Below are 56988 nucleotides of genomic sequence, written 5' to 3'. Positions count from 1 at the left end.
TAGTCCAGGCGAAGCATCGAGCGGCCAACCGCCTCGGCGACGCGAATGCCATCCACGCCGGCGGAGAGAATGCCACCGGCATAGCCTGCACCTTCGCCGGCCGGGTACAGGCCCTTGAGGTTGAGGCTCTGCATATCGGCACCACGGGTGATGCGCACCGGTGAGGAGGTGCGCGTCTCGATGCCGGTTAGCACTGCATCCGCCAGGTCGAAGCCCTTGATCTGCTTGCCGAAGGCCGGCAGTGCTTCGCGGATGGCCTCGATGGCGAAGTCCGGCAGCGACGGAGCCAGGTCGCCCAGCTTCACGCCCGGCTTGTAGGAGGGTTGTACTTCGCCCAGCGCACTCGACGGCTTGCCGGCGATGAAGTCGCCGACCAGTTGCCCTGGTGCTTCGTAGTTGCGCCCGCCGAGCACATAGGCGTGCGACTCCAGGCGCTCCTGCAGCTCCACACCGGCCAGCGGGCCGCCTGGGTAGTCCTGCTCGGGGGTGATACCGACGACGATACCGGCGTTGGCGTTGCGCTCGTTGCGCGAGTACTGGCTCATGCCATTGGTGACCACGCGCTCCGGTTCGGAGGTGGCGGCGACCACGGTACCGCCTGGGCACATGCAGAAGCTGTACACCGAGCGGCCATTGCTGGCGTGGTGCACCAGTTTGTAGTCGGCGGCACCGAGCTTCGGGTGACCGGCGTACTTGCCCAGGCGTGCGCGGTCGATCAGCGATTGCGGGTGCTCGATGCGGAATCCCACCGAGAACGGCTTGGCCTCCATGAACACGCCGCGCGCATGCAGCATGCGGAAGGTGTCGCGGGAGCTGTGGCCGAGCGCCAGGATGACGTGGCGGCTGGCGATCTGTTCGCCACTTTCCAGCACCACCCCGCAGAGTTGATCACCCTCGATCAGCAGGTCGCTGACACGTTCCTGGAAACGCACTTCGCCGCCGAGCGCCTTGATCTCCTCGCGCATGGTGGCCACCACGCCGGTGAGGCGGAAGGTGCCGATGTGCGGCTTGCTGACGTAGAGGATTTCCTCCGGTGCTCCAGCCTTGACGAACTCCTGCAGCACCTTGCGACCGTGGTGGTTGGGATCCTTGATCTGGCTGTACAGCTTGCCGTCGGAGAAGGTGCCGGCACCGCCTTCGCCGAACTGCACGTTGGACTCCGGGTTGAGCACGTTCTTGCGCCACAGGCCCCAGGTGTCCTTGGTGCGTTCGCGTACTTCCTTGCCGCGCTCCAGCACGATGGGGCGTAGGCCGGCCTGGGCCAGAATCAGCGCCGCAAAGATGCCGCAGGGGCCGAAACCGACCACGATCGGGCGTTCGTCCAGCGGCGTTTCGGCCTTACCGACCGGCTTGTAGCTGATGTCCGGTGCCAGGCCGACATGCTTGTCATCGCGCAGACGAGCGAGCAGCGCGGCCTCGTCCTTCACCTCGCAATCGATGGTGTAGATGAACGGCATATCGCCGAACTTCTTGCGTGCATCGTAACTGCGCTTGAACACGCTGAAGGCGAGCAGGTCGGCGTCAGGGATACCCAGGCGCTGGACAATGGCCGGGCGCAAGGCTTCATCGGGATGGTCGAGGGGCAGTTTCAATTCGGTCAGGCGAAGCATGTACGGTGTCCTGTTGGGCCGGTGGTGATCCGGCAGCGTGAAGAGGGCAGCGATTGTACGGGATTCGCTGCCCGGATGGAGGAGGTCGGCATTCTCGAACGACTGGCGGCTTTGCTTCGTTGAGCGCTGTGCCAGTGCAGGCGAACGGGCTGATCAGCCGCGCTGACGTTCGATTGCGCGCCCCCGGAAGAACATCAGGGCAGCGCCCGCAAAGGCTGCTGCTGCGGCATAGACGATCACGGCTTGCGAGTCGAGGCTGTCGATGATCAGCCCTCCTAGAACCGCACCCGCAGCAATGGCGACCTGGAAGGTCGATGACAGCAGGGCGCCAGCGCTTTCCGCGTGATCGGCGGCGGCGCGCGCGTTCCAGATCGAGATCGATACCGGGAAGGCGCCGAACGCAAAGCCCCATAGCGCAATCGCGACGAAGGCAACGTCTGCCTGTGTGCCGAACAGGATCAGCGTGAGTGCAACGGCAGCGATCAGGAACGAGCAACTGCTGACTGCCCAGGCTGGACTGCGCGCGGCGACGGCGCCGCCGGCAAGGTTGCCGAAAAAGCCGCTGACACCGAAGGCCAGCAAGGCAAGCGAGACGGTCGCGACATCCAGGCGTGGAACCTCCTCGAGGAAGGGGCGGATGAAGGTCAGCGCGGCGAAGTGTCCGGAAATGACCAGCAGCCCGGTGCCGATACCGATGGCGACCGCGCGCCGCGTCAGGGCCGCCTTGAAGGACGCCAGGCCCGGCGCTGCGGTGGCCGGCAGTTTGGGCAGGGTCAGCATCTGGATCGCCAGCGCCACCACGCCAATACCGGACGCGGCCAGGAAGGTTGCTTGCCAGCCCCACAGTTCTCCCAGGTAGGCACCCAGCGGGGCAGCGAAGATGGTTGCGAGCGAGATGCCCATCATGATGATCGAAAGGGCGCGTGGCACCTTGTCCGAGGGCACCAGGCGCAGGGCGAGCGCTGCCATCATGGCCCAGAAGCTGCCGAGGGCGAAGCCCAGCAGCCCGCGCGCGATCAGCAGCACCGTGATATTCGAGGCATAGGCCGAAAGGATGCAGGAGAGCACCAGCATGGCCATCAACCCCCAGACGATCTTCTGTCGATCCAGACGGCCCGAGAACAGCACGACTAGCGGTCCGGCGAATGCGGCGACCACGGCGGTGGCGGTGATGGCCTGGCCCACCGCACCATTGGATACACCTAGGTCGGCGGCCATCGGTGTCAGCAGGCTGATCGGCAGGAATTCCGCCGTGACCAGGCCGAAGGCGCCCAGGGCAAGCGAGATGACGGCCCACCACGCCGCAGACATGGATCGGCTGTCAGCAGCAGATGAATCGGTATGTGACATGATGGAATCCTTCATTTTCGTCTCCCGGTAGCTCAGCCGAACTGCACCAGTTCGAGCGAGGGCAATGGCCCACCGGGGAATTGCGTCAGGCGCCCACCTTCGGCCAGGGCACCAAGGTCGATAGCGGCGAAGCCCAGCTCATCGATCAGTGCGCTGACTTGGTTTTTCGCGCGATTGTCGTCACCTGCCAGGAACAGCACACGCCGGCCGCCGCGCTCGGCGGGATCGGCGATGAGCAGTCTGGGGTTCAAGTGGTTGAACGCCTTCACTACATGGGCGCCCGGCACCAGGTCGGCAAACACCTCGCTTGAGGTGCGGCCATGCAGATCGATGGGGTTGAACAGCGGCGCTTCGATCGGGTTGTTGCTGTCGATCACGACACGCCCGGCGAAGTCCGCAAGCCCGCACAGTGCGGCTGGCAGCTTCGACCAGTTCACCGCGACCAGCACGATGGACTGCGCTGCCGCCTGCTCACGGGTACCGGCACGGATGCTCGGGCCGATGGATTGTACCAGGCCTTGCAGGCTCTCTGGCCCACGGCTGTTGGCGAGGATTGCCGGAATGTTCCGACGCGCCAGGGCGCGAGCGAAAGCCGCGCCGATATGGCCGGCGCCGATGATGCTGATGGAGGGCAACTTGCTCATGCTGGGACTCCTTGAGACCTGAGGTGGCGGAAAACCATGGGGCAGGCCGACTGGCCTGCCCCGGCGCACTTAGGAGGTCAACCCGCCGTCTGCGAGGATGTCCGCACCGGTGATGAACGAGGCTTGCGGGCTGGCGATGAATGCCACGAGGCTGGCAATTTCGTGTGGCTCTCCGTAGCGGCCCACTGCCATACGAGGCGTCAGGAGCTGGGCAACCTCGCTATCGGTCGGGTTCATGTCGGTGTTCACTGGCCCTGGGTGGATGCTGTTGACCGTAATCCCGCGTGGCCCCAGATCATGTGCCAGGCTGCGGTTGAAACCGGCGACGGCGCCTTTGGTCAGGCTGTAGGCGGCAAGTCCGGGTACACCGGCGTACTTGGTGACCGAGCTGGCGATGTGGATGACGCGGCCGCCTGCCTGCATGTGCCTTACCGCTTCCTGGGTGGCGACGAATACACCGGTCACGTTGACCGCGAGCATCTTCTGGTAATCCTCGAAGCTGGTTTCTTCGAACTGACTGAACACGCCGACACCGGCGTTATTCACCAGAATGTCGAGGCCGCCGAATGCTTCTACCGTCTGCGCGACGGCGGCACGCACGGCCTCGGGATCGGCTGCGTTGGCCTGGATCGCCAGCACGCGCCCACCTGCCGACTCGATGGCCGCTGCGGTTTCCTTGGCCTGTTGGGGCGAGCCATTGTAGGTGAAGGCAACCTGCGCACCGTCGGCGGCCAGGCGTTTGGCGATAGCTGCGCCGATGGAGCGAGAGCCGCCTGTTACGAGAGCCGTCTTGCCGGCCAGAGGAAGGGGTTGGGAAGAAATTACGTTGCTCATGGTTCACTCCGTTTGATTGCCGAGACATTCGGTGGAGTGACTATGGTGTTTTCATTGCTCTTTGATTAGCGGCTAATCATTTGGATTATCTTCAAGTATCTATTTAAGATCGTGCCATGGAAACGCTCGCCAATCTTGAATCCTTCGTACGCAGTGCCGAGAGCGGCAGCTTCTCGGCGGCTGCACGTCGCCTTGCTCTGACGCCGGCAGCGGTGAGCCGCAATGTTGCCATGCTGGAGCGCAACCTGGGCGTACGGCTATTCCAGCGCTCGACACGCAAGCTGACGCTGACCGAGGCGGGAGAGGCCTTCCTGGCCGCTATTGGCGACAACCTGAAGTCCCTGCAGAACGCCATCGCTGCCGTATCCGCCGATGATGGCCAGCCGGCCGGCGTGCTCAAGATCAGCGTGGCGCCATCCTTCGGGCTCGATTACCTGCTGCCGCTATTGCCCGAGTTTCTCCAGCGCTATCCCCGTGTACGGCCCGAGTGGCACTTCGAGAACCGTGCGGTCGATCTGATTGCCGAAGGCTACGATGCGGCCATTGGCGGCGGCTTCGAACTGGCGACTGGCGTGGTTGCCCGAACGCTGGCTGCGCTGCATGTCATCGCCTTCGCTTCGCCCGCTTATCTGGCCCGTCATCCGCTGCCAGCCGATCCTTCGGGGTTGATCGAGCTGGATGGCATCGTCATGCGCTCCCTTTCTTCGGGGCGTATCCGCACCTGGAACATGCGCACCGTGCAGGGCGATGAGGTGGCCGCCGCGATGCGAGAAACCATCGTGGTCAATGATCCTGCGGCCGTGCGAGAAGCTGCGTTGCTGGGCCTGGGGGTGGCGATGCTTGCCGTACCCGATGTGTTGCCCTGGCTGGAGTCGGGTGAGCTGGTGCGGGTGCTGCCACGCTGGTGGGCGGATGCCGGCGCGTTGTCGCTGTATTACCCCAGCCGTCAGTTGCTGCCGGGCAAGACGCGCAGCTTCATCGACTTCGTGGTCGAGGCCTTCGAGCGGGAAGATTATGCGCGGCGCTTCGCCGGCAGTCTGGGCTAGCGGTTAGCGCGGTCGCACGCTTCGTGCGGGTGACCCTGCGCAGGATCACCCACAGTTCAACGGTCAGTTACGTGCGCCGCCGAAGTGCGCGCAGCCACGCATCACCTGGCCGTCGAGACGCAGCTCGGCGCTGAGGTGATTGACGGCGCCACTCATGCCGTCGACGCAACGCTGCGGCGCCAGCCACAGGTCGAGACGCTGGCCGTTGGCTTCGCTGCTGAAGTTGAGGCGGCCGTCCGGCAGTTGTTCTTCCAGATAGGGCAGAGCCAGCGGCTCATGCTCGGGGCGGTTGAGTACCAGGCCCTTGCTGCCGACTTCCACTTGCCAGAACGGCTCGTTGCCGCTGGCGCGCAGGGTCAGGCGCTTGAAGTTGAGATCGTCGCAGCCATGGCCTTCGCTCTGCAGGCGATAGATCTGGCTGATTTCGAAGCGCCCGTCGTTGCCTTTGCCCTGACTGCCGCCCAGGCGGCCTGCCAGGTCGGCGAACAGATCATTGCCGAGTTGGCTGGCTTCGCGCTCGATACCGGTGTTGCCGGCATCGGCCAGCACGAAGCGGCGTTGCTCCTGGCAGGGGATGAAGGTCAGCTGGCCATTCTCGACCTGCACCTGGCCCTGCAGACGGGTGGCCGGAGGCGGGCCTTCTGGCTTGCCGGTGTAGACCTGGCAGGCGGCCAGGAGCGGGAGTAGGGCGATGCTGGTGAGCAGGGAACGGGTGGTGGACATGAGTCTCTCCAAATACGAGCGGCCACCATAGCCACAGCCGGACGCCCGCTCAAGCCGTTTGCTTTGACTGAGTGCAACGACTGCGGCCTAATTCGCCCCTCCGGATTCGTCGAGTGTTTCCCGCAATGCCCAGCCCCGCCATGCGCCCCAGCACCCTTCACTTGCCTCAGGGCGACTGGGCAACGGTGCTCGATTGCCTGTGCGATCACTTTCCGGCCATCGATCGTGCTACCTGGTTGCAGCGCATGACGACGAACAAGGTGCTGGATGGCGCGGGTGCGCCTATCGGCCCCGAGCATCCTTACCGCGTCGGGCTCAAGGTGCGTTACTTCCGCGAAGTGCCGAACGAAACGCCGATTCCCTTCGAAGAACAGGTGCTATGGCAGGACGAACACCTATTGGTCGCGGACAAGCCGCATTTCCTGCCAGTCATGCCGGCCGGTGAATACGTCGAACAGACCCTGCTGGCGCGGCTGGTCAGGCGCACCGGCAATCCTGACCTGGTGCCGATCCATCGCATCGACCGGCTGACTGCCGGGCTGGTGCTGTTTTCGGTGAACCCGAGCAGTCGCGGTCAGTATCAGGCGCTGTTTCGTGAGCGGCAGGTGGAGAAGCGCTACGAGGCCATCGCCCCGGCACTGCCGCAACTGCAGTTTCCCTACCTGCATCGTTCGCGCATGGTCGATGGCGAGCCGTTCTTCCGCATGCAGGAGGTGGTTGGCGAGGCCAATAGCGAGACGCTGATCGAGGTGCTGGAACAACGTGGCGGACTGTGGCGGTACGGCCTGTCACCGGTGACGGGCAGAAAGCACCAGCTGCGAGTACATCTGGCCGGGCTTGGCGCGCCTATCGTGGGCGATGATTTCTACCCCGAGTTGCAGGCGTCGCGGAACCAGCCGGACGACTACGGCAAACCGCTCAAACTGTTGGCGCGGGGGTTGCGTTTCGTCGACCCCGTGAGCAGCCTGCCGCGTGAGTTCGACAGTGCTCTGCAATTGCAGTGGTGACGCATAAAAAAGCCCGCACGGGGCGGGCTAAACGTGGTTCCTGATCGGAGCCAGAACAGCTCGGGCGTTAGCGCAGTAAGCCAAACTCGTTCGCCAGCACCTTGTACTCGGCCACCTGTTCATGGACGAACTGCTCCAGCTCTTTGCCTGTCTTGGCAAAGGGCAGCAGGTCGAACTGCTCGCGGGTCTTGTCGAAGCCTTCCTCGGCCAGCAGGGTTTCGAAGCGCTCCTGCCACCAGGCGAAGTCCTCGTCGCTGACCTCGGGGCCCATGTAGAAGCCGCGCACGATAGGCCAGACGACGTCATAACCTTGCTCTTTCGCGGTGGGAATATCCGCGAGTTTTCCCGGCAGGCGTTCTTCGGCCATCACGGCGAGGATGCGCACATTGCCTGCTTCCAGCTGCGCCGTGGCTTCGCCAAAACCGCTGACGATGGCCTGCACGTGGCCACCGAGCAGCGCCGTCATGGGCTCGCCGCCGCCCTCGAAGGCCACGTAGCGCAGAGCCTGTGGATCGATATGCGCACTGCGGGCGACCAGCGCCGCCTGCATCCAGTCCTGGCTGCCGACGGTGCCGCCGGCGCCGATGACCAGTTCCGATGGTGCCTTTTCCAGTTGTTTGATCAGGTCATCGAAGGTTTGCAGCGGCGAGTCGCGGTGCACGGTAATCGCGCCGTAATCGGTGCCGATGGCGGCGAGCCAGCGCACGGCCTTTTCGTCATAGCGACCGAACTTGCCTTGCGCCAGATTCAGCAGCGAACCACTCGACCAGGCGGTGATGACGCCGGGTTCTTTCGGCCGTAGTGCGACCACTGCGTTGTAGGCGACGGCGCCGATGCCACCGGGCATGTAGGTGACGCGCATGGGCGCCTTGAGCAGGCCGCTGTCTTTCAGGCCGCTCTGGGCGATCTTGCAGGTGATGTCGAAACCGCCACCGGGCTTTGCTGGTGCGATGCATTCGGGGCGTTTGGGTTCGGCGAGTGCCATGCCGGCGGCAAGCAGACCGGAGGTCAGCAGCGCGGCGCAGGTGAGGCGGTTTTTCATGTGTTCTCCTGTGGAGTTTTATTGTGGTTCAGGCTGGGGGACACCGCTGGCGGCGTCGGGGCAACGGGCGGGATGCACGGTGCATCCCGCCGGTATGGGGTACAGGCTCAGTCGCTGCCGAGCTTGAGGTTGTCCGGCTGGCGCTTCTCGATCGCGTGCTTGAGCAGCGCCGCGCTACGGAAGATGCCGTGGGCGAACTTGCCGTACGGCATGGTCAGGAAGAACGCCATCACCATGCCCAGGTGGATCGCCAGCAACAGGGCCATCGCACCGGTATCCCGCCAGGCCAGCAAGGCCAAGCCGGTCAGGCTGATCAGAAACAGCAGCACGATGAAGCCGCGATCCATGGGCGCCTGGGCACGGTCACCATGTTCCGGGTCACGGCGATAGTTGAGCCACAGCAGCCCGGCAGGTCCGATCAGCAGGCCGATGCCGCCCAGCGTGCCGAGTACCACCGGCAGGCTGAGCAGTGGATAGGGCGCCTGCAGGCCGAGCAGGTAGTGGTAGAGCGTGGCCACGCTGGTGGAGGCCAGGCACAGCATGAAGCCGTAGAAGGTGAAGTGGTGGAAGCGGCGGCGCCAGAGGGTGAAACGGTCGCTTTCGTTGTTGCAGCCTTCGCCATGGCCACCGTCGAGGTACTTGAGCTTGAGCACCGCACCGGAGGCTTCCGCTACGGCGGCTCCACTGGCGAGCGCTTGTGTGTCGGCGGGGCTGATCGCCCGCCAGAAGCGGGTGACGCCGATGGCCAGGGCGAGGATGGCGAAACCGAAGGCGCCGCCGAACATCAGGGCCAGGGTGTTGTGCGGGAAGATCGCGTAGAAGTTACCGGCCAACGGCCCTGGAAACAGCGTGCCTTTGACCAGCAGGGTCAGCAGCAGGAACAGCGCCAGCGAGCCTGCCAGGGCCAGCGACAGGGTCAAACCATTGCGTTCGTAGAGCGTGCCGAGCTTGCCTGGCCAGGCGTACTCGACATAGGTATTCAGGCGCACTTTGGCCATGGCCTGCGGCACGTTCACGGCGAACTCGTGCGGCGCGGCGTACTGGCATGCATGCAGGCAGGCGCCGCAGTTGTGGCAGAGGTTGGCCAGGTAATGCACGTCTGCCTTGGCGAAATCCAGTCGACGGGTCATGGCCGGGAACACGGCGCAGAACCCTTCGCAGTAACGGCAGGCGTTGCAGATGTGCATCTGCCGGTCGACTTCGGCTTCGTGAACGTTCAGCAGGGGAATCAGGTTTTGCTGCTCCGCGCTCTTGCTTGGAGAGGCGATTTGTATGACTTCAGGCGATTGCACGGGACTCTCCGTCGCTTGCTGTATGGGGGCGATGACCGGCTGCCGCGGCAGCCTGGGTTCCGGCGATACGGCCGAAAGCCGTACCGATGGACATGCCGACGCCGGCCGTGTAGCCCTTGCCGAGGACGTTGCCCGCCATCATTTCTCCGGCCACGAACAGGTTCGCGCTGGGCTTGCCGGCGAAGCGCACGGCGGCGGTGTCGTCGGTCTTCAGGCCGAGGTAGGTGAAGGTCACGCCCGGCTTGAGTGGGTAGCCGTAGAAGGGCGGGGTATCGATGGGGCGCGCCCAGTGGGTCTTGGCCGGCGTCACGCCTTCGGTGTGGCAGCCGTCTAGGCGGGTGTGGTCGAAGTCGTCGCCCACGCAGGCGCTGTTGTAGGCCTGCAGGGTCTTCACGAAGGCCTCGACCGGCAGGCCGAGTTTGCTGGCGAGTTCTTCCAGGCTGTTGGCCGTGGTGCCGGGAAAGACCGGCGGCATGAAGCGCCCGATGGCCTTCTGATCGATGATCGAAAAGCCCACCTGGCGAGGTTGCTGGGCCACCAGCCTGCCCCAGATGGCGTAGCGCTTGGGCCAGAAATCCTCGCCCTCATCGTAGAAGCGCTCGCCCTCGCAGTTGACCACCACGCCGAGCGATACGCAGTCGATGCGCGTACAGATGCCGCCGTCATAGAGCGGCGCGCGGGCGTCGATGGCCACCATGTGCGCCTGGGTCGGATCGCCGATGGTCTCGGCTCCAGCATCGATCAGCTTGCGCAGCAGCACGCCGTTGTTGAAACGCGTGCCGCGAATCAGGAAATTGTCCGCCGGCCACTCGCCGCGTTCGTTGACGCCCCAGGCCTCGCGCAGCCATTCGCGATTGGACTCGAAGCCGCCGGCTGCCAGCACGCAGGTGCGCGCTTCGATGCGCTCGGCCGGATACTGCTTGCCGTCGACTTCCCGCGCGGAAATGTGCGCGGCGACGAAGCGGTCGCCGTCCAGTTCGATGTCGTCGACCGGCGCGTCGTAGCGAATCTGTACGCCCAGTCGCTCGGCGCTGCGGTAGTAAGCATTGACCAGCGCTTTGCCGCCGCCCATGAAGAAGGCGTTGGTGCGTGCGACGTGCAGGGCACCGGACAGCGGCGGCTGGAAGTGCACGCCATGGCTGCGCATCCAGTCGCGGCAGTTGGACGAGGCGCGGATGACCAGACGCGCCAGGTGCTCGTCGGTCTGCCCTCCGGTGACCTTGAGCAGGTCTTGCCAGAATTCTTCTTCGGGGTAGGCGTCGACCAGAACGTCCTGCGGGGCTTCGTGCATGCAGCGCAGGTTGCGGGTGTGCTGCGAGTTACCGCCCCGCCAGGCGCGTGGGGCGCCTTCCAGCAGCAGTACGCTGGCCCCGGCCTCCCGGGCCATCAGGGCGGCGCACAATGCGGCGTTGCCACCGCCTATAACCAGAACGTCGATCATCGTGTCTCCTCGTTGGCAGAGGAGCGCTACACGCTAGGGCTCCCCGTCTGGCGAGGGACTTTAGGAGGGGGCGCAGTGGCTCGAAAGGCCAGGAACGGCGTGGGGTGTTCAGTATTTCTAAACACCCACTCCGAGGTCAGGCGTCATGTTCATCCAGCAAGTGGGCGCCGGGCCAGCGAGCGCTGCCGACCAGCTCGCGGGTCGTATCCAAGATCGCTACGCGTGCGGCCAGGGCAGCGGGCGACAGCTCATCGTCGGGGAGGGACACCAGCAGGTTGCGCCGGCCTGCGTGGGCATCGCTGATCTGCACGACGTGCAGCCCTTGTTCGCGAGCCCTGGCCGCAACCGAGCCTGGCTGGATGGTGGCGGCATAACCGGCCTTGACCGTGTCCATCAGCAGCGCCAGGCCATCGATGTCCATCACCACGGTGGGTTCGCAGCGCGAATGGGCGAAGGCATTGCTGATGGTGGTGCGCAGACCGTGCTGAACGCTGGGTAGCACCAGTGGCAACTGCGCAAGCTCATCGAGCTTGACGTTGTCACCGCTGGGCATGCCAGGCAGGTTGGCGGCTGCGATCACGAAGAGTTTCTCATCGAGCAGCGGCCTGACGCGGCAGCGCCGGCCCGGATCGCTGTGGAAAAGTATCGCCAGATCCAGCTGACGTGCATGCAACTGGCTGGTCAGATAGCCGGAGAGCATTTCCACCAGGTGCAGCTGGATATTCGGGTAACGCTGGCGCATCACCGCGATCAGCGGCAGCGCCAGCACCGATGACGTGCTCGGGGCGAAGCCGACGCTCACGTAGCCACTCATGCGCTCGCGCTGTGCAGCCTGGGCGGCATTTTCTGCCTGGCGCAGGGTGAGTTGGGCATGGTGCTGGAAGGCGATGCCCGCCGGGGTGGGCGAGACGCCGGTGCTGCTGCGTGTCAGCAGGCGGGTGCTGAGTTCGTTCTCCAGCTTGCTGATCTGCTGGCTCAGGGCCGAGGTTCCCACGTCCAGCTCCAGGGCCGCACGGCCCAGGCTGCCATGTTCGACCACCTTGAGAAAGTAACGCAGTTGTCTCAGCTCCATCGCGTATCCGCCAATGTGGGAGTGCAGGGTAAAGGGCTAGTCGAGGATAGTGATGTGGCGGGAGAAGAAAAGAGACTTTTGCTCTGTCGTTCTTATTGCATACACACGGCGCGATAAAAAAGAGCCCGCACAAGGCGGGCTAAACGTGGCTCTTGCACCAGAGCTTGAATAAGGATGCGGCGAGAAGCATCACCAACGCGTAGGGCGTACTCGGCTTTGGCATCCTGCGTCGCTCTACCTCCTGCATCCATGCAGTCGTCGCGAAGCAGTACGCCGCTGGGCTTGTGTCGCGCCGAAGAACGGCGGACTGTTCGCTGGCGCTACGAGCGGCCGGCGTTTCGGTCCGCCCTACGCGTGGCGCTTGCACCAGAGTTTGAACAAGGGTTCAGCCAGGAACATCACCAGAAACAGCCTGAGCACCTGCAGTGCGGTGACCAGCGCCACCGAAAGCTGCAATGCCTCTGCCGTCAGGCTGAGCTCGGCGATGCCGCCGGGCATGATGCCGAGGATCAGCGACAGGTGATCCTGGCCGGACAGCCAGGCGAGTATCTCGCCAAGTGCCACGGCGCCCAGCATCGCCAGCAGCGTCGACAGCAACACACGTCCGAGAAAACCTGGTGCGCTGCGGAAGAAGGCACGATTGAAGTGGCAACCCAGGGCGCTGCCGATCAGCCACTGGCCGAACTGACCAAGCTCCGCCGGCAGTGCCAGGTGCAGGTCGAACATCGCACTGGCCACCGCGCAAACGGTCAGCGGCCCGAGCATCCAGGGGTTGGGCTGGTTCAGCTTGTTCCACAGCACGCCCAGGGCGACACCGGCGAGCAGCAACGGCGCCAGCCAGCTCCAGTCCACCGGAAAGCGCTCAGGTGCCGGGACATTCGGCAGACTCCAGGTAAATAGCGCTGGAATCAGTAGCACCACCAGCAGCAGACGCATGCTATGCGCCGCGGCCACACGGGCTGACTGGGCGTCGTGACGCAGGCCGAGGTTGACCATTTCGCTGGCACCGCCCGGCATGCTGGCGAAGAACGCGGTGGCGCGGTCGACGCCGGCCCGGCGCAGCAGGGCAATACCGGTCACGCTCACCAGCAGTGGGCACAGCGCTCCGATGAGAATGACCCACCAATGCGTGAGCACCTGCTCCAGCACTTCGCTGGTGAAATGCAGGCCGATGCCGGAGGCGATCAGCCATTGGCCGACACGGCGGCCGCCCGGCACTTCACTGACGGGGCGATCCGTGATGCAACGCAGCAGGATCACTGCCAGCAGTGATCCGACCATCCACGGCAAAGGCCAGTCTGCAAGACTGGCCAGGTAACCCCCCAACGCGCCGGCCAGTGGCGTAGGCCACCAGCCGCGTGGGTTAAAGGAAGCGATGCTTAGGGACACGCATCTTCCTTAGGCGGCGTCAGCCACTTCAGCCTGACGCTGACTGCGCTTGCGCCAGCTGCGGTAGAAGGGCAGGGCGATCATGCCGACGATCAGTGTCCACACGCCCCAGGTGATCGGGCTGGCGAAGAGGATGCCCAGCTCGCCGTTGGAGATCGACAGTGCACGACGCAGGTTCTGCTCCATCAGGCCGCCGAGGATGAAGCCCAGCAGAATGGCCGACAGCGGGAAGTCCAGCTTGCGCAGAATGTAGCCCGCGACGCCGATACCGATCATCAGGAACAGGTCGAAGGTGGTGGCGTGCACCGCATAGACGCCGATCGAGGTGATGATGGCAATGGCCGGAACCAGTGCCCAATACGGCACGGCGAGGATCTTGGTGAAGATCTTGATCATCGGCACGTTCATCACGATCAGCATGACGTTGGCGACGAACAGCGAAGCGATCAGACCCCAGACGATGTCGGGCTGGTTCTGGAACAGCAGCGGGCCGGGGGTGATGTTGTACAGGGTCAGTGCGCCGAGCATTACCGCAGTGGTGCCCGAGCCGGGAACGCCCAGAGTCAGCATCGGCACCATGGAGCCGCAAGCCGAGGCGCTGTTGGCGGTTTCCGGAGCAGCCAGGCCGCGCAGGTCACCATTGCCGAACTTGTTGTCCTTGTGCGCCAGGCGTTTTTCACTCATGTACGCCACGGCACTGGCCAGGGTCGCACCCGCACCCGGCAGGATGCCCAGGCCGAAGCCCAGTGCGCCGCTACGCAGGTTGGTAGCCAGAACCGACAGACCTTCCTTGAGGTTGAACAGCATGCGGCCCTTGGCTTCGATGGCCTTCTGGCCATGGTGGGTGCGCTCGAGCAGTACGAGAATCTCGCTGACCGAGAACAGGCCGAGTACCAGCACCACGAACTGGATGCCGTCAGCCAGGCCCAGGCTGCCGAAGGTGAAGCGGTACACGCCGCTGTTGGAGTCGATGCCCACGCACGACAGGAACAGGCCGATGCAGCAGGCGATGGCGGTCTTCATCGGCTTGTTGCCGGCCATGCCAGCCAGGCAGACGATGGCGAAGACCATCAACACGAAGTATTCCGCGGGGCCGAAGGCCACGGCCCATTTCGCCAGCAGCGGGGCGAAGATGACCACACCGCAGGTGGCGATCAGGCCGCCGACGAAGGAGCTCCAGGCGGAAATGGACAGGGCAACGCCCGCTTTACCCTGACGGGCCAGCGGGTAGCCGTCGAGGGTGGTCATCACGGCCGAGGCTTCGCCCGGGATGTTCAGCAGAATCGAGGAAATACGGCCACCGTACTCGCAGCCCAGGTACACGGCTGCCAGCAGGATCAGCGCGGTTTCCGGCGGCAGGCCGAGGGCGAAGGCGATGGGGATCAGCAGCGCCACGCCGTTGATCGGGCCCAGGCCCGGCAGCAGGCCGACGACCGTACCGATCAGGGTGCCGCACAGGGCGGTGAGCAGGTTGTAGGGGCTCAGGGCAACACCGAAGCCCTGACCGAGGTAGCTGAGGGTATCCATGATTAATTCTCCAGCGCGGCGAGAATGCCGAGCGGCAGGGGTACGTCGAGGGCTTTGTCGAACAGCAGATACAGGCCGACGCCGAGCGCCACGCCAGCGATCACGCTGACCTTCCAGGAGCCTTCATACAGGCGGGCCATGGCGATGGCGAAGATGATGCTTGCAGGAATGAACCCGAGGAGTTCGAACACGGCGGCGTAGGCGCTGAGAATTACCACGCAGCCAACGACCTTGCTCAGCACGTGGCGATCCAGTGGCGGCTCGTCATGTTCCGCGGTGGCGCTGGCCGGCTTGGCGATCAGGTAGATGGCACCGAGGCCCATCAGCATCAGTAGCAGCAGCGGGTAGGCGCGAGGCCCGACAGGTTCGTAGGAAAACGGCGCGTGATAGCCCCAGGCGGTGGCGGCCAGGCCCAGGCAGCAGAGCAACAGCACGATGCCGAAGATGCGTTGGTACATGAGGAAATCCTCGTGGTGTTGTGTTGCCTGCCGGGTTTCCTGGCGTGAACGACGCCAGCCCGTGAGCACGAAGCTCCAGGCGGTTGGGATTGCGGGTTTCAGGTTGCGAAAACTGCCGGAGCGCCAACACCGCAAGGTGTTGGCGCCCTGGCGGGTTACTCCTGAATCAGGCCGAACTCCTGAGCCAGTTGTTTGTACTGGACGACCTGCTTCTTGACGTAGGCATCCAGTTCATCGCCGGTCATGGCGAAAGGGTAGAGCTCGCGCTGTTCACGCAGTTTGGCGAAATCTTCCGAGGCCAGCAGTTGGTCGAAGGCATTCTTCCACCAGGCGTAGGCTTCGTCGCTGACTTTCGGGCCAACGTAGAAACCGCGGATCACCGGCCAGGTCACGTCGTAGCCTTGTTCCTTGGCGGTCGGGATCTTCGACACCACTTCGCCCGGCAGGCGCTCGTCGGAGAACACCGCGAGGATGCGCATATCGCCACTTTCGATGTGCGGCACGGAGTCGGAGATATCGGTACTGGCGACCTGGATGTGACCGCCGAGCAAGGCGGTCGCCAGTTCACCACCACCTTCCATGGCCACGTAACGCAGCTGGCGCGGCTCGATACCGGCAGCGCGGGCGATCAGCGCGGTTTGCATCCAGTCCTGGCTGCCAACGGTGCCGCCGGAGCCGATCACCACTTTGCCGGGCTCGGCCTTGATGGCAGCGACCAGGTCGTCGAGGGTCTTGTACGGCGAGTCGCTACGTACGGCCAGGGCGCCATAGCTGGTGCCGACGCCGGCCAGCCACTTCACGGCATTCTCGTCGAAACGACCGAACTTGCCTTGCGCCAGGTTCAGCAGAGAACCGCTGGAGAACGCGGTGATGGTGCCGGCTTCGGACGGGCGCTGAGCGACCACCGCGTTGTAGGCCACGGCGCCAACGCCGCCCGGCATGTAGGTCACACGCATCGGCGAGGACAGCAGCTTGCTGTCCACCAGCGCGCTTTGCGCCAGTTTGCAGGTCAGGTCGAAACCACCGCCCGGGGCTGCCGGGGCGATGCATTCTGGGCGTTTCGGTTCGGCGGCCATCAGCTGGCTGGCGAAGGCCAGGCAGGAGGCAGCGATTGCGGCACGGATCAGGGCAGGTTTCATGATGGATCTCCTCGCTAATCTTATTGTGGATTACCAGATGGGCAGGCTGTAGCCGACGATGATGCGGTTCTCATCCGCATCGCGAGCGAAGTCGGAACGGAAGCTGGCGTTACGCGCACGAATGTAGAGATCCTTGAGCGGGCCGCTCTGCACCACGTACTTGAGTTCGATGTCGCGTTCCCATTCGCCACCACGCTGGTTGCTACCGGCGACGCGCGCGTCGTCACTGGTGATGTAGCGGGTCATGAAGCTCAGACCAGGCAGGCCGAAGCTGGCGAAACTGTAGTCGTAACGGGCCTGCCAGGAACGCTGGTCGGCGTTGGCGAAGTCGTTGATCTGCACGAAGTTGATCAGGAACGGGTCGCTGCCGTCGATGTAGGCAAAACCGGTGTCACCGCTCATGTCCTGGAAGCCCAGGCCGAATTTGTGGCCGCTGATACCGTAGCTGACCATGGCGTTGATCGCACGGTTATCCACCTTGCCGGCCTTCGATGCGCCGCTGTCCTTGCTGAGGATCAGGCGCAGATCGCTGCTCAGGGTGCCGGCGCCCACCTTGTGGCTGCTCAGCAGGCCGAAGAAGTGCTGGCGATAGATGTCGTCGAGGTCGGCGAAGTAATAGCGACCGGTGAAGCCTGGTGCGAACTTGTAGTCGACACCGGCCAGATCCAGGTGGTCTGCACTGATGCTGGCGGCGAAACGACGGTTCTTGCTGTTGAGTACCAGGTCTTCCTCGTTGGTCGAGGCGCGGTCGATCACCTTGTCCAGGCGACCGCCGGTGAAGGTCAGGCCTTCCAGTTCGGAGGAGGTCAGCAGGCCGCCTTCGAATACTTGCGGCAGCAGGCGACTGTCGCTGGCCTTGACCACGGGCAGCTCGGGAACGTGCGAGCCATAACGGAATTCGGTTGCGGAGACCTTGACCTTGGCGGTCATGCCGAGGCGGCTGAACTCGTCAGCTGAACGGCCATCGTCATGCACCGGCAGCAGATCGGTACCGGTGCGGCCCTTGCCCGAGTCGAGCTTGATGCCCAGCAGGCCCATGGCGTCGAGACCAAAACCTACGGTGCCTTCGGTGAAGCCGGACTGAACGTCCAGGCGAAAGCCCTGGCCCCATTCTTCACGCTTGTTCTGTCCGTCACCTTCACGGAAGTCGCGATTGAAATAGATGTTGGTGGCGGTGAGGCTAGCCGAGCTGTCTTCGACGAAAGCGGCTTGAGCGAGGGGGGCGGCGAGGCTGGCGGCGATGGCCAGACTAAGCAGATGTGCAGGCGGGAAAGCCTGGCGCGAGGCAGCAAACATGGTGTGGTCTCCGTTCTTGTTCTTGTAACGGCTCTGCTCCACTGCAGGCCGCTCAGGCAGGTGGGTCGAGCCACCTGAGGGGCGATCCTAGGTGTTCAAGCTTTCAGCAGCCTTTCATTGATGAAAAAATCGCCGGGCGCGATTTTTGACGTCGGCTCCGCCGACGGCCCGTAGGGTTGCCGCCAGGGATGGCAGGCAGCAAAAAATGCCGGGACAATTCCCATGGCCTGCGTGGCTCTGTCATTGGGTGTAGGGTGCGCCGTGCGCACCGACGTGCCAGTACGAGTGTTAGCGGTGCGCACGGCGCACCCTGCCTATCCCGCTCCTGACGTCTGACGAACCGGCATTCCCCTACGAGGGCTGTTTCGACTCGTTCGGCATTTGGGCAATTCACAGCGGCGCTGGCGGCGCTACACTGCGCGCCTCGAACGATCTTGTGGTGGAGGTTTAGGGTGCGAATTCTGCTGGTCGAAGACCATCTGCAACTGGCGGAAAGCGTGGCCCAGGCCCTCAAGGGCGCGGGCTGGACGGTAGACGTACTGCACGATGGCGTGGCCGCCGACCTAGCGCTTTCCAGCGAGGACTATGCGCTGGCCATCCTCGATATCGGCTTGCCGCGGCTCGATGGTTTCGCCGTGCTGGCGCGTTTGCGCGACCGTGGCCAGACCCTGCCGGTGCTGATGTTGACCGCACGTGGCGAGGTGAAGGATCGGGTGCACGGCCTCAATCTTGGCGCCGATGATTATCTGGCCAAGCCCTTCGAGCTCTCCGAGCTGGAGGCGCGGGTCAAGGCGCTGCTGCGTCGCAGCGTACTGGGTGGCGAGCAACTGCAACGCTGTGGCGAGCTGGTCTACGACCTCGGTGCCCGACGTTTCACTCTGGCCGGTGAAGCGCTGACGCTGACTGCGCGTGAGCAGGCGGTGCTGGAAGCGATGATCGCCCGCCTGGGTCGGGTCATGAGCAAGGAGCAGTTGGCGGCTCAGGTTTTCGGCCTGGATGAGGAAGCCAGCCCCGACGCCATCGAGATCTATATCCATCGGCTGCGCAAGAAGCTCGAAGGGCATGCCGTGCGTATCGTCACCTTCCGCGGGCTCGGTTACCTGCTGGAGGCCGTGGAGGCATGACCCGTATCGGCAGCCTGCGCGGTCGCCTGCTGCGCCGATTGGCGCTGCTGTTGTCGGTGATCTTGCTGATCAGCAGCCTCAGTGCCTACTGGAGCGCGCGTCACGCGGCGGATACGGCTTATGACCGTACGCTGCTGGCATCGGCCAGGGCTATCGCCGATGGGTTATACAGTGCCGATAGCGCATTGCGTGCCAACATCCCCTACATGGCACTGGATGCTTTCGCCTATGACAGCGCCGGGCGTATCTACTACCAGGTGCTGGGCCTCGAGGGCGAGCTGATCTCCGGCTACGAAGACCTGCCTTCGGCGCCTGCCGATACACCGCGCACTGAGGATTACCCGGCGCTGGCGCGCTTCTATGACGGTATGTATCGCGGCCAGGGCGTTCGTGTGGTGAGCCTGTTGCAGCCAGTCAGTGAGACCACCATCAAAGGCATGGCGGAAATTCGCGTGGCCGAAACTCAGGGCGCTCGTGAGCGCATGGCCCGAGAGTTGTTGATCGGTACCCTGTGGCGTATCGGCCTGTTGGTGGTGGTAGCGCTGCTGTTGATCTGGGTCGCAGTCAGTCTGGCATTGCGCCCGCTGGAAACCTTGCGCCGTGCGGTGGCCGAGCGCGCCAGCGATGACCTGCGGCCATTGCCAGACGCCGAGTTGCCACGCGAGATCGGCCCGCTGGTCGAGGCGCTGAATCAGTTCAACGAGCGCTTGCAGACGTTGTTCGAGCGGCAGTCGGCCTTTATCGCCGATGCAGCTCATGAACTGCGCACGCCGCTGGCCGCGCTCAAGGCGCGAATCGCCCTGGGGCTGCGTGCCGATAACCCCGAAGACTGGCGTCAGACCCTGGAACAGGCCGCCGAGCACAGCGATCGGCTGACCAACCTGGCTAACCAGTTGCTGTCGCTGGCACGCATCGAAAGTGGTGCGCGGGCCATTACCGAGGGCGGCGCGCAACGTATCGATCTCAGCTTGCTGGCCCGGGAACTGGGTCTGGCCATGGCGCCGCTGGCGCATGCGCGCGGTGTCGCGTTGGCGCTCGAAGCCGAGCAATCGGTCTGGGTCGACGGAGAACCGACCTTGCTCAATGAACTGCTTAGCAACCTGATCGACAACGCCCTGGCTCATACGCCGCCTGGCGGTAACCTGGTGCTGCGGGTTTTGGCGCCAGCGGTGCTGGAGGTCGAGGACGACGGGCCGGGCATTCCCGAAGAGGAGCGCGACAAGGTGTTCGAACGCTTCTATCGACGCAGTACGCAGGGCAGTGGTGCCGGTTTGGGATTGGCTATCGTCGGCGAGATCTGCCGAGCGCACCGTGCGCAGATCAGCCTGCATCAAGCGATGCCGCATGGCTTGCGGGTGCGGGTGGTGTTCCCGGTTTCAGTGCCCGAGGCTTAACGGCTGCTGGATTTCCAGCAGGTACTGCGAAATCTTGCCGCTGTCGCGCAGTCGCGCCAGGCTCTGGTTGAAGCGCTGCATCAGTTCGGCATTGCCTGGCACTTCTCGCGACAGCAGCAGGTGCAGGCTGTCGCTGCGCAGTGGCACCGGGTGAAAACTCAGCAAGCGACGTTCGGCAGCGCTGAATTGTTGATAGAGCAGGTCGAACCCCACCACTTTGTCGACCGGGAAGAGATCGACGCGTCCTGCCAACAACTGGCGCAGGCCCTGTTCATCGCCGGTCAGGCGCACCACATCGATTTCACCGGCCGCTTCAGCCTGCTGAAAGGCATCGCCATAGTCATAGCCGCGCGTAGCGGCGATGCGCAGGCCACGCAAATCCTCGACGCTGCTCCAGTCGAAGTGGCGATTCTTACGGTGGAACAGGTAGTAGCCACTTTCCACCACCGGATCGCTGATGTGAAAGCGCTGCTCGCGCTCGCGGTTATAGAGCCAGACGGCGCTGCCGTCGCGCGTGCCTTGTTCGGCCATCTTCAGCGAGCGTGCCCAGGGGTGGAATTCCCACTGCACTTCGACGTTCTGCAGCGCAAAGGCTTCGGCGACGATGCGTGAGGCGACGCCATGGTGTGGCAGATCCTCGCCCAGATAGGGCGGCCATTCACCGTTGGTCAGACGCACCGTATCGGCAGCATGAGCGCTGCCGAGAATCACAATGAGCAACAGAAGCGTGAGACGCATGGCTCTACTTCCTCAGGCGAATAGCTCGAGTGTAGAGGCAGTCTGCCATCCCTGGCGAGACGCTTTTATTGCAGCATGCTCATCGCTGCTTCCATGGAGGCAGACAGGTCTTCGTCGGCCTGCATGTCGACGTTTGGATCGAGGCCGAGCTTGGCGAAGGCGGGAATCTTGCTCCAGTCCAGCTGGGTGTAAGGGTGTTCGCTGCCCAGGTAGCTTTGCAGGGTGGCGACCTGGACGATATCGACGTAATCGACCTTGGCCGAGTCGCGGCTGAAGTCCAGGTACTGGCTGGGCACGATGGCGATGGGTTCCGGGAACTCCCAGGTGCGCAGGATCTTGTCGCCGATGATCGGGTGGATCTGTTCGATCACGTGGTTGAGGCTGATGGAGTCGGCCAGCAGCTCATTGTGCTCTTCGGCGTAGGTGAGGATCGGCAGTACGCCGATCTGATGCACCAGGCCGGCGAGGGTGGCCTGATCCGGCATCAGGCGAGTGTAGTGGCGGCACAGCACGTGGCAGATACCGGCGATCTCGGTGCTCTTGTTCCACACTTCGCGCATCTTGCGGTCGACCACATCGCTGGTGGCCTGGAACATCTGCTCCATGGCCAGGCCGGTGGCCAGGTTGCAGGTGTAATTGATGCCCAGGCGGCTGACCGCCATCTGCAGGTCGGTGATTTCCTTGTTGGTACGCAGCAGAGGACTGTTGACCACCTTGATGATGCGGGCTGTGAGGGCAGCGTCGTTGCCGATCACCTTGCTGATCTGCGGGATGCCCACATCCGGGTCTTCCGCTGCCTCACGAACCTTCAGCGCCACCTCGGGTAGGGTGGGCAGCACCAGCTCATCGTTTTCGATGGCATGGATCAGTTCCTGTTGGACTTTTTCGGCAAGCTTGCTCATGAAGTGGCTCTCTTAGGCGATCCGGTGCGGCGCCAGGGAAGTTTAGTCAGCGCTGGATTTCCTTGTTGGCATCCAGCTCATAAGGCAGATCGAGAAGGGTCAGCGTTGGGCCATCGTTGCTGCCGAGGTGAATGCGGGCGTCTTTCACGGCATCCTCCTGCAGTACGGCGAGCAACTCCACGGCGTCGCCGGTCTGGGCCGCCAGCACCACTTCGCCGACGCTGGAGCCATGAACCGGCGAGAACAATTCGACGCCGACGGCCGGTAGCGGAGCGCCGATCAGGCGCAGGCGGTGCAGGCGACGTTTGAGTTTGCCGAGGTACTGCATGCGCGCAACGATTTCCTGCCCGGTATAGCAGCCCTTCTTGAAACTCACGCCGCCCAGGGCCTGCAGGTTGATCATCTGCGGAATGAACAGCTCGCGGGTGGCGCCGAGTACCTGGCCGATGCCGGCACGAATCTGGGCCAGCAACCAGTCGTTCAGTGGCGCTTGCGGCAGATGGGCCGCCAGGTGGCTCTGCAGGCGCGCGGCTTCGGCCGCTGGCGCCCAGAGTTCGGCGCGGCCATCGCTCAGGCGTACCGCCAGCAACTGGCCGGCGCTGCTCAGCGAGTCACTGGCATCGCCCAGTTGCAGGCCGAGCTCGCTCAGCACGGCGTCGCCGCCTGCGAGGCCAAAACGTACCCAGTCCTGGCTTTCGTCCCTCAGCTTGGATTTGGAGAATACGGCGTATTTCTGCAGATCGGCCTGTTGCGAGGCGATCAGCTCGCGATCCATGGCGAGCAGGTAACCGTCCTCCACCGCAACGATGCGAAAACTCGACAGCATGCGGCCCTTGGGCGTGCAACGCGCGCCAAGGCTCGATTGCGTCGGGGATAGATAGTTGAGGTTGCAGGTCACTTGGCCCTGCAGAAATTTGGCCGCATCTGCGCCGCGCACGGCGAGCAGGCCTTCGTGGTCGAGGAGGGTGAAGTACGCGCTATCGGCCATGGTAGAAGTGGTATCACTGAGAATAAGTCTGGTGCGCCATCATAGAGGGCGTGATAGGGCCTTGTCAGCGCAATTGCACCGCGTCTCGGTGAACAGCGAAGCAATTCACCGTTATACTGCCGCCCTCGTTTGAGGAGTGCGTTGCATGGTTGAGCAAAGTGAACTGAATCGTCTGTTCTGGCATAGCCGCCGTGGCATGCTGGAGCTTGACGTCCTGCTGGTGCCCTTCGTCAGGGAGGTGTATCCGACTCTGGATGCCGAGAACCAGGCGCGCTACCGCAAGTTGCTGGAGTGCGAGGATCAGGACATGTTCGGCTGGTTCATGCAGCGCGGCGAACCCGAGGATGCTGACCTGCGCCACATCGTGCGCATGATCCTGGATCGTGTCCAACCGCAATGATGTCTTCGAGTGCCGTTGGCAGCCGTCTCGCGCGCTGCTGAGGCTCTATCTGTCGGTTCTGGCGCTGGCCTTGCTGGCGCCCTGGCTGGCCGACATTCCCCTCTGGTCGAAACTGCTGTCGCTGGCTCTGTGCCTGGCGCATGCGGCCTGGGTATTGCCGCGGCATATCCTGTTGTCTTCGGCGCAAGCCTTCACTGGCTTGCGTCGCGATGCGTCGGGCTGGCAGTTATGGAGCGAGGCTCATGGCTGGCAGGCGGTGCAACTGCTTCCCGATAGCCTGGCCTTGCCGCTTGCGGTAGTGCTGCGTTTTCGCTTGCCGGGGCAGCGCTTCGCTCGTGGGCTGTGCATCGCCCGCGATGCGCTGGCGCCCGAGCAGCATCGACGCCTGCGCTTGCGCCTGAAATTCAGCAGGCGACGCTGGGCTGAGCCGGAGGCGTCGGGGTCAGAATAGTGTCGCGGGCTTCGGCCAACTGTTCGGGGTAGTCCAGGGTGTAATGCAGGCCGCGGCTTTCATGGCGCTGCATGGCCGAGCTGATCATCAGTTCGGCCACGAGCGCCAGGTTGCGCAGTTCGATCAAATCCCGGCTGACCTTGTAGTTCGAATAGAACTCGTCGATCTCGTCCAGCAGCAGGCGCACGCGGTGCTGAGCGCGTTGCAGGCGTTTGTTGGTGCGCACGATGCCTACGTAGTCCCACATGAAGCGGCGCAGCTCATCCCAGTTGTGGGCGATGATCACGTCCTCGTCCGAGTCGGTCACCTGGCTGGCGTCCCATTGCGGTAGGTCGCTCGGAGCGCTGATGCTATCGAGTTGGGCGACGATGTCGGCACAGGCCGAGCGGGCGTAGACGAAGCATTCGAGCAACGAGTTGCTGGCCATGCGATTGGCGCCGTGCAGGCCGGTGAAGCTGGTCTCGCCGATGGCATACAGGCCGGGCACATCGGTGCGCCCGTGCTGATCGACCACCACGCCGCCACAGGTGTAGTGCGCCGCGGGTACCACCGGAATGGCTTGTCGGGTGATGTCGATGCCAAAGCCCAGGCAGCGTTCGTAAACGGTGGGGAAGTGGCTTTTGACGAAATCGGCCGGCTTGTGGCTGATGTCGAGATAGACGCAGTCGATACCCAGGCGCTTCATCTCGTGGTCGATGGCGCGGGCGACGATATCGCGTGGCGCCAGCTCGGCGCGCTCGTCGAAGCGCTGCATGAAGCGTTCGCCGTTCGGCAGCTTGAGCAGACCGCCTTCACCGCGTACGGCTTCGGTGACCAGAAAACTCTTGGCCTGCGGGTGGTACAGGCAGGTGGGATGGAACTGGTTGAATTCCAGATTGCCCACGCGGCAACCGGCGCGCCAGGCCATGGCGATGCCATCGCCACAAGCCCCGTCCGGATTGCTGGTGTAGAGGTAGACCTTGGCCGCACCGCCAGTGGCAAGAATCACGAAGCGAGCGCCGAAGGTGTCCACTTCGCCGCGGGCACGATCCAGCACGTAGGCACCGAGGCAGCGATCGCCGTCCAGGCCCAGCTTGCGTTCGGTGATCAGATCGACCGCCACGCGTTGTTCCAGCAGTTCGATGTTCGGGCGTTGGCGAGCCTGTTCCAGCAGGGTGTTGAAGATTGCTGCGCCAGTGGCATCTGCTGCGTGAATGATGCGCCGGTGGCTATGGCCGCCCTCGCGGGTCAGGTGGAATTCGAAGCCGCCATCCTCGCGTGCTGTCTCATCGTCACGGGTGAAGGGGACGCCTTGATCGATCAGCCACTGGATAGCCTCGCGGCTGTGTTCCACGGTAAAACGAACGGCATCCTCGCGGCACAGGCCGGCGCCGGCATCAAGGGTGTCGGCGACGTGGGATTCCACCGTGTCGGTGTCATCCAGCACGGCTGCTACGCCACCCTGCGCCCAATAGGTCGAGCCGTTGGCGAGGTTGCCTTTGCTCAGAACCGCGATGCGCAAATGAGGAGGAAGAGTGAGGGCGAGAGTCAGGCCAGCGGCGCCGCTGCCGATGACCAGAACGTCGTGCTGGAAATGTTGGCTCATGTCGAGTTCCGCGTGAAAGCGAGCCCTAGTATATAGAGAGGGGCAGCGGCACAATAGCCAGCTTATGACCGACCGTGGTGCTCGGGAACTTTCTTAGTCTTTAAGGTTCCATACAGGGTCGCCCATATAAGGGAGAGCGCTTGCGCGTGCCTGCATCTGAAGTCAGCGGAGGGTGTGGAAAATGAGCAGCGATAAGATTATTTGCTCGAGTGGAGAGGTTCTGCTCGCGCCGTTCCAGGCAGAGGGAAGAAAACTCTGCGGGAAGCTTGCTTGGAGGGGAGAACTTTTGCGTAAGGCCCGAGTCTATCTTGGCAAGCTGATTCGCTTACGGGCGCAAGCCTCCTCCAAGCGTAACGAGGAGAGTGCATGCTAACCCCGGAAGATGATCAGCAACTGGTCGAGCGAGTGCAGCGTGGTGACAAGCGTGCCTTCGATCTGTTGGTGCTGAAGTATCAGCACAAGATCCTCGGTTTGATCGTGCGATTCGTGCACGACACTCACGAGGCTCAGGATGTCGCTCAGGAGGCGTTCGTAAAAGCCTACCGAGCGCTTGGAAACTTTCGCGGTGACAGCGCGTTCTATACATGGCTGTACCGCATCGCCATCAACACGGCGAAGAACTACCTGGTGTCCCGCGGTCGGCGGCCGCCAGATAGTGATGTCAGTAGCGATGACGCGGAGTTCTATGACGGCGACCACGCCCTCAAGGACATCGAGTCACCGGAACGGGCATTGCTGCGCGACGAGATCGAGGCGACTGTGCATCGAACCATCGCCCAGCTGCCGGATGATTTGCGTACGGCTCTGACCTTGCGTGAGTTTGAAGGTCTGAGTTATGAGGACATCGCTAGCGTCATGCAGTGTCCGGTTGGTACGGTACGTTCGCGGATCTTCCGTGCGCGTGAGGCAATTGATAAGTCCCTGCAACCTCTGTTGCAGGAAGCCTAAGGCAGCGGCGACAGCCAAGAGAGGAACACCATGAGTCGTGAAACCCTGCAGGAATCGCTGTCCGCGGTGATGGATAACGAAGCGGACGAACTGGAGCTGCGGCGCGTGCTTGCAGCCAGTGAGAATGGCGAGTTGCGTGGCACCTGGTCGCGTTATCAGGTCGCCCGGGCAGCCATGCACCGTGAGTTGCTGGTACCGCAGCTGGACATCGCTTCTGCGGTTTCCGCGGCGTTGGCTGAGGAAGCTGCACCTGCTCGCAAGACGCCGATGTGGCGCAGTGTTGGGCGTGTAGCGGTTGCCGCTTCGGTGACTGTTGCCGTGCTGGCAGGTGTACGTTTGTACAATCAGGATGATCTGAGTGGTGCTCAGCTGGCCCAGCAAAGCGCTGCCCCGGCAATCTCGGTACCGCAAGTGCAGGGGCCTGCGCTGCTCGCTGGCTACAACAGCAGCGAAGAAGTCAGCGAAGCCGCTGAACCCGGTACTGCCAGCTGGCACGAACAGCGCCTGCCGACTTACCTGCGCCAGCATGCACAGCAAGCGGTCATGGGCGCCGGTGAGACTGCTCTGCCCTACGCACGAGCTGCCAGCCTGGAAAATCGCTAAGGAATCACATGCGCGCGATCCCTCTCTGTCTGCTCAGTGGCTTGCTGGCGATGCCGGTGCACGCCACTGAGGTGCAGGACTGGCTCAAGCGTCTCGCAGATGCGGAGCGTCAACAGAGCTTTCAGGGCACTTTCATCTACGAGCGTAATGGTAGTTTTTCCACTCATGGCATCTGGCATCGGGTGGGGGAGGGAGGCGAAGTTCGCGAGCGCCTTCTGCAGCTCGATGGCCCTGCCCAGGAAGTGCTCAAGGTAGATGGTCAGGCGCAGTGCGTAAGCGGCGCGTTGGCCGACCAGGTCAGCGAAGGGCAGGCTTGGCCGGCGCGCCATCTCGATGCTGAACAGCTGGGCAACTGGTACGACATCCGTGTCGCAGGGCAGTCTCGTATCGCCGGGCGTGCCGCCGTGGTACTGGTGCTGGCTCCCAAGGATCAGCATCGTTATGGCTTCGAACTGCACCTGGATCGCGAGACGGGTCTGCCGCTGAAATCCTTGTTGCTCAATGAGCGCGGCCAGCTTCTGGAGCGTTTCCAGTTTGCCCAGTTGAATACCGTGGCGCCTGACTCCAGTGATGTACAGCCCAGTTCGCGTTGTCGCCCTGTGCGCCTGCATGCGGTCGACAGCATGGCTGAAGGCAGTTGGCGCTCGGAGTGGTTGCCCCCAGGTTTCACGCTCAATGCCGCCCAGTTGCGGCAACTGCCATCCTCCGATGCGAAAGTCGCCTACCTGATGTATGGCGACGGCTTGGCGCGGTTTTCGGTATTCCTCGAGCCCCTGCAAGGGAGTGTTGTGGACGACGCGCGAAGCCAGTTGGGGCCAACCGTTGCGGTGTCGCGACGTATGAGCACCGATTCGGGTGAGGTCATGGTTACCGTTGTCGGCGAAATTCCATTGGGAACCGCCGAGCGTATTGCCCTTTCCATGCGTGCCGGAGTGCCTGCACAGGCCAGCAAATGAGTGAAGAGTCGGGTGTTATGCGGCATTGTCTGGAGCGCCTGTTGTGCTCCGTTGGTCAATGTCGCTCTGGCCTCGGCTCTCATATTTCTCCTTATCACCGGCGCGCTGGTGTATTTCGCGTTGTGTCGAGAAACCCGCTTTACAACCCGTTGTCCTACGTACGCTGCTGGTGATGATGCCGGTGGCGCACTGAGAGTGTCCGCGTTTCACATGGGGAGTCGTCGTTCGATGAAAAATCTCAAGTCCGTTGCACCGCTGCTGGTTGCAGCGCTGCTGTGGGGGCAGAGTCTGATGGCGCAAGCCAGTCTGCCGGACTTCACCGAGTTGGTGGAGGAGGCCTCGCCAGCGGTAGTCAATATCAGTACGCGGCAGAAGGTTCCCGAGCGCAATGTCGCCGGGCAGCCGGGGATGCCCGATCTGGAAGGTCTGCCGCCGATGTTTCGGGAGTTCTTCGAGCGCAATATTCCGCAGGTGCCGCGCAATCCCGGCGGTCGCCAGCGCGAGGCACAGTCTCTCGGCTCCGGTTTCATCATCTCGCCCGATGGCTATGTGCTGACCAACAACCATGTGGTCGCCGATGCCGATGAAATCATCGTGCGCCTTTCCGACCGCAGCGAACTCGAGGCCAAGCTGATCGGCGCTGATCCGCGCAGCGACGTCGCTTTGCTCAAGGTCGAAGGCTCGGGTCTACCAACCGTGCCGCTGGGCAAGGCTGATGACCTCAAGGTCGGTGAATGGGTGCTGGCCATCGGTTCGCCGTTCGGTTTCGACCATTCTGTGACTGCCGGTATCGTCAGCGCCAAAGGGCGTAATCTGCCGAGCGACAGTTATGTGCCGTTCATTCAGACCGATGTGGCGATCAACCCGGGTAACTCCGGTGGTCCGCTGTTCAACCTGAAGGGTGAAGTGGTCGGCATCAACTCGCAGATTTTCACCCGCTCTGGCGGTTTCATGGGCCTGTCCTTCGCCATTCCGATGGAAGTGGCCATGCAGGTCGCCGATCAGCTCAAGGCTGAAGGCAAGGTAACCCGTGGCTGGCTGGGCGTGGTGATTCAGGAAGTGAACAAGGATCTGGCCGAGTCCTTCGGTCTGGACAAACCGGCCGGTGCGCTGGTCGCTCAGGTGCTGGAGGACGGCCCGGCGGACAAGGGTGGCCTGCAGGTTGGTGACGTTATTCTCAGCCTCAACGGTAAGCCCATCATCATGTCGGCTGACCTGCCGCATCTGGTTGGTGGTCTCAAACCCGGTGAAAAGGCCGAGATGGACGTGGTGCGTGACGGTTCGCGCAAGAAACTCAACGTCACCATCGGCACCTTGCCTGAAGAAGGTCAGGAGCTGGCCTCTACGGGCTCTGTCCAGGGCGGCGAGCGCAGCAACAATCGCCTGGGCGTGACGGTTGCCGAGCTGACGGCCGAGCAGAAGAAAGGGCTCGACCTGAAAGGCGGTGTGGTCGTCAAGGACGTGCTCAACGGTCCGGCAGCCATGATCGGGCTGCGTCCGGGCGATGTGATTACCCACCTGAACAATCAGGCCATCGACTCCACCACCACCTTCACCAAGGTGGCGCAGGAACTGCCGAAGAACCGTTCTGTATCCATGCGTGTATTGCGTCAGGGTCGCGCCAGCTTCATTACCTTCAAGTTGGCGGAATAAGGCTCATATACGACGGAAAAAGGGCGCTTTCGGGCGCCCTTTTGCGTATCTGTCAGTCCGGGTGCCAGACGTGACGCGGCTATCAGGGTTCAGGTACAATCCGCGGCTATTTTCGGCAAGCGTCTTGCCTGTGCCTTCTTCGAGTGTTGATCTGTGAGTGACCTGAGTCATATCCGCAATTTTTCCATCATTGCCCACATTGACCACGGCAAGTCCACCTTGGCTGACCGTTTCATCCAGATATGCGGCGGCTTGACCGCGCGCGAGATGGAGGCTCAGGTACTGGACTCCATGGATCTGGAACGTGAGCGTGGCATCACGATCAAGGCCCACAGCGTTACGCTCTATTACAAGGCGCAGGACGGCATCACCTATCAGCTGAACTTCATCGATACCCCCGGTCACGTCGACTTCACTTACGAGGTCAGCCGCTCGCTGGCGGCCTGTGAAGGTGCGCTGTTGGTGGTCGATGCCGGTCAGGGGGTCGAGGCGCAGTCGGTCGCCAACTGCTACACCGCCATCGAGCAGGGCCTGGAAGTGATGCCCGTGCTGAACAAGATGGATCTGCCCCAGGCCGATCCGGATCGGGTCAAGGACGAGATCGAGAAGATCATCGGTATCGATGCCTCCGAGGCCGTGGCTTGCAGTGCCAAGAGCGGCATGGGCGTCGACGAGGTGCTCGAGCGCCTGGTGCAGACCATCCCGGCACCGACTGGCGAGATTGATGCGCCGCTGCAGGCGCTGATCATCGACTCCTGGTTCGACAACTACCTGGGCGTCGTTTCCTTGGTGCGTGTACGTCACGGCCGGGTGAAGAAGGGCGACAAGATTCTGGTCAAGTCCACTGGCAAGGTGCACCTGGTCGACAGCGTGGGTGTGTTCAACCCCAAGCACACCGCCACGGCTGATCTGAAAGCCGGCGAAGTGGGCTTCATCATCGCCAGCATCAAGGACATTCACGGTGCGCCGGTGGGCGATACCCTGACCCTCAGCTCGACTCCAGACGTCGAAGTGCTGCCAGGCTTCAAGAAGATCCAGCCGCAGGTCTACGCGGGCCTGTTCCCGGTCAGCTCCGATGATTTCGAAGATTTCCGCGATGCCCTGCAGAAGCTGACCCTCAACGATTCGTCGCTGCAATATCTGCCGGAAAGCTCCGACGCCCTGGGCTTCGGCTTCCGTTGCGGCTTCCTCGGCATGCTGCACATGGAGATCATCCAGGAGCGCCTGGAGCGTGAGTACGACCTGGATCTGATCACCACGGCGCCAAGCGTAATCTTCGAGGTCGTGCTCAAGACCGGTGAAACCATTTACGTGGACAACCCGTCGAAACTGCCGGATGTCTCCTCGGTCGAGGATTTCCGCGAGCCGATCGTGCAGGCCACCATCCTGGTGCCGCAGGAGCACCTGGGTAACGTCATCACCCTGTGCATCGAGAAGCGTGGCGTACAGCGCGACATGCAATTCCTCGGTTCGCAGGTTCAGGTTCGCTACGACCTGCCGATGAACGAAGTGGTGCTCGACTTCTTCGACCGTCTGAAGTCGACCAGCCGTGGCTATGCTTCGCTGGACTATCACTTCGACCGTTACCAGTCGGCCAATCTGGTCAAGCTGGACGTGCTGATCAACGGCGACAAGGTCGATGCTCTGGCACTGATCGTGCACCGTGACAATGCCCACTACAAAGGGCGTGCATTGACCGAGAAGATGAAAGAGCTGATTCCTCGGCAGATGTTCGATGTGGCGATTCAGGCAGCCATTGGTGGCCAGATCGTTGCGCGTACCACTGTCAAGGCGCTGCGCAAGAACGTATTGGCCAAGTGCTACGGTGGTGACGTCAGCCGTAAGAAAAAACTGCTGGAGAAGCAGAAGGCCGGTAAGAAACGCATGAAGCAGGTCGGCAACGTGGAAATTCCACAAGAAGCCTTCCTCGCTGTGCTCAGGTTGGATGGCTAAGGGTTTATGTCGATCAATTTCCCGCTCCTGTTGGTTATCGCCGTCGCCGTTTGTGGCCTCCTGGCTCTGATCGATCTGATTCTGCTGGCCCCGCGTCGCCGTGCGGCGATTGCGGCGTATCAGGGGCGGGTCGACGATCCTGAAGACCGGGTGCTGGAGCGCCTGAACAAGGAACCCTTGCTGGTCGAATACGGCAAGTCGTTCTTTCCGGTGCTGGCCATCGTGCTGGTGCTGCGTTCGTTTCTGGTCGAACCCTTCCAGATTCCCTCGGGGTCGATGAAGCCGACCCTGGAAGTGGGCGACTTCATTCTGGTCAACAAGTTTGCCTACGGCATTCGCCTGCCGGTGATCGACACCAAGGTCATCGAGGTGGATAACCCGCAGCGCGGTGACGTGATGGTATTCCGCTACCCCAGCGATCCCACCATCAACTACATCAAGCGCGTGGTCGGTCTGCCGGGCGACAAGATCCAGTACACCCAAGGCAAACGTCTGTTGATCAATGGCGAGCCGGTGGCCGAGAAACTGATCGGCGAAGAAGCTGGCAGCCTGGGCAGCGCGACGCTTTATCAAGAGCGTCTGGGCCAGGTGGAACACACCATCCGCAAGGAAATGACCCGCATGCGCCGCGAACCTGGCGGTGAATGGGTCGTGCCGCAAGGGCACTACTTCATGATGGGTGACAACCGCGACAACTCCAACGACAGCCGTTACTGGCGTGATCGTCATATCCCTCAGGAGCTGTGGGGCATGGTTCCCGACGACCATATCGTCGGCAAGGCCTTCGCCATCTGGATGAGCTGGCCGGAGCCCAAGACCAGCAATCTGCCCAATTTCTCTCGTGTCGGCCTGATTCATTGAGCACTGGCGCGCTGTTCAACGCAGCGCCGCAGGCTATAAATAGTCTAGCCGTCAGGCTTTCCAACAAGACCGTTCATTGGGGACACACATGACTTTCGCGCGTTCGCAGCAGGGGCTTTCCATTCTGGGTTGGCTGGTGGTTCTGGCCGTGGTGGCGTTCTTTGCCAGTACTGCGTTCAAGGTGCTGCCGCATTACCTGGACTATATGTCCATGGAGAAGATCATCACGTCGGTGGAAACCGACAAGGCGGCTGACGTGCGAACCCTCAACGAGTTTTACACCCATGTCAGCAAGGGTATGCAGGTCAACAACATTCGTGACCTGAACATGCGCGACGCTCTGCAGGTGAAAGTCGAGAACAACGAGTTCCTGGTTCACCTCAAATATGAAAAACGCGAGCCGCTGATCGAGAACCTCGATCTGGTGGTGAATTTCGACAAAGAATTTCGTGTACGGATGCCGTGAGTCCCAATTTGTCCCGCCTCGAGCGCCAGCTCGGATATAGCTTCAAGGATCAGGATCTGATGATCCTGGCCCTGACCCATCGCAGTTTCGCCGGTCGCAATAACGAGCGCCTGGAATTTCTCGGTGATGCCATCCTCAACTTCGTCGCCGGCGAGGCGCTGTTCCAGCGCTTCCCGCAGGCCCGTGAAGGTCAGTTGTCGCGCCTGCGCGCCCGCTTGGTCAAAGGTGAAACCCTGGCCGTTCTGGCCCGTGGTTTCGAACTGGGCGAGTACCTGCGCCTGGGTTCCGGCGAGCTGAAAAGCGGCGGTTTCCGTCGTGAGTCGATCCTCGCCGATGCGCTCGAAGCGCTGATCGGCGCCATTTATCTGGATACCGGCATGGACGCGGCACGCGAGCGTGTGCTGGCCTGGTTGAGCAATGAGCTCGACGGCCTGACCCTGGTCGACACCAACAAGGATCCGAAGACGCGACTGCAGGAGTTCCTCCAGTCGCGCGCCTGCGAACTGCCTCGTTACGAGGTGGTGGACATTCAGGGCGAGCCACACTGCCGTACCTTCATGGTCGAGTGCCAGGTGGCCCTGCTCAATGAAAAGACCCTGGGCCAGGGCGGCAGCCGGCGTATCGCCGAGCAGGTCGCCGCGGCTGCGGCGCTGATCGCCCTCGGGGTGGAGAATGGCAATGACTGATGCACCTGTGACCCGCTGCGGCTATGTCGCCATCGTCGGCCGCCCCAATGTGGGCAAGTCGACGCTGCTCAACCACATCCTCGGGCAGAAGCTGGCGATCACCTCGCGCAAGCCGCAGACCACCCGCCACAACATGCTCGGGATCAAGACCGAGGGCGAGATCCAGGCTGTCTATGTCGATACCCCGGGGCTGCACAAGAACAACGAGAAGGCACTCAATCGCTACATGAACCGCAGTGCCAGCACAGCGCTGAAGGACGTCGATGTCGTGGTGTTCGTGGTCGATCGCATGCGCTGGACCGATGAGGATCAGCTGGTTCTGGAGAAGGTGCAGCACGTCAAATGCCCGATCCTGCTGGCGGTCAACAAGGCCGACCGCCTGGAAGACAAGAGCGAGCTGCTGCCGCACCTGAACTGGCTGGCCGAGCAGTTGCCGCAGGCCGAGATCGTACCGATCTCCGCGCTGCAGGGGCAGAACCTCGACACCCTGGAGAAGCTGGTGGGCGAGCGCCTGCCGGAGTCCGAGCATTTCTACCCGGAAGACCAGATCACCGACCGCTCTAGTCGCTTCCTGGCGGCCGAGCTGATTCGCGAGAAGATCATGCGCCAGCTCGGTGCCGAGCTGCCGTACCAGATCACCGTGGAGATCGAGGAGTTCAAGCAGGAAGGTCGCATCCTGCATATCCACGGCCTGATTCTGGTGGAGCGCGACGGGCAGAAGAAGATCATCATTGGCGACAAGGGGGAGCGCATCAAACGCATCGGCCAGGACGCGCGCAAGGACATGGAAACCATGTTCGATTCCAAGGTGATGCTCAACCTCTGGGTCAAGGTCAAAGGCGGCTGGTCCGATGACGAGCGAGCCTTGCGTTCTCTGGGCTATCTGGATCTGTAAGGTGCGCTGATTGCGCACCTTTTCCTAGCCATCTCCAGGCGGTGCTCTTCTCATGATTCCCACCGCCTACGTCCTGCACAGCCGTCCCTACAAGGAAAGCAGCGCGCTGGTGGATTTCTTCACCACCCAGGGGCGTGTGCGCGCGGTGCTGCGTGCCGCGCGTGGCAAGGTCGGCAGCATTGCCCGGCCTTTCGCGCCGCTGGAACTGGAGCTGCGCGGGCGTGGTGAGCTGAAGACCGTTGGTCGTCTGGAAAGCGCCGGCATCCCGTTGTTGCTGACCGGCGAGGCGCTGTTTTCCGGTCTCTACCTCAACGAATTGCTGATTCGCCTGCTGCCGGCCGAAGATCCGCACCCCGTGATGCTCGAACACTATGGCCTCACCTTGCAGGCACTGGCGGCCGGCCGGCCGTTGGAACCCTTGCTGCGTGCATTCGAATGGCGCCTGCTGGACGAGCTGGGCTATGGTTTCGCCTTGGATCGTGATCAGCACGACCAACCCATCGATCCGGCGGCCCTGTATCGCTGGCAACAGGACATCGGCCTGGTGCCAGTGGTACAACTGCAGCCCGGCGTATTCCAGGGCCGCGAACTGCTGGCGATGGCCGAAGCCGACTGGCATACGCCGGGCGCGCTGGCTGCCGCCAAGCGCCTGATGCGCCAGGCGCTGGCACCCCATCTCGGCGGTAGGCCACTGGTCAGCCGCGAACTTTTCATGACGCTCAAGGAGTCCAAGCGTGACTGAGGCCAATTGTATTCTGCTCGGCGTGAACATCGACCACGTCGCCACCCTGCGCCAGGCACGCGGCACGCGCTATCCGGATCCGGTCAAGGCCGCGCTGGACGCCGAAGAGGCTGGCGCCGACGGTATCACCGTGCACCTGCGTGAAGACCGCCGACATATCCAGGATCGCGACGTGCGCGTATTGGCCGACGTGCTGCAGACGCGGATGAACTTCGAGATGGGCGTCACCGATTTCATGCTCGGTTTCGCCGAGCAAATCCGCCCGGCGCATGTCTGCCTGGTACCGGAAACCCGCCAGGAGCTGACCACCGAAGGTGGCCTCGATGTGGCCGGCCAGGAGGCACGCATTGCCGCGGCGGTGGAGCGTCTGACGCTGGCAGGTTGCGAGGTGTCGCTGTTCATCGATGCCGAAGAGCGGCAGATCGAAGCAGCCATGCGCGTCGGTGCTCCGGCTATTGAACTGCACACTGGCCGCTACGCTGATGCTCACACCGCGGAAGAAGCTGCGCATGAGCTTTCGCGCATTCGTGATGGCGTCATCTGCGGTCTGAACCACGGATTGATCGTCAATGCCGGTCATGGCCTGCACTACCACAACGCCGAAGCCGTGGCGGCGATTCCCGGTATCAACGAACTGAACATCGGCCACGCCATCGTCGCCCATGCGTTGTTCGTCGGCTTCAAACAGGCCGTCGCCGAGATGAAGGCGCTGATCGTCGCGGCTGCCAATCGCGGCTAAGCATAGGCGCGCAGGCTAACTGCCGGCCGGGCGGCTGCTCGTAGGGTGCGCTGTGCGCACCAGGCAGGCACTGCGATATTCCCGGTGTGCACGGCGCACCCTACACAGCTTTGCGTGAGCGTCTGAACCCTCTAGCGATAGGCGGGAGCTGGATCATCCGGCCAACGATCGAGCGAACGGCCTCTCGTAGGGTGCGCCGTGCGCACCAGGCAGGCACTGCGATATTCCCGGTGCGCATGGCGCACCCTACTCAGCTCTGCGCGAACGCCTGAACCATCTGCTTGGCGAGCGCCTCGACGGCGTCGTTGCGTTGATGGCCGAGAATCAGCTTGATGTGGTACTCGCCAAGGGCGGGCAAGCCTTGTTCTGCGCCGAGTCGGCGTAGCGGCGGCTTGACCAGGCTGCGCGGGAATGGCGCGATGGCCAGATCGGCGGTCATCGCCGCTTCCTGGCCGGCGCACTGCTCGCACGAATAGGCGATGCGATACGCGAGTCCCTGCCGATCCAGTGCATCGATTGCAGTCCTGCGCCAGGCGCAGCCGGGGTTGGCCAGCGCCAGTGGCAAGGGCGAGCGTTGCATGGCCAGGCCGCCATCGCGTCCGGCCCAGACCAGCTCTTCGGAATAGATCACTTCGCCGCGCGAGTCATCCAGGCCGTCGTTGCCGGCGTTGATCAGGGTCAGATCCAGTTCGCCGGCATCCAGCTTGGCCACCAGATCCACACTGCGCCCCACGTTTACCTCGACCTCCACGGCTGGATGGCTGCGGGCGAACAGCATGAGCACACTGGGTAACACGCGGTCGCCGATATCGTTCGGTGTGCCGAAGCGCACGCGGCCGGTCAGCGTTGGGGTGAGAAAGCGTGCCACAGCCTCCTCGTTGAGTTTGAGCAGGCGCCTGGCGTAGCCCAGCAGCAACTCGCCCTCGGCAGTCAGTTGCACGCGCCTGGCCTCGCGAGTGAACAGGCGCTGGCCAAGGGTTTCCTCCAGACGCTTGATCTGCAGGCTGACGGCCGCCGTGCTGCGAAATACTTGCGCCGCAGTGCGGGTGAAGCTGCCGCTGTCGGCGATGGCGACGAAGGTACGCAGCACATCGCTTTCCAGAAGCGGCAGCGCGGTGGGGGTTGTCGCGTTCATAATCGTTAAATATTACTTAACTTTAGGTTTGATATTTATCGTTTGTTTGAACGATAGGCGCGTTTCATTCTGATCGCAAGCCCGGCCAAAGCCGGCAGCGAAACGGAGGAAGTGCCATGAACAGTTCGAGCAAGCACGACAAGTCGCCTTCGGCCATGCCCGAGTTCTACATGCCGGCCATGTGGCCGCTGGATCTGCAGTGCGCCATCGTCGACTGGGTTGGCGCCTGGTTCTGGCGTCGGCGCATGCGCCGCCTGCTGGTGCAGGATGTACAGGGGCAGATTCGCCTGGGCAGCGCCCGTGGCGTGGTGGAGCAGGGCGCCGCTGAGCCGTTGCGGCTGATCGCTCAGCGGCGGGCGCGTTGGCTGCGGCCGTAGGGTGGGTGCAACCCGCCAATTGCAGTCTGGCGGGGTTGTCCCGCCCTACGAGACTTACTGTACCTAGGGCTTGCGCGCTACCAGCACGGCGCGTGTCGGTGCCGGAAGACCCTCGATGGTGCGGCTGTGGTCGGCCGGATCGAGGAATTCTGGCAGCGACTGGAAGCGCATCCACTCGGTGGCGCGTTGCTCTTCTACCGAGGTGGTGCTGACGTCGACGCAGCGCACATCCTCGAAACCAGCACGGCGCAGCCAGCGCTCCAGCGCGGGCACCGAGGGCAGGAACCAGACGTTGCGCATCTGTGCGTAGCGATCCTCGGGTACCAGCACCTGCTCGGCATCGCCTTCCACCACCAGGGTTTCCAGCACCAGTTCACCGTCCTTGACCAGCGCATCTTTCAGATCGAGCAGATGGTCGATGGGCGAGCGACGGTGGTACAGCACGCCCATGGAGAACACTGTGTCGAAGCCCTGCAGTTTGGCTGGCAGCTCTTCGAAGGCCAGCGGCAGGTGCCAGACCGGCTGATCCGGCAGGTAGTGCTTCATCGCCAGGAATTGGCAGAGGAACAGCCAGTTGGGGTCGATGCCGACCACGCTATCTGCGCCCGCGCCGAGCATGCGCCACATGTAGTAGCCGTTGCCGCAACCGACATCGAGGATGCGCTTGCCGCGCAGGTCGAGGTGCGGGGCGACGCGCTGCCATTTCCAGTCCGAGCGCCATTCGGTGTCGATGTGCACGCCGAACAGTTCGAACGGCCCCTTGCGCCACGGAATCAAGCCCTGCAGGGCAGTCTTCAATTGCGCACGGCTCGCCTCATCGCAGGCGCCGCCAAAGGCGAAGTGTTGAACCAGTTCCACCTCGCTCACCGGCAGGTTCGGCAGCGCCTGCACGGCGCCGTACCAGCGTGTGAGGTCGCCGTGACCGATGGCCAGCTTGGCATCGAGTTGCCCGGGCAGGTCGGCCGTCCATTCCTGCAGCGGGGTACCGGCCAGCTGTGCCTGCAGGGCATCGAGATCCAGATCGCGCATCATGGCAGAGCCACCAGCGAGGCGAAGTTCAGGCACTGGAACCAGGGCAGCACCTTGCTGAAACCGGCGTCTAGCAGGCGCTCGCGATGCTGTTCGAGACTATCGGGCAGCATCACCTTCTCGATGGCGCTGCGCTTCTGCGCGATTTCCAGTTCGCTGTAGCCGTTGGCGCGTTTGAAGGCGACGTGCAGCTCGGTGAGCAGGTCGTGCTCGGCCGCATCCTCGAAACGCAGCTTCTCCGAGAGGATCAGCGCGCCACCGGGCAGCAGAGCCTGGCGAATGCGGGTTAGCAGCTCCAGGCGCCGCTCTGGCGGAATGAATTGCAGGGTGAAGTTGAGCGTGACCAATGAGGTGGGTTGCAGCTCAAGGGCGAGAATGTCGGCCTCGATCACCTCCACCGGCAGCAGCTCCTGGAACATGGCGTCCTGGGCATGCAGGTATTCGCTGCAGCGCGCGACCATGGCCGGCGAGTTGTCCACGGCGATCACCTTGCAGCCATCGACGCGCACGTGGCGGCGCAGGGCCTGAGTCACGGCGCCGAGCGAAGCGCCGAGGTCGTACAGGGTGGTCTGCGGTTGGGCGAACTGGCCGGCCAGCACGCCGATATTCTCGACGATGGTCGGGTAACCGGGTACCGAGCGCTTGATCATGTCAGGAAACACCCGCACCACGTCCTCGTTGAAGACGAAATCGGGCACCTCGGGCAGAGGCTGGGCGAATAGACGATCAGGTTCTTGGCTCACGACGGTCGCAACGGATAGCGGAAAAGGCCGGCATTTTAGCCAAGTGCGGGCGAACAGTCAGGGTTTTCCCGACTGCTCGCCGGGGCGATCAAACCTGGGTGCGTTGAAAGGCTGAGGCGGTGATTCCCCACTGGCCGAGCCAGTAGGTAAGGATGATGGCGTAGGGCGCGGCGTCGAAGCTGGCGACGAAGCGGTCGATGCCGATCAGGCTGTCGGACAGCACGAAGAGGAAGGCGCCGCCGGCGGCGAGCCAGGTGGAGCGCGGCTGCAGAGCCGGGTGACCGATACGGGCCAGGGCGCGCCAGAGCATCAGGCTGATTACCGTGGCGTAGCAGGCCACCGGGATCAGTAACTCGCCCAGGCCGCTGCTGGCCAGCAGGGCGAACATCGTACCGCCGGCGATCAGCGCCAGCAGCAGGGCTGGCAGGGCAGGTTGGCGGCTGTCGGAGAGGTAGGCGCGCAGGTAAGCCAGATGGCCGAGCAGGAAGGCGCCGAGGCCGAACACGAACAGGTCGCCGGGCCAGTCCAGCAGAAGGTCGCCAGCCAGGGAAAACAGCAGGCCGATACCGATCCAGCGACGGTAGGTGCCAGCTGGTGCCTGGCGTAGCCAGAGCAGCAAGGCGATCACTGGGATGCCCTTGGTCAGCAGGCTGAGCTGCGTATCGCCAGTGATCCGGCCGTAGAGAAATACCGCAGCACCTGCCAGACCGAGCAGCAACCAACGCATAGCGAGACTCCATTCGTTATTGGAATGGCGCGACTATGCCCAGCGACCGGACGCCTGCCAATGCGAGGGGTGCCAAATCGTGTGGCGGATCGTGCCGCCACTCGACGCCATCGGCAGTATTGGGCAACGTATGTGTTCGTTCAGGAGAAGCGCATGCCGATATCGCCACCTGTCACCGAGCTGATCGAGCGGCTGTACCGCGAAGAGTCGCGCCGTGTGCTCTCCACCCTGATTCGCCTGCTCGGCGATTTCGACCTGGCCGAAGAGGCGCTGCACGAGGCGTTTCGCAGTGCGGTCGAGCACTGGCCGCGCGAGGGCCTGCCGGACAATCCGCGTGCCTGGCTGGTGTCTGCCGGGCGTTTTCGTGCCATCGACAGCCTGCGTCGGCAGCGCCGCTTTCAGCCGCTCGATGATCAGCTCGAGTTACCGGACGAGCGCGGTGCCGAGGAGAGTGAGCTACTCGAGGACGACCGTTTGCGCCTGATCTTCACCTGCTGCCACCCGGCGCTGTCCAGCGATGCCCAGGTGGCGCTGACCCTGCGTGAGGTGTGCGACCTGAGCACCGAAGAGATTGCCCGCGCCTTCCTCTCCAGCCCGTCGACCCTGGCGCAGCGCATCGTGCGTGCCAAGGCGAAGATTCGCGACGCGCGCATCCCTTACGAGGTACCGGGGCGCAGTGAACTGCCCGAGCGCCTGGAGGCGGTGTTGCGTGTGGTCTATCTGGTGTTCAACGAAGGCTATTTCGCCAGCTCCGGTGATTCGCTGACGCGCAGCCAGCTGTCCGACGAGGCGATTCGCCTGGGCCGTTTGCTGCTGGAGTTGCTGCCCGAGCCGGAAGTACAGGGGCTGCTGGCGCTGATGCTGCTGCACGAATCACGTCGTGCTGCGCGCAGTGGTGTCGATGGCGAGGTGATTTTGCTGGAAGCCCAGGATCGCGACCTGTGGAACCGCGAGCTGATCGCCGAAGGCGAGGCTCTGGTCTTGCAAGCGCTGCACTCAAGGCGTTTCGGCCCCTACAGCCTGCAAGCGGCGATTGCTGCGGTGCATGCCGAGGCGACCAGTCTGGAGGAAACCGATTGGGTGCAGATTGTCGGCCTGTATGACGAACTGCTGCGCCTGAATCCGTCGCCGGTGATCGAACTCAACCGCGCCGTGGCGTTGGCCATGCGTGACGGGCCGGAGGTCGGGCTGGAGCAGGTCGACCGTCTGCTGGCTACCGGCGAGCTGGATGGCTATCACCTGGCGCACGCCGCGCGCGCCGATCTATTACGCCGACTGGGCCGTCGCGAGCAGGCAGTCGCTGCCTACCGCCAGGCCCTGGCGCTTGCTCAACAGATACCGGATCGGCAGTTTCTGCAGAAGAGGCTGGAGGAGTTGGACGACGAATCGTAGCGTGAACTTTGCACCCCTTAGCTTGGCTGGATTCCAACTTGAATCTCTCCATCGCTCCGTGAGTGGGCATCAGTCAATGTTTGCAATGCCGTTGCGATAGTGTGAAAACACGCCAGTTTTTTTATGCCAGGCAGCGGCGCTCCGAGCTGACTCGGAGTATCGTGGCGGGCATTCAAACAATGATCCGCAGCCCGGATGCCGCTCTCGATGAAATGTCTGCGCCAGTTCGCTCTTGCCTCCCTGTTCGTTGCCCCCAGCCTGGTGGTTGCCGCCCCTTCCATTGATGACAAATCGGCCTTCATCGCCGATCTGGTCAGCCGCATGACCCTGGAGGAGAAGGTCGGTCAACTGCGCCTGATCAGCATCGGCGGCGATATGCCGCGCGAGCGCATCCGTGCCGAGATGGCGGCCGGTCGTATCGGTGCCACCTTCAACTCGGTGGTACGCCCCGAGAACCGGCCGATGCAGGAGGCCGCCCTGCGAAGCCGCCTGGGAATCCCGGTGTTCTTCGCCTACGACATCATCCATGGTCATCGCACTACCTTTCCCATCGGATTGGGGCTGGCATCGAGCTGGGACATTCCAGCCATCGAGAACAGCGCCCGGATCGCGGCTTTCGAAGCCAGCGCCGACGGCCTGGACATGACCTTCGCGCCGACCGTGGACATCTCCCGTGATCCGCGCTGGGGACGCACTTCCGAAGGTTTTGGCGAAGATCCCTACTTGGTCTCTCGTATCGCCACGGCCATGGTGCATGGCTTTCAGGGTAAGGATCCCAGTGATCCGCAGCGGATCATGGCCAGCGTCAAGCACTTCGCCCTGTATGGCGCAGTTGAGGGCGGGCGCGACTACAACGTGGTCGACATGAGCCCGATGCGCATGTACCAGGACTACCTGCCGCCGTACCGAGCGGCCATCGATGCCGGTGCCGGTGGGGTGATGGTGGCGCTGAATGCGATCAATGGTGTGCCGGCCTCGGCCAATACCTGGTTGTTGCGCGACCTGCTGCGTCGCGATTGGGGCTTCAAGGGTGTGGCGCTGAGTGACCATGGTGCGATCACCGAGTTGATGCGTCATGGCGTGGCCGCTGATGGCCGTGAAGCTGCGCGTCTGGCGATTACTGCAGGTGTTGGCATGAGTATGGCTGACACGCTTTACGATCAGGAACTGCCGGCTCTGGTACGTAGCGGCACGGTGCCGCAGGGCGTACTGGATGAGGCGGTCACTCACGTGCTCAATACCAAGTACGACCTGGGTCTGTTCCATGATCCGTTCCGCCGTATCGGTCGCGCCGAAGACGATCCTGCCGATGTGAATGCCGAGAGTCGCTTGCACCGCGCCGATGCGCGGGCCATGGCGCGTGATTCGCTGGTGCTGCTGGAAAACCATGGCGACACCCTGCCGCTGAGCAAGAAGACCACCGTTGCTCTGATTGGGCCGCTGGCTGATTCTCCCGTGGACATGCTCGGCAGTTGGTCCGCCGTCGGTGTGGCCGAGCAGGCGGTGACGCTACGCAAAGGCATGGAGGCGGCACTCAAGAGCCACGGCAAGCTGCTCTACGCCGTGGGCGCGAACGTCACTGACGACGCCCATGTGATCAATTATCTGAACCAACTCAACTGGGATCGCCCGGAAGTCGTGCTGGACAAGCGCACACCGCAAGCCATGCTGGAGGAGGCCGTGCGCGTCGCGGCGCAGGCTGACGTCATCGTCGCTGCCGTCGGCGAGGCGCGTGGCATGTCGCATGAGTCGTCCAGCCGTACCCGTCTGGATCTGCCTGACAGCCAGCAGGCTCTGCTGCGTGCGCTCAAGGCTACCGGAAAACCGCTGGTACTGGTGTTGATGAACGGGCGGCCGCTGGCGCTGAGCTGGGAGAAGGAAAACGCCGACGCCATGCTGGAAACCTGGTACAGCGGCATCGAGGGCGGCCACGCCATCGCCGATGTGCTGTTCGGCGAGCACAACCCCTCTGGCAAGCTGCCGATCACCTTCCCGCGTTCGGTCGGGCAGATTCCGACCTACTACAATCATCTGCGTGTGGGGCGCCCGTACACGCCAGGGACACCGGGCAACTACACTTCCCAGTATTTCGAGGAACCCAATGGCCCGCTGTATCCATTCGGCTATGGTTTGAGTTACAGCGATTTCCGCTTGTCGGCCCCAACGCTGTCCGCCGAGCGCATGGGGCCAGAGGATAAAATTCGCGTCAGCGTTACGCTCAAGAATGCCGGGCCGCGAGCCGGCGCCACCGTGGTGCAGCTGTATCTGCACGACGATGCCGCTTCGGTGATCCGTCCGGTGAAGGAACTCAAGGATTTTCGCAGGGTCAAGCTTGAGTCTGGTGAAGCTCGCGAACTGCATTTCGAGATCGATGAAAGCATGCTGCGTTTCTATAACGCTAGCCTGCAGCAGGTCAGCGAGCCAGGTGCCTTCCGCGTTCAGCTAGGGCTGGATTCGGAGACCGTGCAGGAAGCACGTTTTGAATTGCTGTCACGCCAATGAAGGGGTGGCTCTAGGAGGCGAAAATATACTCGCGCGGGTACCTTTGCCGGACTTCACGATCTGGTAATAATGCGCAGAAAGAATCCGCGCATGCGGGGACGTCTCCGCTCGGTTGGCTGTCTGCATTGCGCTCGCGTTGTCGTTGCATCATTCGCCTGATTTGAATTCCGTGTAGCGGCTACCCGTGGGGTGGCTGCTGCACGTCAATACGTGTTGCCCTGGAGGCTGTGTGTCGATGAGTCGTTGTTCTGGAGCCCGTATGGGCAAGGCCGGCAAGCTGGCCTTCTGTGTGCTCCCTCTGCTGTTCGCTGCCCAGAGCTGGGCCTTCGATCTGGATGACGTGGCGGTCAAGGCCAAGGCGCTTGCCGCTGAAGGCTACCAGGCTCCGCAAAGCCGTTTGCCGGCTTCGCTGCGTGAGCTGCCGTTCGCCGGTTACCAGAAGGTTCGCTTCCTTGAGGAAAAGGCGCACTGGCGTGACGGCAAGACGCCGTTCCAGCTGTACTTCTTCCACCAGGGCATGCATTTCGACGTACCGGTTAAGATCAACGAGGTGACCGCCGAAGGTACCCATGAGATCAAGTACGACCCGTCGATGTTCGACTTCGGCGATCTCAACCTGAATCCGGATGATCTTAAGGATCTGGGCTTTGCCGGTTTCAAGGTGATCAATGAGATCAATGCCAACGGCAGGCATGACGAAGTGATGAGCGTGCTCGGCGCCAGCTACTTCCGTATCGTTGGCAAGGGGCAGGTGTTCGGTCTCTCCGCCCGTGGCCTGGCGATCGACACGGCGTTGCCGTCGGGGGAGGAGTTTCCGCGTTTCAGCGAATTCTGGATCGAGAAGCCGCAGCCCGATCGCCGCAGCCTGGTGATCTACGCGCTGCTCGATTCACCGCGCGCCACCGGTGCCTATCGCATGGAGATCAAACCCGGTCGCGACAGCGTGCTCGACGTGCAATCGAAGGTGTACCTGCGTGAGAACGTCGAGAAGCTCGGCATCGCACCGCTGACCAGCATGTACCTGTTCGGCGCCAACCAACCCTGGCCGCGCCCGAACTATCGCCCGCAACTGCACGACTCCGATGGCCTGGCCATCCATGCTGGCAATGGTGAGTGGATCTGGCGCCCGTTGAACAACCCGCAACGTCTCAACGTCAGCAGCTATCGCATCGACAACCCACGTGGTTTCGGTTTGATGCAGCGTGGCCGCGATTTCAATCAGTACCAGGATCTCGATGACCGCTACGAGCTGCGGCCGAGCGGTTGGGTGGAAACTGTCGGTGACTGGGGCACCGGTCATGTCGAGCTGGTGGAGATCCCCACGCCGGACGAAACCAACGACAACATCGTCGCCCTGTGGCGTCCGGAGAAGCTGCCGGCGCAAGGGGAGTCGCTGGATGTGGCCTATCGCCTACACTTCAGTCGTGACGACGCCAAACTGCACGATCCGCAACTGGCGATGGTCAGCCAGACCCGCTTGTCCGAAGGGGATATCAAGCAGGCCAACCTGATCCGCCAGGCCGATGGCAGCACCGCGCTGGTGATCGACTTCGTCGGTGCCGAGCTGGCCAAGCGTTCACCCGACGCGGCACCGACCGTGCAAGTGAGTGTCGATGGTAACGGTGAGCTGCTGGAGGACAACCTGCGCTACAACCCGGTGAGCAAAGGCTGGCGTCTGATGTTGCGTGTCAAGGTCAAGAACCCGGCACAACCCGTGGAGATGCGTGCCGCCCTGGTCGAGGACGGCAAGCCCCTGTCGGAAACCTGGAGCTATCAGCTGCCCTCCCATGAATAACTCCCACGACGCTACACCGATTCAGGATTATCTCGATGAGTTGCCGCTCGATCAGGAGCGGCAACAGGCGTTGGCTCATCGTCTGGAAGAGGAGGGCGGGGATCTCGCCACGTTGCACAGGGCTCTGCAGGAACCGGAGCACAAAGCAGCTGAACCTCTTGAAGAAACCCGTGAAATGCTCGACTCGGTGCCAGCTCGACTGGCACTGGGTTGGCCCGACGCCATCGAGCGCGGCTGCCGCATCGTGCAGGATCACCAGGGGCGGCCCACCATCGATTCGACACCGCCGATCAAGCGCACGCGTATGGTGCCCGAGCCGTGGCAGATCAACATTTTGCAGCGCGGCTGGCAGCGTCTGAAAGGTGAGAAGCCGGCGCCGCGGCCACGTACCCGCGAGAGCGAAGATTTCGCCGAAGAGCGCTGGCGCCATGTTGCAGCGGTACGCCGTGCCGCGCTGCTGGTCTTGATGATCACGCAGACCGTGGTCGCCACCTGGTACATGAAGTCCGTGCTGCCCTACCAGGGCTGGTCGCTGGTCGACCTGGGCCTGGTGTTCGAACAGCCGTTGCGCGAGTCGGCGCGGCAGATCCTGCCTTATGTGGTGCAGACCAGCATCCTGGCGTTGTTCGCACTGCTGTTCTGCTGGGTGTCGATGGGCTTCTGGACGGCGCTGATGGGCTTCTTCCAATTGCTCAAGGGACACGATCGCTACAGCATTTCCGCCAGTAGCTGCGGTGACGAGCCGATCTCGCCGCGGGCGCGTACCGCGCTGGTCATGCCGATCGCCAACGAGCACGTGCCACGTGTGTTCGCCGGCCTGCGGGCGACCTTCGAGTCGCTCAAGGCCACCGGGCAACTCGAGCATTTCGATTTCTTCGTCCTCAGCGACAGTAACGACCCTGATATCTGCGTGGCCGAGCAGCAGGCCTGGATGGAGCTGTGCCGCGAGGTGGAGGGCTTTGGTCACATCTTCTACCGTCGGCGTCGCCGTCGGGTGAAGCGCAAGAGCGGCAACATCGACGACTTCTGCCGTCGTTGGGGCAGCAATTACCGTTACATGGTGGTGCTCGATGCCGACAGCGTGATGAGCGGTGAATGCCTGACCCGTCTGGTGCGTCTGATGGAGGCCAACCCAGGCGCCGGTATCATCCAGACCGCGCCCAAAGCCTCGGGCATGGACACCCTGTACGCACGTCTGCAGCAGTTCGCTACCAGCGTCTACGGGCCACTGTTCACCGCTGGTCTCAACTTCTGGCAGCTGGGTGAGTCGCACTACTGGGGCCATAACGCGATCATCCGCGTCAAACCCTTCATCGAGCACTGCGCCCTGGCGCCTTTGCCTGGAACGGGATCCTTCGCGGGTGCAATCCTGTCCCACGACTTCGTCGAGGCCGCGTTGATGCGTCGCGCCGGCTGGGGTGTGTGGATCGCCTATGACCTGCCGGGCAGCTATGAAGAGTTGCCGCCGAACCTGCTCGACGAGCTCAAGCGCGACCGCCGTTGGTGCCATGGCAACCTGATGAACTTCCGTCTGTTCCTGGTGCGTGGCATGCACGCGGTGCATCGCGTGGTGTTCCTCACTGGCGTCATGTCCTACCTGTCCGCACCGTTGTGGCTGCTGTTTCTGGTGTTGTCGACCTGCCTGCTGGCGATCCATACGCTGATGGTGCCGGAGTATTTCCTGCAGCCCAATCAGCTCTATCCCCTGTGGCCACGCTGGCAACCGGAGGAGGCCGTTGCGCTGTTCTCCGCCACCATGACCCTGCTGTTCCTGCCCAAGCTGCTGAGCGTGCTGCTGATCTGGATCAAGGGCGCCGAAGCCTACGGCGGCCGCATGCGGGTGCTGTTGTCGATGCTCCTGGAAGCGTCCTGCTCGGTACTGCTGGCGCCAGTGCGCATGCTGTTCCACAGCTTGTTCGTCACCGCAGCGTTCCTCGGTTGGTCGGTGCAGTGGAATTCGCCGCAGCGCGTGGATGATTCCACACCCTGGAGCGAGGCGTTCCGCCGTCATGGCTCCCAGGTGCTGATCGGTATCAGCTGGACTGCATTGGTGGCCTGGCTCAATCCGGACTTCCTCTGGTGGTTGGCCCCTATCGTGGTGTCGCTGGTGCTTTCTCCGGCGGTTTCGGTGCTGACCAGTCGTACCGCGCCGGGGTTGGCCGCACGGCGCAGCAAGTTGTTCCTGATTCCGGAGGAGTACAAGGTGCCGGTGGAACTGAGCAACACCTCCGAGTACGAGCGACTGAACAGCTCGCGAGCACTGCGCAAGGGCTTCCTGCGTGCCGTGGTCGACCCGCTGTACAACGCCCTGGTCTGCGCGATGGCCCGTGCCCGTCATGCCAAGGTGGTTCCGGCCGCCGAAGCACTGCGCGATGAGCGTATCGATGAAATCCTCAGTGCCGGGCCTGAAGGCAAGGTCGAAGCGACCCGCTGGCGTCTGCTCAACGACCCTGACGGCATGGCGCGCCTGCATGCGCGCATCTGGCAAGAACCGCAACACCACGCCTGGCGCGAAGCGCTGCGCGACGCCTGATCATCCCGCACGCTCCGGTCTCGACTGGAACGTGCGGTGATGCCTTTCTGACATCCTTGTTAACATCTCTGTTGCTCATGTTTTGAGGTGGCGCGGCACCATTGGCTCTGGAACGGGTCTTTCGCACCGATAACGGTATGAAGCCGCCTAGATTTCATTCATGACATTGGAGAGGAACCGTGATGTCGAACCTACATGATTCCGCGCAGCGCTATGGCGCCATTACACGCCTGTTGCACTGGGGGATGGCCGTTTTGCTAGGCTGGCAATTCGTGACCGTCCTTGCGCACGTCCTGGTAGAGGACAGTGGCCTGGACAAATTCGCCTGGGGTACGCACAAGGCTACGGGCCTGTTGCTGATGGTGCTGGTGGTGATTCGCCTGCTCTGGGCGCTGTACAGCAGTAGCCGGCGGCCTGCGCCCGTCAGCACGCTGGCACGCTTCGGCCATCTGGCGTTGTACGGCCTGTTGTTCGTGATTCCCTTTATCGCTCTGCTACGCCAGTACGGCTCGGGTCGCGAGTTCGTTGCCTTCGGTACGACCATCATGCCGGGTTTCAGCGATGGCAAGATCGAGTGGATGATCGCCCCAGCCAGCCTGCTGCACGGCAATCTTGGCTGGCTGCTGTTGTTCATGGTGATTGGTCACGCGGCCATGGCTTTCGTTCATCGCCGTCAGGGCGGTGAGGACGTGCTGGCACGCATGATCGGTCGTTGACCTGGCCAGCTATGGCGAATGTCTTACACGCGATGACGGTAAGCGCCACTGTTGCCATACCTGCTCGATCATTAATCTACACACATCCCCTGCAGCGATGGATCGCTGAGGATCAAGGAAGATGACCAGGCCAGGATTGGCCACCGACAGGATGTCGGATGGTTGGGAAGAAACCCGCTTCGGCGGGTTTTTTGCTGTCTGTCGCCTTGGTAGCAACCCTTCGGGCGTAGTAAGTGACGCTAAAATCGTTCCCGACGGTTGTTTGTGCCTGCAAGGGCTCAGCCCAGTACCAGGCGATTTCGGCCGGCCTGTTTAGCCTGATAAAGCAAGCTGTCTGCTCGGCGATATAACTCTTCGCTGTTTTCGCCGTCCATTGCCAGACGTGCGCCCATGCTGACGGTGAGGTGATTGGCCGTTGGTGAGGTGGTGTGAGCGATGTTCAGTGTCGCCAACTCGTTTCGCAGCGCTTCTCCTAGTGCTTGCAGTTGTTCGGTATTGCAGTCGTATAGCAGCAGGGCGAACTCTTCTCCGCCCAGGCGCACAGCCATGTCCATGGGGCGACGAGCGAAACTCTGCAGCAGTCGACCGACCTGAAGCAGCGCATCGTCGCCGGCTTGATGTCCGTAGTGATCGTTGAAACGTTTGAAATGGTCGATGTCGAGCATCAGTAGCGCCACCTTGGCCGACTCGCGATTACCCTGGCGCAGGACGAGATCCAGATGTTGAGTGAAGCTGCGGCGGTTGTGCAGGGCAGTCAGCGGATCGTGGTTGGCTTGCCATTCCAGCAGTTGCAGCAGCAGGAATTGCTCGCGCTGGGTGTGATCTCTGACGTAGGCACCCATCGCACAGATCAGCAGTGCCAAGCTGAAGATGAAGCACAGGCGCAGGTGATCGACCTGTTGTGTCTCCGATAACAGCAACAGCCCAGGCATCACGACCAGTGGCAGGCTGGCTGCTGCCAGTAGCAGATTGCCGCGAAATGACAGACCGAGAGGGAAGAACAGGGTGAGGGCCATCAGTAACAGCACGCTGTTGGAGATGGGGACGCTCAGGTTCTGGTAGAAAATGATCGTCAGCGTCGTGCCCAGCACCAGGCTCAGCAGGGTGACGGTGACTACCCGCGGGCCGTGCTGCTTACGGCTGCCGGTGAGCAGTAGCAGGGTGAGCAGTCCGAGCATGACGATGATCGAGCCGCGTACCAGTAGCAGGCCCCAGAGCGCTGCTGGATAGTCGGGGAAGCGTTGCCACAGATCCAGACGCAGCACATCGACAAGGGTGAAAATCATCCATATACCGAGGCCCAGGAGCACGGCGATTTTCTGATAGCGCGCCTGAACCTTGCTGATGTACTGGTGATATTCCTGTTCCAGCAGCTGGCTGAAACGCAAGAAACGAAAACCGCGGCGTAACTGTTCGGCGTAGCGATTATCCGGGATTGCACGGAGAGCTTCAGGGACTGAATGCATGACGACTCCTTGTTTCAGTGAGCATAAGGTGCCCGGTGGGATCGTCAATCAGTAACGCTATGGCAAATGTCTTACACGTTCTGGCGCTAACCGCTGCTATTGCTGCTGAGGCCCGATCATTAATCTACACGCATCCCCTGCAGCGACGGATCGCTTAGGATCAAGGAAGATGACCAGGCCAGGATTGGCCACCGACAGGATGTCGGATGGTTGGGAAGAAACCCGCTTCGGCGGGTTTTTTGTTGCCTGCGCTCTGACCGCCAGGGATGGCGGAAATGCCGGTTTTGCAGGAGCAAAAAACGGCCCTGGCGGCAAACCATCGGGCCGTCGCTTGCGATTTTTGTATCGCGCTGCTCCTCACTTCTCCTTGCCAATGAATACCAGCAGCGCCAGCAGTGGCAGCCCCGCCGCCAGCATTGCCGTTCCTGACCAACCAAAGCGCTCGTAAACCGGACTGGCCAGCGCCGAGCCGATGGCGCCGCCGACGAAAATGCTGGTCATGTACAGCGCATTGAGCCGCGCTCGGCTCTGCGGCTCCAGGGCATAGATGCTGCGCTGGCCCAGCACCATGCTCATCTGCACCGCGAAATCCAGCACGATGGCGGTGGCGATCAGGCCGATCCAGCCCAGCCCGGCGTCCAGCAGATTGGGCGCAAAAGCCAACGGCGCCAGGATCAGCGCCACCAGGCTGGCGCGCCAGGTATGGCCGGCATCGGCCAAGCGCCCGGCGATGGGCGCCGCGACCGCGCCGATGGCGCCAGCAAGGGCGAACAGGGCGATGTCTTGTTGGCTAAGGCCCAGGTTACGGGCCAGTTCCAGCGGCGCTACCGTCCAGAACAGGCTGAAGCTGGCGAACATCAGGCCCTGATAGAGCGCACGACGGCGCAGTGTCGGGTAGCGGCGCAGCAGGTGGATGAGCGAAGCCAGCAGTTGCCCGTAGCTGGCGCGGTGGCTGGGGGCGTGGCGCGGGATGGTGATGGCGATCACCAGGGTGATCACCAGCATCAGAGTCGCTGCCATCAGGTAGACCGCGCGCCAGCCGAATTCGCCGGCTACCACACTGGCCAGCGGCCGCGCGAGCAGGATGCCCAGCAGCAGACCGCTCATGATATTGCCCACCACACGACCACGGCTGGCTTCCGGCGCCAGGTTGGCGGCCAGAGGAATCAGCATCTGCACCGAGACCGAACTGAGCCCGATCAGTAGCGCCAGGCCGAGGAACAGATCCGGCTGATTGGCGAAGGCGGCGGCCAGCAGGCAGAGCAGGGCGGCGGCGGTGGTGATCAGCATCAGCCGGCGGTTTTCCAGCAGGTCGGCCAGGGGCACCAGGAACAACAGGCCGAGCGCGTAGCCGATCTGCGTCAGCGAAACGATCAGGCTGGCGCGTTCGGCGCTGAGGCCGACGTCCGGAGCGATCAGTTCAATGATCGGCTGGGCGTAGTAGAGGTTGGCGACGATCGCGCCGCAGCACAGGGCGAACAGCAGCACCAGTGCCTGCGGCAGGGCTGGCGACTCGCTCGTGAATGAGGAGGTCTGGCTAGTCATGATGGGATCTCGATGAGAGGAAGCGACAGGCGCAAGGTTAGGCAGGTAACGCCTGGCGGAGAATCCGCTGAGCCGGCAACACTGCATTGCGCGCTGTGCAAAGGCGCTCAGCTCCGCAGCAGCGCCTGAAGGAATTCACTGAACGCGGCGATGCGCCTCGAACCCCGATGGTTCGGCAGGTACAGCAGGTGGATGGTGCCTTCGTGCGGGCCTGGGGCGACTTCGTAATCGGGAAGCAGGCGCTGCAGCCTGCCACTGTCCACATCATCGCGTACCAGCCAGTCCGACAGCAGTGCCACACCCTGGCCGGCCAGGGCGGCCTGACGCAGAATATCGGCGTTGTTGCTGCGCAGGCGTCCGGTGATCGGCACCTGCAGCGTCGTGCCCTGTTGCTCGAAACGCCAGTAGTGCGCAGGGCTGCCATAGTCGTACTGCAGGCAGGCGTGCGTCTGGAGGGCATCTGGATGGGGAATGGGCGAGGTGTGCGCCAGGTACTGCGGGCTTGCTACCAGCCAGCGCCTGAAACTGCCAACGCGCTGGCTGACCACGTCGTCGCTGACGATGGCGGAGCCCAGGCGCAGCGCCAGGTCGACCCGTTCGCTGAGCAGGTCAACCACCTCGTCGGTCACGCGCAGCGTCAGCTCCAGGTGAGGGTGGCGCTCCAGCAGTTCGCCCAGGCGCGGAGCGATGATGCGCCGGGCGAACTCCACCGGTACGCTCACTGCCAGCCTGCCACGCACCTCTTCACCATTGTCGACCACTGCAGCGTCGGCTTCGTCGAGAGCGTCGAGGATGGCCAGGGCGCGTTCGAAATACTCGCGTCCGGCCTCGCTGACGCTGATTTGCCGCGTGTTGCGGTTGAGCAACACGCAGCCCAGTTCCTGCTCCAGGGCATTGACCGCACGGGTCACCGACGAGGTGGCCAGTCCCAGTTGTCGTGCCGCAGCGGAAAAACCGCCGCAGCGAACGGTGGCGACGAAGGTGCGCAAAGCCAGCAGTTTGTCCATGGGAGCGCCTGAAGTGCCGATCAGCCTGAAGCTTGCGCGATTGGCCGGCTCGCTGCCAAGCATTGCGTGGCGCCCTGGGCCTTGCGTGTGTACCACAGTACCCGGCTGACACCGCGGGTGATGGCCACGTAGGCCAGACGCCGGGCTTCGTCCTGCATGGCCTGGTCGTAGCTGCCGGTGAAGAAACCGCACTGGGTGTACAACGCATTGCGCAGCGGGTGTTTGTCCACGGGCAGGCAGTCGTCGAGGATGATCGCCACTTCGGCCTGTAGGCCCTTGGCGCGGTGAATAGTCAGCGCCTTGACCGGCAGTGTCTTGTCCAGTTGCGCGCGCACCTGCTGCAGTGGCTCGTTGCGCCGGCTGAGCAGCAGCACGGCGGTGCGATCCGCGTTGGAGCGCTGGCTGACGTGCTGGCACTGCGCGTTGATTTCCTTGAGCAGTGTCGGCAGGCCGCTGGCCAGGTCGAAGCGCTGAATCAGTTTCACGCCATGATCGCCCGGCTGCATTGCCCTGGCCGCGACGCTGCTCTTGGCCTGCTTGCTGTGCACCTCGGCCAGTACCTTCTCGCCATCGCGGATCACCGGCTCGATGCTGCGGTAGTTGGTGCCCAGTAGCAGGGTAGTGCTCTTGCTGCGTCCCCGGCAGGGGAAGTGGCGGTCGAAGTCGATGAACAGTTCTGGCGAGCTGCCGCGCCAGCCGTAGATCGATTGCCAGTCGTCGCCGATGGCCATCAGGCCGATGCGCTCGCCCGCAGCGTGCAGGCGACGGTGCACAGCCTGCAGCCACAGCACGATCTGTGGCGAGATGTCCTGGAATTCGTCGATCAGCAAGTGGCTCAGGGCGAGGAGGGCGGGGCCGGGTTTTCCATTGTCGGCGCTTTGCAGGCGCTCGCTCAGTTGAGCGAAGGCGCCGTTGAAGCTGATCAAGCCCTGGCTCTGCAGCAGGGCGCTGAAGTGCTGGTGGAAGCGCTGTATGGCCTCGATGAAATCCCGTTCGCGCGTGGAACAGACTAGGGCTTTCACGTCCAGGCGGTCGAGACGAATCCCCAGGCTCTCGGCGAAGTCGATCTGCCCGTGCAGCAGCTCGAACAGTGGCAGGGCGGCGAATTCGCCAGGCAACTTGCAGGCATCCAGCGGCGCCTTGGCCTTGCCCTTTGGTGGCTCCTCCGGGGCTGGTAATTTGAGCAGGCGGTGGGTCAGGGCGCGAAAGCGCGCGTCCTCTGCGTAGGCATTCTGGTAGGCCTGCTTGAGCAGGCGTTGCTGCGCGGGACGCAGGCGCCCGCCGGTGAGCGGGTTGTCCGGTTCGTCGCTGGGGTCGTCCAGTTGCTCGAACCAGCGCGGGTTGCCCAGGTGCTCCTTGGCCAGCGTCGCCATGGCGGCGTGGAAGGTGCGTACGCACTGGCGCGCGTCGTGCGGGTATTGCCAGAAGCTCAGCAGGCGTTGCAGACGCTCGCGCAGCTCGTGGCAGGAGGCGTTGGTGAAGGAGATCACCGTCAGGCGTTTCGGGTCGACCTCCAGGTGGCAGAGCAGGAACACCACGCGCAGCACCAGAGTGCTCGACTTGCCCGAGCCGGCACCCGCGAAGATGCGTGCCAGCGGGGCGCGACAGAGGATCATCGTCCACTGCTCGTCCGACGGTGCGCCGATCAGACCTGCGTTCACTGCCTGGGCCACGCGCTCGCGCATGGCCTGCACCTGGGTGTCCTCGATCTTCAGTCGGGCGGCGGGATAAATGCCGGCAGGGCCAGGCTTGCCGCTGGCGGCCTTGCGGCTGCCGGTTTTCTTGTCGCCGGTGGATTTCTTCTTGCTCTGCTTACGCACGGGCTTGCGCGGCTGCGCAGCTTCGCGCTCGGCGCGCAGGTAGGCGGTGGTGCGGGGGAAGTAGCGGGCGAGGGCGCTGGACAACAGTTGTTTGTAGCGCGCGACGGCGGAAAGCATGCGGTGAGAATGACCTGACTGGTTAAACCCGCATGATAAAGCCTGCAGCGCGATGGCAGGCAGTGATGGCGCAGCGATAAATGCGCAACTTTGTGCAAGCGCCCAGGGCGTATCGCTTCCAGACTGTGCTCAGTCTTGGGAGATACTCGATGAACCTGTCGCTTTACCTACTGACCGTATTGATCTGGGGCACGACCTGGATCGCCATCAAATTCCAGATGGGCGAGGTGGCCGTGGCGGCCTCCATCGCCTATCGCTTCGCATTGGCATCGCTGGTGCTGTTCGCCATGCTTTGGCTCAGTGGCCGCCTGCAACCGCTGGATCGCCGGGGCCAGGGCATTTGCCTGGTGCAGGGCCTGTGCCTGTTCTGCCTCAACTTCCTGTGCTTCTACACCGCCAGCCAGTGGATACCCAGCGGGCTGATCGCGGTGATCTTCTCCACTGCCACCCTGTGGAACGCGATCAATGCGCGGCTGTTCTTCAAGCAGCGCATCGCCGCCAACGTCTTGCTCGGTGGTGCGCTGGGGCTGGTCGGGCTTGGGCTGTTGTTCTGGCCGGAACTGGTCGGGCATGAGGCCAGTCACGAGAGTTTACTGGGCATCGGCCTGGCGCTGCTCGGCACACTATTCTTCTCTGCCGGCAATATGCTCTCCAGTCTGCAGCAGAAGGCTGGGCTCAAGCCGCTGACGACCAACGCCTGGGGCATGCTCTATGGCGCGTTGATGCTGGTGCTGATCTGTCTGGCCAGCGGCACGCCGTTCACCTTCGAGTGGAACGCGCGCTACATCGGCTCGCTGCTGTACCTGGCGATTCCCGGCTCGGTGATCGGCTTCACTGCCTACCTGACCCTGGTCGGGCGCATGGGGCCGGAGCGCGCGGCCTACTGCACGGTGCTGTTCCCGGTGGTGGCGCTGAATATTTCGGTGTTCCTGGAGGGTTACCAATGGACGGCCCCGGCGCTGCTCGGCCTGGGCTTGGTGATGTTGGGTAACGTGCTGGTATTTCGCAAACCGAAGCCGGTGCTGACCGAGGCCAGAGCCTAAGCGCGGTCTACCCGGTAGGGTGCGCTGTGCGCACCGTCTATCAGCTCCCGCGAATCAACGTGCGCAGCATGAAACGATTGGGGTGGCTGGCCTCGGCCACGTCGCGCGGTACCGGCAGCGGTTCGTCATCCAGCCAGGCGGCGATCAGCTCGCCCGACAGCGGCGCCGTGATCAAACCGCGTGAGCCATGGCCGCTGTTGATGTACAGGCCCGGCAGCCAGGGACAGGGTGTTTCCGGCACCTGGCGAGCGTCCTTGGCCAGCACGGCATAGGTCTCGTTGAACGCCTGTTGCTCGGCCAACGGGCCTACCAATGGCAGGTAGTCCGGGCTGGTGCAGCGAAAGGCGGCGCGGCCTTGCAGAGTGGCAGGATCGAGCGCCTGCACATCCAGGCGCTCGGCGAGATCCGTGGAGATCTCCCGCAGCAGTTCGAGGTTGCTGGCGTGTTCGGCAACGCTGGGCGCCAAATCATCGCTATGGAAGTCGAAGCTGGCGCCGAGGGTATGTTCGCCGCCGCGCGGTGGTGCAACGTAACCTTCGGCGCAGACCACCGTGCGCAGCTCGCGGCTGGCTTCGCTGGCAGGTAAGCGGCTGATCTGCCCGCGAATGCGCTTGAGCGGCAGATTCGCCTCCGGCAGCAGGCGGGAGATTTCGGCAGCACAAGCCAGCACCAGCACGGGCGCTTCAGCTAGCACGCCGTTCTGTCCCTCGACGCACCAGCGATCATCCTGCCGACTCAGGCTCAGCGCCTCCTGATAGGGGCGCAGTTCAATCAGCGGGTGCTGCACCAGTTGCCGGCACAGCGCTGGCGGGTGCACCCAGCCGGCATCCGGGTAGAACAGGCCGCCGGCTGGCAGGCCGATACCGGCGTGCTCCTCAGCTTCTGTCTGGGTCAACGTATGCAACAGGTCGTCAGGGAAGGCTGCGGCCAGTTTGGCTTGGCGCTCGGCTTCCTTGGCATCGAAGGCCAGTTGCAGCACGCCACAGGCATCCCAGTCTGTGCCACGTTGCAGGCGTTCGAGCAGGCGGCTGGTATGGCCGAAACCGGCGACGATCAGCCGCGACAGCGTGGTGCCGTGGGCTGAGAG

General features: G+C 62.9%; 51 protein-coding genes (2 of these 51 only partly in view). 24 read left to right on the top strand and 27 right to left on the bottom strand.

Features of this window, described 5'->3' with window-relative positions; all coding sequences use genetic code 11:
- The 4 genes from HS968_RS18540 to HS968_RS18525 form a co-directional block, all read right to left on the bottom strand.
- Positions 1-1610, bottom strand: the 5' portion of a protein-coding gene (locus HS968_RS18540) for an NAD(P)/FAD-dependent oxidoreductase (RefSeq protein ID WP_182368039.1). The gene continues 1 nt to the left of window position 1, outside the view; the window shows 1610 of its 1611 coding nt (coding positions 1-1610); its start codon is at positions 1608-1610; its stop codon straddles the left edge of the window (only 2 of its three bases are visible, at positions 1-2).
- 153 nt (positions 1611-1763) lie between these two features.
- Complete coding sequence (locus HS968_RS18535) at positions 1764-2960, bottom strand: MFS transporter (protein WP_238338860.1); 1197 nt, start codon at positions 2958-2960, stop codon at positions 1764-1766.
- A gap of 32 nt (positions 2961-2992) precedes the next feature.
- Positions 2993-3595: an NADPH-dependent F420 reductase gene (locus tag HS968_RS18530; protein WP_182371651.1), complete on the bottom strand. Its 603-nt coding sequence runs from the start codon at positions 3593-3595 to the stop codon at positions 2993-2995.
- 78 nt (positions 3596-3673) lie between these two features.
- Positions 3674-4438 (bottom strand): SDR family NAD(P)-dependent oxidoreductase, encoded by a 765-nt coding sequence (locus HS968_RS18525; RefSeq protein ID WP_182368036.1) that lies wholly within the window; start codon positions 4436-4438, stop codon positions 3674-3676.
- 116 nt (positions 4439-4554) lie between these two features.
- On the opposite strand from HS968_RS18525, the gene HS968_RS18520 reads away from it, so the two are divergent.
- Positions 4555-5484 carry a LysR family transcriptional regulator gene (locus HS968_RS18520; protein WP_182368033.1) on the top strand — a complete coding sequence of 310 codons (930 nt, stop codon included), beginning with the start codon at positions 4555-4557 and terminating at the stop codon, positions 5482-5484.
- Between the two features lie 63 nt (positions 5485-5547).
- Here the strand turns inward: HS968_RS18520 and HS968_RS18515 are convergent, their stop codons facing one another.
- Positions 5548-6207 carry a COG3650 family protein gene (locus tag HS968_RS18515; protein WP_182368030.1) on the bottom strand — a complete coding sequence of 220 codons (660 nt, stop codon included), beginning with the start codon at positions 6205-6207 and terminating at the stop codon, positions 5548-5550.
- A gap of 125 nt (positions 6208-6332) precedes the next feature.
- Between HS968_RS18515 and HS968_RS18510 the strand changes: the two genes are divergently transcribed.
- Positions 6333-7214 (top strand): RluA family pseudouridine synthase, encoded by an 882-nt coding sequence (locus HS968_RS18510; RefSeq protein WP_182368027.1) that lies wholly within the window; start codon positions 6333-6335, stop codon positions 7212-7214.
- 67 nt (positions 7215-7281) lie between these two features.
- On the opposite strand, the gene HS968_RS18505 is transcribed toward HS968_RS18510, so the two are convergent.
- From HS968_RS18505 to HS968_RS18465, 9 genes are all read right to left on the bottom strand, one after another.
- Positions 7282-8256, bottom strand: coding sequence for a Bug family tripartite tricarboxylate transporter substrate binding protein (locus HS968_RS18505; protein ID WP_119693077.1), 975 nt, complete (start codon positions 8254-8256; stop codon positions 7282-7284).
- Between the two features lie 107 nt (positions 8257-8363).
- On the bottom strand, positions 8364-9530 hold the full coding sequence (gene tcuB, locus HS968_RS18500; protein WP_202884219.1) for a tricarballylate utilization 4Fe-4S protein TcuB: 1167 nt from the start codon (positions 9528-9530) through the stop codon (positions 8364-8366).
- A gap of 4 nt (positions 9531-9534) precedes the next feature.
- The gene (gene tcuA, locus HS968_RS18495; protein WP_119693075.1) at positions 9535-10989 is read right to left on the bottom strand and encodes an FAD-dependent tricarballylate dehydrogenase TcuA; all 1455 of its coding nucleotides are present in this window, start codon (positions 10987-10989) and stop codon (positions 9535-9537) included.
- Positions 10990-11125: 136 nt separating this feature from the next.
- The gene (locus HS968_RS18490; RefSeq protein ID WP_182368024.1) at positions 11126-12061 is read right to left on the bottom strand and encodes a LysR family transcriptional regulator; all 936 of its coding nucleotides are present in this window, start codon (positions 12059-12061) and stop codon (positions 11126-11128) included.
- 348 nt (positions 12062-12409) lie between these two features.
- Positions 12410-13450 carry an AbrB family transcriptional regulator gene (locus HS968_RS18485; RefSeq protein WP_238338859.1) on the bottom strand — a complete coding sequence of 347 codons (1041 nt, stop codon included), beginning with the start codon at positions 13448-13450 and terminating at the stop codon, positions 12410-12412.
- Between the two features lie 9 nt (positions 13451-13459).
- Positions 13460-14977, bottom strand: coding sequence for a tripartite tricarboxylate transporter permease (locus HS968_RS18480; protein WP_106736608.1), 1518 nt, complete (start codon positions 14975-14977; stop codon positions 13460-13462).
- Between the two features lie 2 nt (positions 14978-14979).
- The gene (locus tag HS968_RS18475) at positions 14980-15435 is read right to left on the bottom strand and encodes a tripartite tricarboxylate transporter TctB family protein (RefSeq protein ID WP_182368020.1); all 456 of its coding nucleotides are present in this window, start codon (positions 15433-15435) and stop codon (positions 14980-14982) included.
- Positions 15436-15590: 155 nt separating this feature from the next.
- Positions 15591-16511, bottom strand: a complete 921-nt coding sequence (locus HS968_RS18470) for a tripartite tricarboxylate transporter substrate binding protein (RefSeq protein WP_238338972.1) — start codon at positions 16509-16511, stop codon at positions 15591-15593.
- 93 nt (positions 16512-16604) lie between these two features.
- The gene (locus HS968_RS18465; protein WP_182368014.1) at positions 16605-17870 is read right to left on the bottom strand and encodes an OprD family porin; all 1266 of its coding nucleotides are present in this window, start codon (positions 17868-17870) and stop codon (positions 16605-16607) included.
- Positions 17871-18322: 452 nt separating this feature from the next.
- Here HS968_RS18465 and HS968_RS18460 point away from each other — a divergent pair, with 452 nt between their 5' ends.
- Together HS968_RS18460 and HS968_RS18455 are read left to right on the top strand one after the other, a co-directional pair.
- Positions 18323-18994, top strand: a complete 672-nt coding sequence (locus HS968_RS18460) for a response regulator (protein WP_119693069.1) — start codon at positions 18323-18325, stop codon at positions 18992-18994.
- Positions 18991-20388 carry a sensor histidine kinase gene (locus HS968_RS18455; RefSeq protein ID WP_182368011.1) on the top strand — a complete coding sequence of 466 codons (1398 nt, stop codon included), beginning with the start codon at positions 18991-18993 and terminating at the stop codon, positions 20386-20388. The genes HS968_RS18460 and HS968_RS18455 overlap by 4 nt, the downstream gene beginning before the upstream one ends.
- On the opposite strand, the gene HS968_RS18450 is transcribed toward HS968_RS18455, so the two are convergent.
- From HS968_RS18450 to ygfZ, 3 genes are all read right to left on the bottom strand, one after another.
- Positions 20371-21126 carry a substrate-binding periplasmic protein gene (locus tag HS968_RS18450; RefSeq protein ID WP_182368008.1) on the bottom strand — a complete coding sequence of 252 codons (756 nt, stop codon included), beginning with the start codon at positions 21124-21126 and terminating at the stop codon, positions 20371-20373. The genes HS968_RS18455 and HS968_RS18450 overlap by 18 nt on opposite strands.
- 65 nt (positions 21127-21191) lie before the next feature.
- A complete protein-coding gene (locus HS968_RS18445; protein ID WP_119693067.1) occupies positions 21192-22028 on the bottom strand; it encodes an HDOD domain-containing protein in 837 nt (278 codons plus the stop codon).
- 46 nt (positions 22029-22074) lie between these two features.
- Positions 22075-23016, bottom strand: coding sequence for a CAF17-like 4Fe-4S cluster assembly/insertion protein YgfZ (ygfZ, locus tag HS968_RS18440; RefSeq protein WP_182368005.1), 942 nt, complete (start codon positions 23014-23016; stop codon positions 22075-22077).
- A 145-nt stretch (positions 23017-23161) separates the two neighbouring features.
- Here ygfZ and HS968_RS18435 point away from each other — a divergent pair, with 145 nt between their 5' ends.
- Both HS968_RS18435 and HS968_RS18430 read left to right on the top strand, forming a co-directional pair.
- Positions 23162-23416, top strand: coding sequence for an FAD assembly factor SdhE (locus tag HS968_RS18435; protein ID WP_106736599.1), 255 nt, complete (start codon positions 23162-23164; stop codon positions 23414-23416).
- Entirely contained in the window at positions 23400-23867 is a 468-nt protein-coding gene (locus HS968_RS18430) for a protein YgfX (RefSeq protein ID WP_182368002.1), read from the top strand. The genes HS968_RS18435 and HS968_RS18430 overlap by 17 nt, the downstream gene beginning before the upstream one ends.
- Here the strand turns inward: HS968_RS18430 and nadB are convergent.
- A complete protein-coding gene (gene nadB, locus HS968_RS18425; RefSeq protein ID WP_179622182.1) occupies positions 23821-25452 on the bottom strand; it encodes an L-aspartate oxidase in 1632 nt (543 codons plus the stop codon). The two genes, HS968_RS18430 and nadB, sit on opposite strands and share 47 nt — an antisense overlap.
- Before the next feature lie 366 nt (positions 25453-25818).
- On the opposite strand from nadB, the gene rpoE reads away from it, so the two are divergent.
- From rpoE to pdxJ, 11 genes are all read left to right on the top strand, one after another.
- Entirely contained in the window at positions 25819-26400 is a 582-nt protein-coding gene (gene rpoE, locus HS968_RS18420; protein WP_179622181.1) for an RNA polymerase sigma factor RpoE, read from the top strand.
- Between the two features lie 30 nt (positions 26401-26430).
- Positions 26431-27003: a sigma-E factor negative regulatory protein gene (locus HS968_RS18415; protein ID WP_182367999.1), complete on the top strand. Its 573-nt coding sequence runs from the start codon at positions 26431-26433 to the stop codon at positions 27001-27003.
- Positions 27004-27011: 8 nt separating this feature from the next.
- Complete coding sequence (locus tag HS968_RS18410; protein ID WP_182367996.1) at positions 27012-27959, top strand: MucB/RseB C-terminal domain-containing protein; 948 nt, start codon at positions 27012-27014, stop codon at positions 27957-27959.
- A gap of 228 nt (positions 27960-28187) precedes the next feature.
- Positions 28188-29612: a DegQ family serine endoprotease gene (locus HS968_RS18405; protein ID WP_182367993.1), complete on the top strand. Its 1425-nt coding sequence runs from the start codon at positions 28188-28190 to the stop codon at positions 29610-29612.
- 153 nt (positions 29613-29765) lie between these two features.
- On the top strand, positions 29766-31565 hold the full coding sequence (gene lepA / locus HS968_RS18400) for a translation elongation factor 4 (protein ID WP_119693060.1): 1800 nt from the start codon (positions 29766-29768) through the stop codon (positions 31563-31565).
- Positions 31566-31571: 6 nt separating this feature from the next.
- On the top strand, positions 31572-32426 hold the full coding sequence (gene lepB / locus HS968_RS18395; RefSeq protein WP_179622178.1) for a signal peptidase I: 855 nt from the start codon (positions 31572-31574) through the stop codon (positions 32424-32426).
- Between the two features lie 88 nt (positions 32427-32514).
- A complete protein-coding gene (locus tag HS968_RS18390; protein WP_106736591.1) occupies positions 32515-32892 on the top strand; it encodes a DUF4845 domain-containing protein in 378 nt (125 codons plus the stop codon).
- On the top strand, positions 32889-33578 hold the full coding sequence (gene rnc / locus HS968_RS18385; protein ID WP_106736590.1) for a ribonuclease III: 690 nt from the start codon (positions 32889-32891) through the stop codon (positions 33576-33578). Before HS968_RS18390 ends, rnc begins: the two co-directional genes overlap by 4 nt.
- Positions 33571-34473, top strand: coding sequence for a GTPase Era (gene era / locus HS968_RS18380; RefSeq protein ID WP_179622177.1), 903 nt, complete (start codon positions 33571-33573; stop codon positions 34471-34473). Before rnc ends, era begins: the two co-directional genes overlap by 8 nt.
- 52 nt (positions 34474-34525) lie before the next feature.
- On the top strand, positions 34526-35215 hold the full coding sequence (gene recO / locus HS968_RS18375) for a DNA repair protein RecO (RefSeq protein ID WP_182367990.1): 690 nt from the start codon (positions 34526-34528) through the stop codon (positions 35213-35215).
- Positions 35208-35954, top strand: a complete 747-nt coding sequence (pdxJ, locus tag HS968_RS18370) for a pyridoxine 5'-phosphate synthase (protein ID WP_182367986.1) — start codon at positions 35208-35210, stop codon at positions 35952-35954. Before recO ends, pdxJ begins: the two co-directional genes overlap by 8 nt.
- Before the next feature lie 250 nt (positions 35955-36204).
- On the opposite strand, the gene HS968_RS18365 is transcribed toward pdxJ, so the two are convergent.
- Positions 36205-37089, bottom strand: coding sequence for a LysR substrate-binding domain-containing protein (locus HS968_RS18365; protein WP_182367983.1), 885 nt, complete (start codon positions 37087-37089; stop codon positions 36205-36207).
- A gap of 116 nt (positions 37090-37205) precedes the next feature.
- On the opposite strand from HS968_RS18365, the gene HS968_RS18360 reads away from it, so the two are divergent.
- A complete protein-coding gene (locus HS968_RS18360) occupies positions 37206-37466 on the top strand; it encodes a hypothetical protein (protein ID WP_182367980.1) in 261 nt (86 codons plus the stop codon).
- 63 nt (positions 37467-37529) lie between these two features.
- On the opposite strand, the gene cmoB is transcribed toward HS968_RS18360, so the two are convergent.
- From cmoB to HS968_RS18345, 3 genes are all read right to left on the bottom strand, one after another.
- Positions 37530-38498 (bottom strand): tRNA 5-methoxyuridine(34)/uridine 5-oxyacetic acid(34) synthase CmoB, encoded by a 969-nt coding sequence (cmoB, locus tag HS968_RS18355; protein WP_182367977.1) that lies wholly within the window; start codon positions 38496-38498, stop codon positions 37530-37532.
- Complete coding sequence (cmoA, locus tag HS968_RS18350) at positions 38495-39238, bottom strand: carboxy-S-adenosyl-L-methionine synthase CmoA (RefSeq protein ID WP_182367974.1); 744 nt, start codon at positions 39236-39238, stop codon at positions 38495-38497. The genes cmoB and cmoA overlap by 4 nt, the downstream gene beginning before the upstream one ends.
- Before the next feature lie 88 nt (positions 39239-39326).
- The gene (locus HS968_RS18345) at positions 39327-39965 is read right to left on the bottom strand and encodes a lysoplasmalogenase (RefSeq protein ID WP_182367972.1); all 639 of its coding nucleotides are present in this window, start codon (positions 39963-39965) and stop codon (positions 39327-39329) included.
- Between the two features lie 153 nt (positions 39966-40118).
- Here HS968_RS18345 and HS968_RS18340 point away from each other — a divergent pair, with 153 nt between their 5' ends.
- The 5 genes from HS968_RS18340 (at position 40119) to HS968_RS18320 (ending at position 48903) form a co-directional block, all read left to right on the top strand.
- Positions 40119-41357 (top strand): RNA polymerase sigma factor, encoded by a 1239-nt coding sequence (locus HS968_RS18340; protein ID WP_182367969.1) that lies wholly within the window; start codon positions 40119-40121, stop codon positions 41355-41357.
- A gap of 207 nt (positions 41358-41564) precedes the next feature.
- Entirely contained in the window at positions 41565-43859 is a 2295-nt protein-coding gene (gene bglX / locus HS968_RS18335; RefSeq protein ID WP_182367966.1) for a beta-glucosidase BglX, read from the top strand.
- A 259-nt stretch (positions 43860-44118) separates the two neighbouring features.
- Complete coding sequence (locus HS968_RS18330) at positions 44119-45654, top strand: glucan biosynthesis protein G (protein ID WP_179625238.1); 1536 nt, start codon at positions 44119-44121, stop codon at positions 45652-45654.
- A complete protein-coding gene (mdoH, locus tag HS968_RS18325) occupies positions 45647-48187 on the top strand; it encodes a glucans biosynthesis glucosyltransferase MdoH (protein ID WP_182367964.1) in 2541 nt (846 codons plus the stop codon). The genes HS968_RS18330 and mdoH overlap by 8 nt, the downstream gene beginning before the upstream one ends.
- 182 nt (positions 48188-48369) lie before the next feature.
- Positions 48370-48903 (top strand): cytochrome b, encoded by a 534-nt coding sequence (locus HS968_RS18320; RefSeq protein WP_182367961.1) that lies wholly within the window; start codon positions 48370-48372, stop codon positions 48901-48903.
- A gap of 278 nt (positions 48904-49181) precedes the next feature.
- Here the strand turns inward: HS968_RS18320 and HS968_RS18315 are convergent, their stop codons facing one another.
- From HS968_RS18315 to HS968_RS18300, 4 genes are all read right to left on the bottom strand, one after another.
- Positions 49182-50369 carry a GGDEF domain-containing protein gene (locus HS968_RS18315; protein ID WP_182367958.1) on the bottom strand — a complete coding sequence of 396 codons (1188 nt, stop codon included), beginning with the start codon at positions 50367-50369 and terminating at the stop codon, positions 49182-49184.
- 357 nt (positions 50370-50726) lie between these two features.
- The gene (locus HS968_RS18310) at positions 50727-51914 is read right to left on the bottom strand and encodes an MFS transporter (RefSeq protein ID WP_182367955.1); all 1188 of its coding nucleotides are present in this window, start codon (positions 51912-51914) and stop codon (positions 50727-50729) included.
- Between the two features lie 107 nt (positions 51915-52021).
- Positions 52022-52921: a LysR family transcriptional regulator gene (locus HS968_RS18305; RefSeq protein WP_182367952.1), complete on the bottom strand. Its 900-nt coding sequence runs from the start codon at positions 52919-52921 to the stop codon at positions 52022-52024.
- Positions 52922-52941: 20 nt separating this feature from the next.
- Positions 52942-54858: a DEAD/DEAH box helicase gene (locus tag HS968_RS18300; protein ID WP_182367950.1), complete on the bottom strand. Its 1917-nt coding sequence runs from the start codon at positions 54856-54858 to the stop codon at positions 52942-52944.
- Between the two features lie 149 nt (positions 54859-55007).
- Between HS968_RS18300 and HS968_RS18295 the strand changes: the two genes are divergently transcribed.
- Complete coding sequence (locus tag HS968_RS18295; protein ID WP_182367948.1) at positions 55008-55901, top strand: DMT family transporter; 894 nt, start codon at positions 55008-55010, stop codon at positions 55899-55901.
- A 40-nt stretch (positions 55902-55941) separates the two neighbouring features.
- Here the strand turns inward: HS968_RS18295 and mnmC are convergent, their stop codons facing one another.
- Positions 55942-56988, bottom strand: the 3' portion of a protein-coding gene (gene mnmC, locus HS968_RS18290) for a bifunctional tRNA (5-methylaminomethyl-2-thiouridine)(34)-methyltransferase MnmD/FAD-dependent 5-carboxymethylaminomethyl-2-thiouridine(34) oxidoreductase MnmC (protein WP_182367945.1). Its footprint extends 915 nt past the window's final position; 1047 of the gene's 1962 nt are visible here — the last part of the coding sequence; its start codon lies off the right edge, out of view; it ends in the stop codon at positions 55942-55944.

The sequence above is a fragment of the Pseudomonas berkeleyensis genome (assembly GCF_014109765.1).
GTDB classification, from domain to species: domain Bacteria; phylum Pseudomonadota; class Gammaproteobacteria; order Pseudomonadales; family Pseudomonadaceae; genus Aquipseudomonas; species Aquipseudomonas berkeleyensis.
The sequence above is the reverse complement of the archived record's forward strand: the minus strand, read 5'-3'. Positions and strand labels throughout refer to the sequence as shown.

Coding starts and splice junctions, on each gene's coding strand:
- bglX (WP_182367966.1), top strand. CDS start 41,565: ATGAAATGTCTGCGCCAGTTCGCTCTTGCCTCCCTGTTCGTTGCCCCC.
- recO (WP_182367990.1), top strand. CDS start 34,526: ATGATTCCCACCGCCTACGTCCTGCACAGCCGTCCCTACAAGGAAAGC.
- rpoE (WP_179622181.1), top strand. CDS start 25,819: ATGCTAACCCCGGAAGATGATCAGCAACTGGTCGAGCGAGTGCAGCGT.
- HS968_RS18390 (WP_106736591.1), top strand. CDS start 32,515: ATGACTTTCGCGCGTTCGCAGCAGGGGCTTTCCATTCTGGGTTGGCTG.
- mdoH (WP_182367964.1), top strand. CDS start 45,647: ATGAATAACTCCCACGACGCTACACCGATTCAGGATTATCTCGATGAG.
- HS968_RS18320 (WP_182367961.1), top strand. CDS start 48,370: ATGTCGAACCTACATGATTCCGCGCAGCGCTATGGCGCCATTACACGC.
- HS968_RS18435 (WP_106736599.1), top strand. CDS start 23,162: ATGGTTGAGCAAAGTGAACTGAATCGTCTGTTCTGGCATAGCCGCCGT.
- HS968_RS18525 (WP_182368036.1), bottom strand. CDS start 4,438: ATGAGCAACGTAATTTCTTCCCAACCCCTTCCTCTGGCCGGCAAGACG.
- HS968_RS18505 (WP_119693077.1), bottom strand. CDS start 8,256: ATGAAAAACCGCCTCACCTGCGCCGCGCTGCTGACCTCCGGTCTGCTT.
- HS968_RS18445 (WP_119693067.1), bottom strand. CDS start 22,028: ATGAGCAAGCTTGCCGAAAAAGTCCAACAGGAACTGATCCATGCCATC.
- HS968_RS18535 (WP_238338860.1), bottom strand. CDS start 2,960: ATGTCACATACCGATTCATCTGCTGCTGACAGCCGATCCATGTCTGCG.
- era (WP_179622177.1), top strand. CDS start 33,571: ATGACTGATGCACCTGTGACCCGCTGCGGCTATGTCGCCATCGTCGGC.
- HS968_RS18515 (WP_182368030.1), bottom strand. CDS start 6,207: ATGTCCACCACCCGTTCCCTGCTCACCAGCATCGCCCTACTCCCGCTC.
- HS968_RS18340 (WP_182367969.1), top strand. CDS start 40,119: ATGCCGATATCGCCACCTGTCACCGAGCTGATCGAGCGGCTGTACCGC.
- cmoB (WP_182367977.1), bottom strand. CDS start 38,498: ATGATGCGCGATCTGGATCTCGATGCCCTGCAGGCACAGCTGGCCGGT.
- HS968_RS18475 (WP_182368020.1), bottom strand. CDS start 15,435: ATGTACCAACGCATCTTCGGCATCGTGCTGTTGCTCTGCTGCCTGGGC.
- HS968_RS18510 (WP_182368027.1), top strand. CDS start 6,333: ATGCCCAGCCCCGCCATGCGCCCCAGCACCCTTCACTTGCCTCAGGGC.
- HS968_RS18410 (WP_182367996.1), top strand. CDS start 27,012: ATGCGCGCGATCCCTCTCTGTCTGCTCAGTGGCTTGCTGGCGATGCCG.
- nadB (WP_179622182.1), bottom strand. CDS start 25,452: ATGAGCCAACATTTCCAGCACGACGTTCTGGTCATCGGCAGCGGCGCC.
- HS968_RS18305 (WP_182367952.1), bottom strand. CDS start 52,921: ATGGACAAACTGCTGGCTTTGCGCACCTTCGTCGCCACCGTTCGCTGC.
- HS968_RS18480 (WP_106736608.1), bottom strand. CDS start 14,977: ATGGATACCCTCAGCTACCTCGGTCAGGGCTTCGGTGTTGCCCTGAGC.
- HS968_RS18310 (WP_182367955.1), bottom strand. CDS start 51,914: ATGACTAGCCAGACCTCCTCATTCACGAGCGAGTCGCCAGCCCTGCCG.
- HS968_RS18405 (WP_182367993.1), top strand. CDS start 28,188: ATGAAAAATCTCAAGTCCGTTGCACCGCTGCTGGTTGCAGCGCTGCTG.
- HS968_RS18295 (WP_182367948.1), top strand. CDS start 55,008: ATGAACCTGTCGCTTTACCTACTGACCGTATTGATCTGGGGCACGACC.
- HS968_RS18470 (WP_238338972.1), bottom strand. CDS start 16,511: ATGGCCGCCGAACCGAAACGCCCAGAATGCATCGCCCCGGCAGCCCCG.
- HS968_RS18365 (WP_182367983.1), bottom strand. CDS start 37,089: ATGAACGCGACAACCCCCACCGCGCTGCCGCTTCTGGAAAGCGATGTG.
- HS968_RS18465 (WP_182368014.1), bottom strand. CDS start 17,870: ATGTTTGCTGCCTCGCGCCAGGCTTTCCCGCCTGCACATCTGCTTAGT.
- HS968_RS18360 (WP_182367980.1), top strand. CDS start 37,206: ATGAACAGTTCGAGCAAGCACGACAAGTCGCCTTCGGCCATGCCCGAG.
- HS968_RS18315 (WP_182367958.1), bottom strand. CDS start 50,369: ATGCATTCAGTCCCTGAAGCTCTCCGTGCAATCCCGGATAATCGCTAC.
- HS968_RS18490 (WP_182368024.1), bottom strand. CDS start 12,061: ATGGAGCTGAGACAACTGCGTTACTTTCTCAAGGTGGTCGAACATGGC.
- HS968_RS18415 (WP_182367999.1), top strand. CDS start 26,431: ATGAGTCGTGAAACCCTGCAGGAATCGCTGTCCGCGGTGATGGATAAC.
- HS968_RS18520 (WP_182368033.1), top strand. CDS start 4,555: ATGGAAACGCTCGCCAATCTTGAATCCTTCGTACGCAGTGCCGAGAGC.
- ygfZ (WP_182368005.1), bottom strand. CDS start 23,016: ATGGCCGATAGCGCGTACTTCACCCTCCTCGACCACGAAGGCCTGCTC.
- HS968_RS18300 (WP_182367950.1), bottom strand. CDS start 54,858: ATGCTTTCCGCCGTCGCGCGCTACAAACAACTGTTGTCCAGCGCCCTC.
- HS968_RS18455 (WP_182368011.1), top strand. CDS start 18,991: ATGACCCGTATCGGCAGCCTGCGCGGTCGCCTGCTGCGCCGATTGGCG.
- lepB (WP_179622178.1), top strand. CDS start 31,572: ATGTCGATCAATTTCCCGCTCCTGTTGGTTATCGCCGTCGCCGTTTGT.
- tcuA (WP_119693075.1), bottom strand. CDS start 10,989: ATGATCGACGTTCTGGTTATAGGCGGTGGCAACGCCGCATTGTGCGCC.
- HS968_RS18345 (WP_182367972.1), bottom strand. CDS start 39,965: ATGCGTTGGTTGCTGCTCGGTCTGGCAGGTGCTGCGGTATTTCTCTAC.
- HS968_RS18330 (WP_179625238.1), top strand. CDS start 44,119: ATGGGCAAGGCCGGCAAGCTGGCCTTCTGTGTGCTCCCTCTGCTGTTC.
- HS968_RS18450 (WP_182368008.1), bottom strand. CDS start 21,126: ATGCGTCTCACGCTTCTGTTGCTCATTGTGATTCTCGGCAGCGCTCAT.